37 protein-coding genes and 1 rRNA gene (1 of these 38 running past the window's edge) are annotated in these 43,059 nt (G+C 65.1%); 21 read left to right on the forward strand and 17 right to left on the reverse strand.

Annotation, left to right across the window (positions count from 1 at the left end; translation table 11 throughout):
* A protein-coding gene (locus M3A49_RS15955) for an SDR family NAD(P)-dependent oxidoreductase (protein WP_309249183.1) crosses the window boundary here: on the reverse strand, nt 1–445 show its 5' portion. The gene continues 296 nt to the left of window position 1, outside the view; 445 of the gene's 741 nt are visible here — the first part of the coding sequence; the start codon lies at nt 443–445; its stop codon lies off the left edge, out of view.
* A gap of 122 nt (nt 446–567) precedes the next feature.
* Between M3A49_RS15955 and M3A49_RS15960 the strand changes: the two genes are divergently transcribed.
* On the forward strand, nt 568–1,458 hold the full coding sequence (locus tag M3A49_RS15960; RefSeq protein WP_254356286.1) for a LysR family transcriptional regulator: 891 nt from the start codon (nt 568–570) through the stop codon (nt 1,456–1,458).
* Nucleotides 1,459–1,485: 27 nt separating this feature from the next.
* Here M3A49_RS15960 and M3A49_RS15965 read toward each other — a convergent pair whose 3' ends face one another.
* Complete coding sequence (locus M3A49_RS15965) at nt 1,486–2,376, reverse strand: LysR substrate-binding domain-containing protein (protein ID WP_266229505.1); 891 nt, start codon at nt 2,374–2,376, stop codon at nt 1,486–1,488.
* A 101-nt stretch (nt 2,377–2,477) separates the two neighbouring features.
* Here M3A49_RS15965 and M3A49_RS15970 point away from each other — a divergent pair, with 101 nt between their 5' ends.
* Both M3A49_RS15970 and M3A49_RS15975 read left to right on the forward strand, forming a co-directional pair.
* Nucleotides 2,478–3,068 (forward strand): LysE family translocator, encoded by a 591-nt coding sequence (locus M3A49_RS15970; protein WP_266229507.1) that lies wholly within the window; start codon nt 2,478–2,480, stop codon nt 3,066–3,068.
* A 2-nt stretch (nt 3,069–3,070) separates the two neighbouring features.
* Nucleotides 3,071–3,463 carry a cupin domain-containing protein gene (locus M3A49_RS15975; protein ID WP_266229509.1) on the forward strand — a complete coding sequence of 131 codons (393 nt, stop codon included), beginning with the start codon at nt 3,071–3,073 and terminating at the stop codon, nt 3,461–3,463.
* Between the two features lie 35 nt (nt 3,464–3,498).
* Here the strand turns inward: M3A49_RS15975 and M3A49_RS15980 are convergent, their stop codons facing one another.
* The gene (locus M3A49_RS15980; protein ID WP_266229553.1) at nt 3,499–4,599 is read right to left on the reverse strand and encodes an NADH:flavin oxidoreductase/NADH oxidase; all 1,101 of its coding nucleotides are present in this window, start codon (nt 4,597–4,599) and stop codon (nt 3,499–3,501) included.
* A 223-nt stretch (nt 4,600–4,822) separates the two neighbouring features.
* Here M3A49_RS15980 and M3A49_RS15985 point away from each other — a divergent pair, with 223 nt between their 5' ends.
* A complete protein-coding gene (locus M3A49_RS15985; protein WP_266229555.1) occupies nt 4,823–5,245 on the forward strand; it encodes a hypothetical protein in 423 nt (140 codons plus the stop codon).
* 75 nt (nt 5,246–5,320) lie between these two features.
* On the opposite strand, the gene M3A49_RS15990 is transcribed toward M3A49_RS15985, so the two are convergent.
* The 4 genes from M3A49_RS15990 to M3A49_RS16005 form a co-directional block, all read right to left on the reverse strand.
* On the reverse strand, nt 5,321–6,391 hold the full coding sequence (locus tag M3A49_RS15990) for a porin (RefSeq protein WP_266229510.1): 1,071 nt from the start codon (nt 6,389–6,391) through the stop codon (nt 5,321–5,323).
* A gap of 97 nt (nt 6,392–6,488) precedes the next feature.
* Nucleotides 6,489–7,556, reverse strand: a complete 1,068-nt coding sequence (locus M3A49_RS15995) for an ABC transporter ATP-binding protein (protein ID WP_266229512.1) — start codon at nt 7,554–7,556, stop codon at nt 6,489–6,491.
* Complete coding sequence (locus M3A49_RS16000; RefSeq protein ID WP_375541788.1) at nt 7,549–9,297, reverse strand: ABC transporter permease; 1,749 nt, start codon at nt 9,295–9,297, stop codon at nt 7,549–7,551. The genes M3A49_RS15995 and M3A49_RS16000 overlap by 8 nt, the downstream gene beginning before the upstream one ends.
* 124 nt (nt 9,298–9,421) lie before the next feature.
* Entirely contained in the window at nt 9,422–10,510 is a 1,089-nt protein-coding gene (locus M3A49_RS16005) for an ABC transporter substrate-binding protein (protein ID WP_266229514.1), read from the reverse strand.
* 146 nt (nt 10,511–10,656) lie between these two features.
* Between M3A49_RS16005 and M3A49_RS16010 the strand changes: the two genes are divergently transcribed.
* The 3 genes from M3A49_RS16010 (at nt 10,657) to M3A49_RS16020 (ending at nt 14,146) form a co-directional block, all read left to right on the forward strand.
* Nucleotides 10,657–11,340, forward strand: coding sequence for a response regulator (locus M3A49_RS16010; protein ID WP_254356293.1), 684 nt, complete (start codon nt 10,657–10,659; stop codon nt 11,338–11,340).
* The gene (locus M3A49_RS16015; protein ID WP_266229556.1) at nt 11,337–12,905 is read left to right on the forward strand and encodes a sensor histidine kinase; all 1,569 of its coding nucleotides are present in this window, start codon (nt 11,337–11,339) and stop codon (nt 12,903–12,905) included. The genes M3A49_RS16010 and M3A49_RS16015 overlap by 4 nt, the downstream gene beginning before the upstream one ends.
* A 113-nt stretch (nt 12,906–13,018) precedes the next feature.
* Nucleotides 13,019–14,146 carry an aminotransferase class V-fold PLP-dependent enzyme gene (locus M3A49_RS16020; protein WP_254356294.1) on the forward strand — a complete coding sequence of 376 codons (1,128 nt, stop codon included), beginning with the start codon at nt 13,019–13,021 and terminating at the stop codon, nt 14,144–14,146.
* A 127-nt stretch (nt 14,147–14,273) separates the two neighbouring features.
* On the opposite strand, the gene M3A49_RS16025 is transcribed toward M3A49_RS16020, so the two are convergent.
* A complete protein-coding gene (locus M3A49_RS16025; RefSeq protein WP_266229516.1) occupies nt 14,274–14,969 on the reverse strand; it encodes a 4-carboxy-4-hydroxy-2-oxoadipate aldolase/oxaloacetate decarboxylase in 696 nt (231 codons plus the stop codon).
* The gene (locus M3A49_RS16030) at nt 14,966–15,697 is read right to left on the reverse strand and encodes a PIG-L deacetylase family protein (protein WP_266229518.1); all 732 of its coding nucleotides are present in this window, start codon (nt 15,695–15,697) and stop codon (nt 14,966–14,968) included. The genes M3A49_RS16025 and M3A49_RS16030 overlap by 4 nt, the downstream gene beginning before the upstream one ends.
* 511 nt (nt 15,698–16,208) lie before the next feature.
* Here M3A49_RS16030 and M3A49_RS16035 point away from each other — a divergent pair.
* Complete coding sequence (locus tag M3A49_RS16035; RefSeq protein ID WP_266229519.1) at nt 16,209–18,440, forward strand: TonB-dependent receptor; 2,232 nt, start codon at nt 16,209–16,211, stop codon at nt 18,438–18,440.
* Between the two features lie 102 nt (nt 18,441–18,542).
* Here the strand turns inward: M3A49_RS16035 and M3A49_RS16040 are convergent, their stop codons facing one another.
* Nucleotides 18,543–19,211, reverse strand: a complete 669-nt coding sequence (locus tag M3A49_RS16040) for an O-methyltransferase (protein ID WP_266229520.1) — start codon at nt 19,209–19,211, stop codon at nt 18,543–18,545.
* A gap of 468 nt (nt 19,212–19,679) precedes the next feature.
* Between M3A49_RS16040 and bcsB the strand changes: the two genes are divergently transcribed.
* From bcsB to bcsR, 9 genes are all read left to right on the forward strand, one after another.
* Complete coding sequence (bcsB, locus tag M3A49_RS16045; protein WP_266229521.1) at nt 19,680–22,058, forward strand: cellulose biosynthesis cyclic di-GMP-binding regulatory protein BcsB; 2,379 nt, start codon at nt 19,680–19,682, stop codon at nt 22,056–22,058.
* Between the two features lie 62 nt (nt 22,059–22,120).
* Complete coding sequence (gene bcsZ, locus M3A49_RS16050) at nt 22,121–23,410, forward strand: cellulose synthase complex periplasmic endoglucanase BcsZ (protein WP_416338964.1); 1,290 nt, start codon at nt 22,121–22,123, stop codon at nt 23,408–23,410.
* A complete protein-coding gene (locus M3A49_RS16055) occupies nt 23,392–27,510 on the forward strand; it encodes a cellulose synthase subunit BcsC-related outer membrane protein (protein ID WP_266229522.1) in 4,119 nt (1,372 codons plus the stop codon). Before bcsZ ends, M3A49_RS16055 begins: the two co-directional genes overlap by 19 nt.
* Nucleotides 27,511–27,567: 57 nt before the next feature.
* On the forward strand, nt 27,568–29,421 hold the full coding sequence (bcsE, locus tag M3A49_RS16060; protein ID WP_266229524.1) for a cellulose biosynthesis protein BcsE: 1,854 nt from the start codon (nt 27,568–27,570) through the stop codon (nt 29,419–29,421).
* Nucleotides 29,422–29,430: 9 nt separating this feature from the next.
* Nucleotides 29,431–29,634, forward strand: coding sequence for a hypothetical protein (locus M3A49_RS16065; protein ID WP_028202484.1), 204 nt, complete (start codon nt 29,431–29,433; stop codon nt 29,632–29,634).
* Nucleotides 29,631–30,464 (forward strand): cellulose biosynthesis protein BcsQ, encoded by an 834-nt coding sequence (gene bcsQ, locus M3A49_RS16070; RefSeq protein ID WP_266229526.1) that lies wholly within the window; start codon nt 29,631–29,633, stop codon nt 30,462–30,464. The genes M3A49_RS16065 and bcsQ overlap by 4 nt, the downstream gene beginning before the upstream one ends.
* Complete coding sequence (gene bcsA / locus M3A49_RS16075; protein WP_266229527.1) at nt 30,461–33,055, forward strand: UDP-forming cellulose synthase catalytic subunit; 2,595 nt, start codon at nt 30,461–30,463, stop codon at nt 33,053–33,055. Before bcsQ ends, bcsA begins: the two co-directional genes overlap by 4 nt.
* 39 nt (nt 33,056–33,094) lie before the next feature.
* Entirely contained in the window at nt 33,095–34,681 is a 1,587-nt protein-coding gene (gene bcsG, locus M3A49_RS16080; protein ID WP_266229528.1) for a cellulose biosynthesis protein BcsG, read from the forward strand.
* Nucleotides 34,681–34,890: a BcsR/BcsP family cellulose biosynthesis protein gene (bcsR, locus tag M3A49_RS16085; protein WP_254356305.1), complete on the forward strand. Its 210-nt coding sequence runs from the start codon at nt 34,681–34,683 to the stop codon at nt 34,888–34,890. Before bcsG ends, bcsR begins: the two co-directional genes overlap by 1 nt.
* A gap of 29 nt (nt 34,891–34,919) precedes the next feature.
* Here bcsR and M3A49_RS16090 read toward each other — a convergent pair whose 3' ends face one another.
* The 3 genes from M3A49_RS16090 to M3A49_RS16100 all read right to left on the reverse strand — a co-directional run bounded on the left by M3A49_RS16090 (nt 34,920) and on the right by M3A49_RS16100 (nt 36,358).
* A complete protein-coding gene (locus M3A49_RS16090) occupies nt 34,920–35,198 on the reverse strand; it encodes a hypothetical protein (protein ID WP_266229529.1) in 279 nt (92 codons plus the stop codon).
* Between the two features lie 67 nt (nt 35,199–35,265).
* Nucleotides 35,266–35,514 (reverse strand): hypothetical protein, encoded by a 249-nt coding sequence (locus M3A49_RS16095; RefSeq protein WP_266229530.1) that lies wholly within the window; start codon nt 35,512–35,514, stop codon nt 35,266–35,268.
* Nucleotides 35,462–36,358 carry a hypothetical protein gene (locus M3A49_RS16100; RefSeq protein WP_266229531.1) on the reverse strand — a complete coding sequence of 299 codons (897 nt, stop codon included), beginning with the start codon at nt 36,356–36,358 and terminating at the stop codon, nt 35,462–35,464. The genes M3A49_RS16095 and M3A49_RS16100 overlap by 53 nt, the downstream gene beginning before the upstream one ends.
* Nucleotides 36,359–36,437: 79 nt before the next feature.
* On the opposite strand from M3A49_RS16100, the gene M3A49_RS16105 reads away from it, so the two are divergent.
* From M3A49_RS16105 to rpoD, 4 genes are all read left to right on the forward strand, one after another.
* Nucleotides 36,438–36,779, forward strand: a complete 342-nt coding sequence (locus M3A49_RS16105; RefSeq protein WP_028202491.1) for a helix-turn-helix domain-containing protein — start codon at nt 36,438–36,440, stop codon at nt 36,777–36,779.
* A 259-nt stretch (nt 36,780–37,038) separates the two neighbouring features.
* Nucleotides 37,039–37,476, forward strand: coding sequence for a GFA family protein (locus M3A49_RS16110; RefSeq protein ID WP_266229533.1), 438 nt, complete (start codon nt 37,039–37,041; stop codon nt 37,474–37,476).
* 147 nt (nt 37,477–37,623) lie between these two features.
* A complete protein-coding gene (locus M3A49_RS16115) occupies nt 37,624–38,028 on the forward strand; it encodes a hypothetical protein (RefSeq protein WP_266229534.1) in 405 nt (134 codons plus the stop codon).
* 412 nt (nt 38,029–38,440) lie between these two features.
* Nucleotides 38,441–40,423, forward strand: coding sequence for an RNA polymerase sigma factor RpoD (rpoD, locus tag M3A49_RS16120; protein WP_266229535.1), 1,983 nt, complete (start codon nt 38,441–38,443; stop codon nt 40,421–40,423).
* A 93-nt stretch (nt 40,424–40,516) separates the two neighbouring features.
* Here rpoD and M3A49_RS16125 read toward each other — a convergent pair whose 3' ends face one another.
* The 4 genes from M3A49_RS16125 to rrf all read right to left on the reverse strand — a co-directional run bounded on the left by M3A49_RS16125 (nt 40,517) and on the right by rrf (nt 42,942).
* The gene (locus tag M3A49_RS16125; RefSeq protein WP_266229536.1) at nt 40,517–41,182 is read right to left on the reverse strand and encodes a DUF799 domain-containing protein; all 666 of its coding nucleotides are present in this window, start codon (nt 41,180–41,182) and stop codon (nt 40,517–40,519) included.
* Between the two features lie 14 nt (nt 41,183–41,196).
* Nucleotides 41,197–41,562 carry a DUF4810 domain-containing protein gene (locus M3A49_RS16130; RefSeq protein ID WP_254356312.1) on the reverse strand — a complete coding sequence of 122 codons (366 nt, stop codon included), beginning with the start codon at nt 41,560–41,562 and terminating at the stop codon, nt 41,197–41,199.
* Nucleotides 41,563–41,620: 58 nt separating this feature from the next.
* Entirely contained in the window at nt 41,621–42,298 is a 678-nt protein-coding gene (locus M3A49_RS16135; RefSeq protein WP_266229538.1) for a CsgG/HfaB family protein, read from the reverse strand.
* A gap of 530 nt (nt 42,299–42,828) precedes the next feature.
* Nucleotides 42,829–42,942: ribosomal RNA gene (gene rrf, locus M3A49_RS16140) — 5S ribosomal RNA — on the reverse strand.
* Between the last annotated feature and the right edge of the window lie 117 nt (nt 42,943–43,059).

Here is a 43,059-nt window from a genome sequence, read left to right on the forward strand (position 1 = left end):
CGGTGTGCCCGGGAATGCCCATGACGTGCATGGCCGAAGAAACCAGCACGATCGATCCACCCCCCGTCATCATCGGCAGCAGCTTCTGCACCAGAAATACGGGGCCGCGCGCCATGAGGTTGAATGCCTTGTCGAAATGCTCCGGCGTGATGGTGTCGATCGAAGCCTGCTCGGTAAAGCCCGCGTTCGACACGATGATGTCGACGACACCCGTTTTGTCCCTGACTGCCGCGGCGACGCGGTCGAGGTCATCGAGATTCGCAGCGTCGGCCTGGATCGCGGTAACGTTGCGTCCGATCAGTTTGACGGCCTCGTCAAGCTGGCCTCGCCGACGGCCGAAGATAAAGACGTGAGCGCCTTCGGCGACGAACCGCTGGGCGATCGCCAAGCCGATACCCGTCGTTGCGCCGCTAATGACGGCAATCTTGCCTGTGAGAGTGGACATGGGAAGCTTCTGCCTGTTGGTGAACGGTAGTGACATCGTAATTGCCGCCCCCACGAATGATAATTAGCGGAGTTATCATGAGATTTATTCTTCCAGAGAATGGGTCTCACGAGAGACATGCAATGGATCGGTTTCACGAATTAAACGCCTTCATCGCCGTTGTCGAAGCGGGTGGCTTTTCCGCCGCCGCGCGTAGAACCGGCGATTCACAGTCCGCCATCAGCAAGGCGATCGGCGCGCTGGAAAAGCGCCTGGGCGTGCTGCTATTGAACCGAAGCACACGCAGCGTGACCCTGACGGATCAGGGGCAGAAATACTACGAGCGCACCAAGCCGTTGCTGGACGAGATCGAGGTAGCCGACAATGAGCTGAGCAGCAGCACGCTCGATGTCTCGGGACTCGTCCGCATCGCCGCCGCCTCGACATTCGGCCGGCTGCACGTTCTTCCGCTCATTCCCGAACTGCTGTCGCGCCATCCTGGGCTTCGGGTCGATCTCGTGTTGTCGGATTTCGTCCGCGATATGGTGGAAGATCGAATCGATCTCGCGATTCGGGTGGGAACCGTCAACGATCCGGATTCGGTCGTGAGGAAAATCGCCAGCACCCCGCTGGTCTGCGTGGGATCGCGCCGCTATTTCGAGCAACACGGCACACCGAAAGATCCTGCGGATCTCGCCGGGCACAATTGCCTCGTCTACGGCGGTCTGATGGAATCGGCGAACTGGCCGTTTCATGGGCCGCAAGGCCGGTTCAGCGTACCGGTGCGAGGCAACCTGTCGTCGAATAGCGTCGAGACGATCCGGTCGGCCGTGCTCGCGGGTGTGGGAATCGGCCTCTTCGCGAAGCTCTCGCTGACCGATGAACTCAAGCATCCCGACATCGTCACCGTGCTGGACGACTTCATTGGGGACGCCCGTGATGTCAGTATCGTCTGGCCGAGGCGTCGTTTCGTGCCTGCGCGCGTGCGCCGGATCACCGACTTCTTTGCGGCTGCGCTGCCGCAGCGCGTGTAGAAGCGCGACGGCTTCAAACGCACGACGTCACGCAATGCTCGCAAGCTGCGCGCGTCGAGCGCCTGCGTCGTTCGACATCGATTCGCGCACGTGGCGCGCGAATTCCTGCGCCGCGGGCTGAACCGTTGCGGGCAAGCGCAGACAGATCGCGAACGGCGGCAGCGCGGGCAAGCCGGTTGCTCGAGGCGCGAGCGTCTCGAGGTCGGCCGGCACCGTGGAGGCGAGCCAGGTCGTGATCGCGAGGCCCGCACGCACCGTCGCGGCGGTCGCCTCGATGTTGCCGCTCTCGAAGACCGTGCGCCACGCAATGCCCTCGTTTGCGAGCGCGCCGAGTACGACCGGCCGGAAGGCACATCGCTCGTCCACCATCGAAAGCGGCAGCGGCCGCTTCTGCCAGGCATCGCTGCCGCGCCCCCGGACCCACACCAACGGCTCGATGCGGACCACTTCGCCTTCGGCTTCGCTCGCGACATATTCGACCAGCGATATATCCACGCGGCCGCTGTGCACCGCTTCGCTCAATTCCGGCGACGCCGCACACACGAGCGAAATCTCCACTTGCGGATGCGCATCGGCGAACGCCTTCATCGCGGGCGCGAGCGGTGTCACGAGATCGTAGGGCACGCCCACGCGCAGGCTGCCGCGCAGTGATCGACCGGTCATGTCGGCCCAGATTTCGTCGTTCAGCTGCAGCAGCTGGCGCGCCTTCACGAGAAATGGCTCGCCATGGCGCGACAGCTCCAGCTTGCGCGTCTTGCGCACGAACAGCTGGCAATCCAGCACCTCTTCGAGACGCTTCACCTGCTGGCTCACGGCGCCTTGCGTCATGTGCAGCAGATTCGCGGCGACCGTCATGCTGCCGCTATCGGCGACGGCAACGAAGGTGCGGATCAGATCGAGGTCGAGGTTTCGGCTCATTGACGCATTATGCCGCGTAATGGATCGCATCAGAATTATTGCCTTTGATGAAGCGTCGGCGATCCGTACAGTGCAAGTTTCATTCACCTGACTCTGCACCGATGACCTCGATCCTGCCGCTTCTGCTGTTTGTCGTCATTGCGACCGTGACACCCGGCGGCGCAACCACGCTCGCCACCGCTTCGGGCGCGCGCTTCGGCTTCGCGCGTTCGATTCCGCTGATGCTCGGCATCGCGATCGGCCTCGCTTTGCTCGCCGCCGTCGCCGGGTTCGGGCTGGGCGGTCTGCTGCTCGCGCTGCCGTCGCTGCAAACGGCCGTCAAGGCAGTTGGCTCCGCGTATCTACTCTGGCTCGCGTGGCGCATCGCGCGCAGCGGGCCGCCCAACGCAGGCAACGGCCCCGCGCACCCCATCACGCTCGTCAACGGTTTCCTGCTGCTCTGGCTCAACCCGAAAAGCTGGGCGATGACGGTCGGCGCGGCGGCGTCGTTCGCGCTGCTCGCAAGCAGTCCGAACCGACTCGCACTGCTGCTCGGCGCCGCGTTCGGCGTGGCCGCGTGCGTCTCGCTCGCACTGTGGTGCGCGCTCGGCGTGCTGCTCGCCCGGCTCTTTCACACGCCGCGCCACTGGCGCATCCTCAATCTCGCGATGGGCGTACTGCTCGCCGCATCCGTCATTCCAGCATGGAGATAACGATGCCTGGTCATCCGTTTGCTGAATCGTTCGACCTTGAAGCCGCGTTCGCCGACGTGTCCGATTACTGGTCGCCGAAAGTCGTCGCCCAGGTCAACGATCAGTACGTGAAGGTCGCCAAAGTGCGCGGGCAGCTTGTGTGGCACGACCACGAGCACGAGGACGAACTGTTCTTCGTTGTGCGCGGCCATCTGAGGATCGAGTATGACGGCGGGCGTGTCGTCGATCTGCCCGCGGGCTCGATGCACGTCGTGCCGCGCGGCACGCTGCACAATCCAGTCGCAGAGGACGAATGCTGGATCGTGCTGATCGAGCCCGTGCAGACAATGCATACGGGGCGCGTGGAATCGCCATTGACGCGGACGATCGAAGAGCAGTTAGGCAGCTCGCACTGAGACGGCCCAGCCCCCCGGACATCGACAAGACGGATTCAAACGAACACCTTTGGCAACCGGCTGGGTTGAGCGCGAAGATACTGCTTCGGCGCCCTGACCTGAGCCCCGAAGTGAGCGGCAGCGTGCCAGGGCCAGCGCGGGTCGAAGAGCACGGCCCGGGCCAGCGCGATCAGATCGGCGTCTCCCGCGCTGAGGATGGATTCGGCTTGTTCGAACTCGGTGATCATTCCAACGGCGATGACAGGGAGCGTCGTCGCCTGCTTTACAGCCCGCGCGAAGGGAACCTGATAGCCGGGCCCGACCGGAATTTGCGCGGCTGGATTCGAGCCGCCGCTCGAGACATTGATCGCGGCGCAGCCTCTGGCCTCCAATGCGCGGACAAAAGCGATCGTGTCGTGCACGGACCACCCGCCGTCCACCCAGTCAGTCGCGGAGATCCGCATCGTCACGGGGCGATCATGCGAAAACGCGTCTCGCACGGCTTCGAAGACCTCGAGTGGAAAGCGCATCCGGTTTTCCAACGAGCCGCCGTACTCGTCGTCCCGGTGGTTCGAGAGCGGCGAGAGAAATTGATGGAGCAGATAGCCGTGCCCACCGAGGATTTGAATGAAGTTCAGGTCGAGCCGGGAGGCGCGTTGCGCGGCGGCCGCGAAGGCATCGCGAATGGCGGCCAGACCGTCGCGGTCCAGGGCGGCGGGCGGTGTCTCACCGGCCGCGAAAGCGACCGGGGATGGGCCGTGGGTGTTCCAGCCATTTGCGTGACCACGAGGAATCTGTGCGCCGCCGTCCCATAACTTCTGCCGCGAGCCTTTGCGGCCAGCATGGTTGAGCTGGATGCCAACCGGCGTGTCGGACCAGCGCCGAATGCCCTGCAGCACGCGCGCCATGGAAGTTTCGCACTCGTCCGAATAGAGCCCCACGTCGCCATAGCTCGTGCGCCCCTCGGGCGTGACCGCCGTCCCCTCGATGGTCAGCGCCGCCGCACCTGAAAGCGCCAGTTGGCCGAGATGAATCAGGTGCCAATCGTTCATCTGGCCGTCTTCGGCCGAGTACTGGGCCATCGGAGCGATGACGATCCGGTTGGCCAATGTCAGGTTGCCGACTTGTATCGGCGTGAACAGCGTTGGATGGCTCAAACCGGTGCCAGTTGCTGCTGTGCCGCTAATGACGGAGGCTTTGCCTGCGAGTGTGGACATGGAAATCTTCTGCCGGGTGATGAGTGACAGGGAGATCGTAGTGGCCACATAGGGAAGCGATAATTCGCAGATCCTTCATAAGGCTAATTCCCCACGAGAATAGCCATGAGCGGCGGTTGTGGCCGCCTGAGCGGTTATGCTGTTCGTCAGCACAGGAGGCACCATGCCAGAAACATGGCAATTCCAGGTCCGCATCACCGTCGTGCCCGCGGTGGCCGATGCGCTGCGGGCGAGCAGCCCCTATGAGGGTCGCGACTTGCTTGAAGCCGTCTTGCGCGAGTACAACGCCGCTTTGAAGTGCCAGTTCGACGCATTCGCCGATTATGTGGAAGAGGCGGAGCGTGCCGGGCGAGACCGCTATCCGCTGTATCAATGGACGAAAGACACGATCGCCAATCCCGGGAAAAAGGCGAAGTACCTGACGTCGTTTGCGGTGTACGTTGGCGGCGAAGAGGTCTACGACCGGGAAAGCGCCGACGGGCTGTATGCGCGGCTCTCGGCCCTCGCTGGCCGGGTGGGCATCGAAAGCGTGAACCGGTTCGATACGAACCCGGCCAACAATCCCCAGCCGCCCGTGCGCAAGTGAGACAGACACCGGTTCTGCCGCATCGCATCATCGTCTTGGGCTACCCAGGGGCTTCGTACTTGCGCCAGAAAGCACTCAGAACCGATGCTGAACGCCAGCCGTCATCCCTGTTTGCGTGTCGGCCGCACCGACGAGGTCGCGCGACAAGCCCACCTTCTGACCGTGCTGAGCCATCGCATATCCGCCGGAGACATAGAGCAGCGTCCGTTTGGAAAGCGAGTATTGCCCGCGCAGCGAGAACAGCGTCGGATCGGCGTCGCTCGCTCCTTTGATGTTCTGATGATAGATCGCGCCGAGCAGCGTGAAGTACGGGTTGAAATCGTACGAGCCGCCGATCCAGTACATATCACTTTGCAGCGTTGCCGCCGCAGTACTGAATGTCTTGCGATAATTCCGGTAACCGGCCATCGCCTTCGCCGCGCCGAAGTCGTATGAAAGACCAGCGTGGATGCCCTGAATGTAGCGGGTCTGATCGACGGGCGTGACGCTGTCCGCCGCGCCGTTTTGTCGATCGTAGGTGACCACGGCAGCGAACGGACCGCCGGCGTAGCCGAGCGCGAAGTCGTATTTCGAACTCGTCTTCATGCTCCCCGGCACATTGCCGAACCCATACAGCGCGCCCAGCTTGATCCCGGAGAATTCGCCGTCGTAGCGCACGGCGTTGGCCGAGCGGGTGAACAGACCGTCTTTGCGCCCGCCCGTCGCGCTCGATGATGTCGCCCATGAATAGTTCGGCGCATAGCCCATCGGATCGAACGGCAGCATGTAGTCGTACGTCACCGTGAAGGTGCGCCCGAGCGTCAACTGCCCGAAACGATTTTTCAGCCCGACCGTAGCGCGCCGGTCGAAGATTGCACCGGGGCCGTCGTCGAAGGTGCCGTTCGCGATGTTGATGCCGCTTTCGAGCTGGAATACCGCCTTCAGCCCGCCACCCAGGTCCTCGACGCCGCGCAGACCCCAGCGCGACGTATTCTTGCCGCCCGAAACGAGCCGTGCAGAACCACCGTTTGCGCTGGTGTGATTCGTGTATTCGACGCCCGCATCGACGATCCCATAGAGGGTGACCGTTGATTGCGCCTGCGCGACGGCGGCGATGCCCGCGCATGATAGACCCAACATGGTTGTTCTTGTGATATGCGACTTCATTGTCTACTCCCAGTTTCTGCGTTGGATTCCGGTGGCGGCATGCGCCAACCCACGGTTACTGCAGCTGCAAACAAGCTTGAATCGCACGAGCCCCTCGTCAGCCCGCCTGGGCAAAGGCCCAGCAGTTGTTCGCCGGCAGTTCGAGCCAGTGCTCGCCGGCGGCGCGTGGTTGCACGCCGAAGGCACGCAAGCGCAGTTCGCCGCAATGGAACAGGTATTCCCAGCGATCGCCGAGAAACATCGACGTGACGAGTTCGGCGCGCAGGCGGTTCTGCCCGGGACCATCGACAACCTGAAGACGCTCGAGCCGGATCACCGCTTCGACTGCCTGACCGGGCCTAAGCGCTTCGCGTGCGGATGCCCGCAACGTCCAGCCCGCGCCGCTCAATACAACATGGCTCGGTTCGACAGCGCAGACATGTCCTTCGAAGCGATTGTTGCTACCCATGAAATCGGCGGCGTACAGCGTGCGGGGCGAATCGTAGAGGTCTGCCGGCGAGTCTTCCTGTTCGATGCGACCGTTGCGTAGCAGCAGGATGCGATCGGACATCGCCATTGCTTCGGTTTGGTCGTGGGTCACGCATAGCGCCGAGAGGCCGAGCGTGACGATCAGCTCGCGCAGCCATGCGCGAGCTTCCTCACGAAGCTTTGCGTCGAGGTTCGAAAGCGGTTCGTCGAGCAGAATCACCGGCGGGTTGTAAACGAGCGCCCTCGCGATGGCGACGCGCTGCTGCTGCCCACCCGACAACTGATGGGGATAACGCGCGGCGAGAGCACCGAGGCCGAGTTGATCGAGCGCGGCCTGAACCCGACGCTTGCGCTCCGGGGCCGACACGCGACGCAGCTTGAGCCCGTAGCCGACGTTTTCAGCCACGGTGCGGTGCGGCCACAAAGCGTAGGACTGGAACACGAGACCGAGCGAGCGCTGCTCGACGGGCAGATCGATGCCGGCTGCGCCGTCGAAGAAGACGCGTTCGTCCAGCTGGATGCGGCCCGATGAGGGCTGTTCGAGACCGGCCACCGCACGCAGCAGCGTGGTTTTGCCGCTGCCCGATGCGCCGAGCAGACATACGACTTCACCCGCCTTCAGTTCGAACGAGACGCCCTCGAGGATCGGATGCGCGCCGTAACTCAGATGGAGGTCGTTGACCGAGAGCTTATCCATGCAATTTCACTCCGAAGCGCAAGGCCACGGCGAGACCGGCGCCGACCATTGCGATGTTGATGACGGAAAGGGCGGCGACTTGATCGACAGACCCTGCGGCCCACAGTGAGACGAGCAGGGCGCCAATGACCTCGGTGCCGGGGGAGAGCAGGTAGACGGCAGTCGAATACTCGCGCTCGAAGATCATGAAAATGAGTAGCCACGCGGCGAGCAGCCCGAAGCGCACCAGCGGCAGCGTGACGTCGAGGCTGACGCGCGCACGTGTGCCGCCGACGCTGCGTCCGGCCTCTTCGAGCTCGGGGCCGACCTGCAGCAGCGCGCTCTGGATCAGGCGCATGCCGTAGGCGAGCCACACAACGGTGTAGGCCACCCAGATGCTCCACATCGAGTTCTTGAGTTCCTTGAGGCCGGGGACGAAGAGGAAGACCCACAGGAACGCCAGTCCGGCGAGCAGGCCTGGCACGGCGCGCGGCAGCAGCACGATGTAATCGAGAAGGCGGGCGGCCCAGTCATGCTGGCGATGGCCCGCGAAGGCGGCCAGCGTGTAGAACCCGACCGCGAGCGCGCCGCCCAGCACGCCGATGCCGAAGGTGTTGAAAATGGCCCGAACCAGATTGCTGTGCTCGAACAGTTCGGAGAAGTTCGCGAGAGTCAACGTCTCGACGAGGTCCACGCCTTCGCCCCAGTGAGTGACAAATGCTCGCAGCACGATGCCGGAAAGCGGCACGAAGATCGTGAGCAGCAACCAGAGCGCGACGACGGCGAGCGCGACCCAACGCCATGTACCGAGTGCCAGCACGGTCTGCCGCGTGGCTTTGCCCTTGAGAGCGACGAAGCGATTGGCGCTCTTGAGCAGATGCCGTTGCAGCAGCACGAGCGGAAAGGTCACGGCGATGATGCACACGGCGACCGCGGCCATCAGGTGATACGAGGGCACGCCGAGCTTGTTGGTGAGCTTGTAAAGATAAGTGGCCAGCACGAGATGCCCTTCGGGGTCACCGAGGACGAGTGGCAGACCGAACACCTCGAAGCCGAGGAAAAACACCAGTACGCCGGCAAAGAGCAGCGCGGGCATGCTCATGGGGAGGCTCACGTCGAGGGCCACGCGCAGCGGCCGGGCGCCCGATACGCGCGCGGACTCCTCGACGTCGGAGCCAAGGTTGCGCAAGGCCGCCGCGGCATAAAGATAGACATGCGGCACGTGCGTCAACCCGACGATCACGGTGATCGCGAAGACCGAATACACGTTCCATGGCGTGCCCTCCATGCCGGTCAACTGCTTCCACCAGATCGAGTAGAAGCCGGCTGGGCCTGCGGCGATCACGTAACCGAAGGCGAGCACCATCGGCGAAACGAAGATGGGCGTGAGCAGGACCGGTTCGAGCCAGCGGCGTCCTGCCAGATCGGTGCGCACCATCAGGAAGGCCAGGATGCCGCCGAGCGGAATGGAGATGAACAGCATGCCGCTCGCGATCGTGAAGGAGTTGCCCGCGGCCGACCAGAAATCGGCGTCGGTAAAGATGAAGGCGAAGCCGGCCAGGCCGAAGGTGCGGCTCGCGTCAAAGAAGGGGGCGCTCAACAGACTCTGGAACACGATGAGCGCAACCGGTAGCGCGACAGCGACGGTCAGTACCGCGATGACGAGCCAGCGTAGCAAGCCAGCCAGGGGGCGCAGCGGCCCCTCGGGCAGCGCCGGAATATCGCTTATCTCCCTGGCATGGAGCGGCACCGCGGCCGGGATGGGCGCGCGTCGTGAAAGCATGAGGGTCCTCCCGCGGCACGCGGCCGCCTATCGAAAAGGGAAACAGGGAGAGCGCACCGTGAAGCGCCCGGCGCTTCACGGCGTTCGCCGTGTCAGGCGTGCGCTAGCGCTTGATCGACTGTTGCCATTGCCTGAGAAATTCGAGGCGCTTGGCCTGGTCGAGATAGACGAGCAAGCCGGAACCGACCGGAATCGGCTTAAGCGAATCTCCGAGCTGTTCGGTCAAGCCGGCCATCGAAGTCTCGCCGGTCACGTCGGCGCGGATCGAGAAGAGGTTCGCTTCGTTCGCAATCAACGTTTGACCGCGTTTCGAGAGCACGTAGTCGACCCACAGACGCGCTGCATTGGGGTTCTGGGCCTTCTTCGAAATGGTGAGCAGGCGGCTGACCACCTGCGTGTAATCCTTCGGGTAGACATAGCCGATGGATGGATCTTTTTTGGCCTTGCTATACGCATAGGATCCCAAAATATTGTAGCCAAGCAAATTTTCGCCGGAGGAGATGCGCTCCATCATGGCGCCGGTACTCGACTGCAGCTTCGGACCGGTCGCGCCGATTGCCCGCACGAGTGCCCACGTGACCTGAGGGTTCACGCGTGCATCCTGGGTCAGATAGTTGAAGCCGGTACCCGACTTCTCGATGTCATACGTGGTGACCTTGCCCTGGTAGCGTGCCGGCTGGGTCTGTAACAGCTTGATCAGGTCGGCGCGCGTCTGCGGTACCTCGCCTGCCGGCATCAGGCGTTTGTTGTAGACGATCGCGAGGGGCTCGAAGGTCGTGCCCCAGGCCTGCTTCTGATATTGCGACCACACCGGCAGATGCGGGGTCTCGGGCGACTCGTAGGTCGCCATCAGACCGTCGTTGACGAGCTTGATCTGCAGGTCCATGGCCGAGCTCCAGAGCACGTCGGCGCTCGTGCTGCTCGCGGCGTTCTCGCTGATGAAGCGGTTGTAGAGCTCGGTGCTGTTCATGTCGTTGTATTCGATTTTCACGCCATACAGGCTTTCGAAATCCTTGATGAGGGGCTTCGCGATGGCGGCATCCGTTGCGGCGTAGATGATCAGTTTTCCTTCTTTTTTTGCGGCTTCCACCGAGGCTTGGTAGTGGCTCGGGTATCCGGCAGGAACCTGCGCCCAGACCGGGCTGACGGTGAGTGCAAGAGCGAGCGTAGCGGCACAGCGTTTGAATGACATCGGTCATGTCTTCCTCCAGGTCAAGACGGGCTTTTATCTTGTGTTGGCGAATGGTAAGGTTTAAATGCTTTCTGTACGCTTTCAGCCAGGGCGAAAACTGGAAGGAAAACGAATGATTCATCTCATGGATTTCCCTGGGGGTGGCGATGCGTGTTTTGCTTGTTGAAGACAACCCGATCCTGTCCCGTTCACTGACCGATGCGCTCTCCAGCGCGCGTCTGACGGTCGACTGCATGCATGACGGCGAGTCCGCCGATCACGTGCTGCGCACCCAGGACTACGCGCTCGTGATCCTCGACCTCGGGTTGCCCAAGCTCGACGGTCTGGAAGTGCTGCGCCGTCTGCGTGCGCGCCGCAACACGGTACCGGTACTGATTCTGACCGCGCACGGATCGGTGGAGGATCGCGTGAGGGGACTCGATTTCGGCGCCGACGACTATCTGGCCAAGCCCTTCGAGCTGAGCGAACTGGAGGCACGTACGCGTGCGTTGATACGACGCAGCCAGGGGCAGGACTGTCTGCGCGTGGCCTGCGCAACACTCGTCTACGACGCCGCCGATCGCGGCTTCAGTCTCGAAGGCGAGCCGCTCCCTCTCACGCCGCGCGAGCGCGCGGTGCTCGAAGTGTTGATCCTGCGCAATGGCCGGGCAATCAACAAGGAGACGCTGTCGGAGAAGATCTTTGGCATTGACGAATCGGTGAATGCCGAGGCAATCGAAATCTATGTGCATCGGCTGAGAAAAAAGCTCGAAGGCAGTGCCGTGGCGATCGTGACGCTGCGCGGGCTCGGCTATCTGCTCGAAGCGAGGCAGGCATGCACGCCCGCCTGAGGGCACCCGATCTGCGTATGCGGATGTCGCTGTGGCTGCTGCTGCCGCTGCTTGGCCTGCTCGCGCTGGATGCGTGGCTCACCTATCAGCGCGCAATGCAGTCGGCCCATGCCGCGTTCGACCGCACGCTCGAGTTTTCGCTGCGTTCGATCCGCGAGGGGGTGCACCTGCGCGAGGGGCGGGTCCATGTCGATCTGCCTTATCTCGCGCTGGAGATGTTCGAATCCAGCAACGACAGCAAGATCTACTACCTGATTCGCGAAGAGGCGGGTCAGGACGCACGGCCTGTAACCGGCTACGCAGACTTGCCACGGCCTGCGGGGCACCGTCTCGATCCTTTCGCGACACACTTCTACGACACGATCTATCGGGGCGTGCCCTTGCGCATGGCCTTACTGCGTTTGCCCATTCACGATGTGCCCGCCGCGCAGACGCGCATGGTCCAGATCATGGTTGGCGAAACCATCGAACCACGTCAGGCGCTGGCGCAGCAGATCCTGATCGGTTCGCTGCTTCAGGAGGGGCTGCTGGTCGTGCTCGCGCTCGGCATCGTCTGGCTCGGCGTCGGGCGAGGCCTGCGTCCGCTCAACCGCCTTTCGGCAAAGGTCGCGGCGCGCAGCGAGGACGACGGCGCGCCACTGGCGGCTTCGGGCCTGCCACGCGAAGTCATGCCGCTGGTCGAGGCGATCAATCAGTACATCTCGCGCTCGCGACGCATGCAGGAATCGCGTCGGCGGTTTTTTGCCGATGCCGCGCATCAGTTGAAGACCCCGTTGGCGGTGATTCAGGCGGAAGCGGAACTGGCTCAGCGCGGCAACCTCGACGCCAGCACCCGCCTGCATCTGCGGCGCCTGAACCGGGCGGTACGCCAGGCGGTGCGGGCAGTGCAGCAGTTGCTTTCGCTCTCGCGGCTCGATGCCGGCTGCGATCAGGCGGCGAAGCGGGCACCGATGCTGCTGCACAAGATCGCGCGCAGCGTTACGCTCGACTGGTCACCGGTGGCGCGATCACGCGGCATCGATCTCGGTTTCGACCAGCAGGACGCGGTCGAACTGGTGGGTCACGGGGACCTGTTGAAGGAGCTGATCGGCAACCTGATCGACAATGCGATCCGTTATTCGGGCGACGGCGCGGTCATCACGGTACGAGTGGGGCGGCGCCATACCTGTGCCGTGCTCGAGGTCACCGACAACGGGCCGGGCATCGCCCGGCACGAGCGCGAAGTCGTGTTCGAGCGCTTCTACCGCTGCGAATCGACGCAGAACGTAGAAGGCAACGGGCTGGGTCTCGCGATCGTCGCGGAGATCGCGCGCGTGCACGAGGCACGCGTTACACTCGACGAAGCTCCCGGCGGGGGTCTCGCAGTCAGTGTCGCGTTCCCGGCTGGAGCGCCAATTGCCCCGGGCACGACCGCGAGCGCGACCACTGCCGCGCCCGCAGAACGGGCACCCAGGCAGGGAGTTTCACGAAACAGGCGATTCAACATGGCGGCGCCTGCGCCAGTCGATATTTGCTGCTCCGCAAAAAAGAGTGAGCGCGCTAACATTGCCGCGCACGGGCAATGAGCGTGATCTAATACCCGTGCAACATTGCGAACAGCCTTGTCGCCGCAATGGCAGACGGCTTTGGTTAGAATCGGTTGTCGATTCGACTATTCATTTTCTTATCGGAGGCGAGCGTGCCAGGTTTACTTCCCAATGTCGACCGCGAGGGACTCCTCGAATATTCAGTGGTTTACACCGACCGCTCGATCAATCACATGTCGCAGCTCTTTCAGGGCGTCATGCGAGATATCTCCAGCTCCCTGAAAAAAGTCTACAACGCGAAGTCGGTCGTTGTCGTCCCGGGCAGCGGGACCTTCGGCATGGAAGCCGTTGCCAGGCAGTTCGCGACGAACAAGAAGTGCCTCGTCATTCGCAACGGCTGGTTCAGTTTCCGCTGGTCGCAGATTTTCGACATGGGCAGCATTCCCTCTGAATCGATCGTGCTGAAGGCGCGTCCGGTCGAACAGGGAAGGCAGGCCGCCTACGCACCGCCACCGGTCGAAGAAGTCGTCGCGGCGATCAGGGAGAACAAGCCCGATCTGGTCTTTGCGCCGCATGTCGAAACCGCATCCGGAATGATGCTGCCCGATGCGTATTTGCGCGCGGTGGCCGACGCCGTGCATGCCGTAGGCGGCATGTTCGTACTCGACTGCATCGCCTCCGGTACAGTCTGGGTCGACATGGAGAAAAGCGGCGTCGATATCCTGATCAGCGCACCGCAAAAGGGGTGGAGCGCATCACCTTGTTGCGCGCTCGTCATGCTCGGCCCGCTCGCCCGCGAACGAATCGACGCAACGACCAGCACCAGCTTCGCCTGCGATCTTCGCAAGTGGCTGCAGATCATGGAAGCCTACGAGAGCGGCGGATTCGGTTACCACGCAACCATGCCCACGGACAGTCTCGCGACGCTGCGCGACGTGATCAAGGAAACCGAAGCATACGGCTTCGACAAGGTAATGGCGGAGCAGCTCGAACTCGGCAAGCGCATTCGTTCGCTGCTCGTTAGCAAGGGCTTCCGAAGCGTGGCGGCCGAAGGCTTCGAGGCGCCCGGCGTCGTGGTCAGTTACTCGGACGACGACGGCATACGATCCGGCAAGAAGTTCGCCGACGCCGGCCTGCAGATCGCGGCCGGTGTTCCCCTGCAATGCGACGAGCCTGAAGACTTCAAGACCTTCCGCATTGGATTGTTCGGCCTCGAAAAACTGCATGACATCGAAGGCGCGGTCGCAAGGTTCGCGAAGGCGTTGGACCGGATCCTTTAACCCGCTTTTCCTCGAGGCGCGCGACGCGCTTCCTTAGGTCATCGCGAAACGAAACGAGCGCCTTTGCGGCGCCCGTTGTCGTTCTTGCTGCGGTGCGCCTCGTGTAAAGCCATCGAACGTTGCAGACTCAAGCGTCTGCCGGCGTGTCGACGTAGCGCAGACCCTTTTCGGCAAGGCGCTCGCGCATGCCGTAATAGTCGAGGCCGAGCGTGCCGCCCGCGAGCACCGCACGCGTCTTTTCTTCCTTGGCGAGGCGCGCCTGGGTCGCCTCCACGACCTTCGCCACGGTGGCGAACGGCACCACGACCACGCCGTCGTCGTCGGCCACGATGACGTCGCCCGGATGCACGATTTGCTGTGCGCACACCATCGGCACGTTCACCGAACCGAGCGTTTCCTTCACCGTGCCTTGCGCCGAAACGGCCTTCGACCACACCGGGAAGTCCATCGCCTTCAGTGCGCGCACGTCGCGGCAACCGGCGTCGATGATCAGGCCGCGTACGCCGCGCGCCGCGAGCGAGGTGGCGAGCAGTTCGCCGAAGTAGCCGTCTTCGCAGGGCGAGGTGGGCGCGGCCACGAGCACGTCGCCTTCGCGACACTGCTCCACGGCCACGTGCAGCATCCAGTTGTCCGAGGGCGGCATAAGCACGGTCACGGCCGGGCCCGCAATCGCGGCGCCCAAATAAATGGGCCGCAGATACGTGGCGAGCAGGCCGAGACGGCTTTGCGCCTCGTGCACGGTGGCCGTGCCGGCTTCCTTGAGGATTTCGATGTGACGCGCGTCGGCGCGCGGAATCTGGGTGACGACGACACCACGTTTCATGACAGATCTCCCACCACTGCGGGCGTCAGGCGCATATAGCCTTCCGCGTATTGAACGTCGCGCTTCGCCGTAATGCCGATGTTGCGCTTGGCCTGCACGCCGCGCTGTTGCGCGACACGCGTGTAGTACTCCCAAAGGTGTTCCTGGCCCGCCATGCATTCGATGGCGCGGCGCTTCACGTCCCACACTTCGGTGATGTCGAGGAAGGTGTTCGGAATCCACTCGCACTGCTCGGTCTGGTGCGGTTCGAACGCGTAGACCGGTGGCGCGCCGACGATCTTCTGCCCTGGATTGTGGCCCTCGGCCTGGGCGATGATGCGCGCTTCCTGCGCCACATGCATGGCGAGCGGATGATCGAAGTTGTACGGGTCTTTCTGCGAGTGGCTCAGCACGAACGCGGGCTGCACGTCGCGATAGATGTCGACGAGGCGCAGGAGCGCTTCATCGGAAACGCGCAGCGGGTAATCGCCCAGATCGAAGAACTCGCATTCCGCGCCAAGAATCTCGGCGGCGGCGAGCGCCTCCTCGCGGCGCGCGGCTTTCACTTTCTCGATGGTCATGTCCGGGCCCTTGCGCCAGAGCTTCGCCGACTCGCCGCGCTCGCCAAACGAAAGGCACACCACTTTCACGCGATAGCCGTTCTTCTTGTGCAGGGCAATCGCACCGCCCGCGCGCCATACGAAATCCGCGCTGTGCGCGCTGACCACGAGCATCGATTTTTCAGTCATTTCCGGTTCACCAGACGTCGAACATCACGATGCGCCATTGTAGGTTTGCGCGCGCCGCCCGAACCAACGAAAGGACTGCCGAAAGGCATCGAATCTGCTTATCGGCGCCGCATGAAACGCGCCTCGAATTCGGGCCGGGCCGCGTCTCGCGCATGCGGCGGCAAGCGCCGCGCGGCGCATTGGTTGAGCGCGCAACGACGCGGGATGAAGCCGCACGCTCGCGTGGCGAACTCAAATCTTGTGGCCCCGAATTTCCCAACCTTTCGTTGCGCCCACATCGAATGCCTCGCACTGAAATTGTTGCGTAAACGCTGAATACACCTCTTGACAGCAATATTTAAATAACACGCATTCTCATTTGCAATACAATCCGCATACTTTTCCGGGCCGCTCATGGGGCCAGCTCTGCGAGCCCTGTCTGACCGGCAAAGCATAACCATTCGCCCGGAGCCTGCGCGCAGCACCAAGGCATCACGGAGCGCCAGCGCTACCTTCGCTACGAACCCTTTTTATGTCCGCATCCCGTTTGCACTCGCCTTTCAATTTGCCTTCGCGCCTCCCCGCTTCCCGCGTCACGATCCTCGCCGCCATCGCCGTCGCGTTCAGCATGCCCGCCGCGGCGTTCGCGCAAACCGCCGAGGCGCCCACTGCAGCGAGCGGCGCCGCCGCAACCGGTAGCGCCAGCAATGCCACGCTGCCTACCGTGAAAGTGCAGGCGTCCCAGGAAACGCTGCCGGGCGACCTGCAGCCGACCTTTGGCGGCGGCCACGTGACGCGCGGCGGCGACTTCGGCGTGCTCGGTTCGCAGAAGAACATCGACGTGCCGTTCAGCATGACGACCTACACCGCGAAGCTGATCGAGGATCAGCAGGCGCGCACCATTGCCGACGTGCTCTCGAACGATCCGGCCGTGCGCACCGCCTACGGTTACGGCAACTTCCAGGAGGTGTACGTCATTCGCGGCTTCACGCTCGACAGCGACGACATCTCGCTCAACGGCCTGTATGGCATTACGCCGCGCCAGCTCGTGGAGACGGCTGCGCTCGAGCGCGTGGACATCTTCAAGGGCGCGAGCGCATTCCTGAACGGCGCGGCGCCCAACGGCACTTCGATCGGCGGCAGCGTGAACCTGCAACTGAAGCGCGCCGACGACAAGCCGCTCACGCGCGTGACACTCGAAGGCAGCGCCTCGGGCGAGCTCGGCACGCATATCGACGTGGGCCGCCGCTTCGGCGACAACGACCAGTTCGGCATTCGCGTGAACCAGTACAACCGCGACGGCGAAACAAGCATCGACAGCGAAATGCGCCGCGCCAACCAGACGGCCGTGGCGCTCGACTGGCGCGGCGAAAAGCTGCGCCTCGAAGGCGACTTCATGTATCAGCGTCAGCACGTTTCGGACGGCCGCCCCGTCGTCTACGTGCTGGGCGACGAGATTCCCGGCGTTCCCTCGGCCACGCACAACTACGCGCAGACCTGGTCGTATAGCGACGCGGAAGACACCGTCGGCATCCTGCGCGCCGAATACGACTTCCTGCCCGGCTGGACCGCGTACGTGACGGGCGGCGTGCGCCACACGAACGAGCACGGCGAATACTTCTCGCCCTACTACACCGATCCTTCGACCACCACCGGCTCGCGCCTGGGCGTCGTGCGCAAGGAAGGCGCGACCTCGGCGGAAACGGGCGTGCGCGGCCACTTCAACACGGGCCCGGTGAGCCATTTCGTGACTGCGGGCGCCTCGATCGTGCGCGTGGAAACGCAATCGGGCTGGACGCTTTCCAATTCGTTCCCGACCAGCCTCTACGGCGGCGTGCAAGTGCCGTATCCCGCGACGGCCTATCAGGCCGGCATGGACGGCAACCCGCCGATCACGGCGCTGAACCTGATGCGCAGCGTCTCGGCCTCGGACACGCTCGGCTTCTTCCACGACCGCGTGCTGTTCACGGTGGGCGTGCGTCACCAGGAGATTCTGTCGAACGGCTACTCGTCGTCGACGCTGCTGCAGACCTCGAACTACAACGACTCGATCACCACGCCGCTCTTCGGCCTCGTCGTCAAGCCGTGGGAGAACGTGTCGATCTACGCGAACCGCAGCGAATCGCTTTCGGCGGGCGGCATTGCGCCTCAGGGCACGACGAACTACGGCGACCAGCTCGCGCCGGAGCGCACGAAGCAGTATGAAGTGGGTGCGAAGTACGACAACGGCAAGTATGGCGCGCAACTCGCGCTGTTCCAGCTCGAAAAGCCGCAGACGTATACAAACAGCGCGGGCGCCTATGTGGCGAACGGCAACGAGCGCCATCGCGGCGTGGAAGCGTCGGTGTTCGGCGAGGTGTACAAGGGCGTGCGTTTGATCGCGGGCGCAACCTATATCAACGCCGTGCAGCTCGACACCGCAGGGGGTTCGACCGACGGCAAGACGCCGGTCGGCGTGCCGAGCTTCCTGCTCAACCTGGGCGCCGAATACGACGTGCCCTGGGTGCAGGGCCTCACGCTTTCGGCGCGCTGGACGCATACGGGTCCGCAGTATTTCGATGCGGCCAACACCATGTCGATCAAGGCGTGGGACACGGTGGACATCGGCGCGCGCTACGCGACGAACGTGTTCGGCCGTCCGACTACGTTCCGCGCCAATGTTTATAACCTTGCCAACAAGGCGTACTGGTCGTCGACCAACGGCGGTTATCTGACGATGGGCGCGCCGCGCACCGTGCTGTTCTCGATGACGACGGACTTCTGACCGGCGATCGTCAGCGCGTAGCTAGACGCACGAAGGGCCTGGCAGTTCATCTGCCAGGCCCTTTTTTGCTGTTGGCGTATGTGTGTGGGCAATCGACGTTTGTTACCCGCCCACCACCGTAATCGCAAAGCCGTCCCAGCCTTTGCTGCCCACCGTCTGCACAGCCGTGGTCGCGAGCCGTTTGTCGTTTCCAAGCATGTTGAAGTAGCGGCGCAAGCCGACCACGTCGTCCTCGTGATGCGCGGGGTCAGCCACGCGCCCTTCGCGCACCACGTTATCGGCCACGATCACCGTACCCGGACGCGAAAGCTTCAGCACGCGTTCGAGGTAGTTCGGGTTATTGCTCTTGTCCGCGTCGATAAACACGAAGTCGAACGGCGCCGCGCCTTGCGCGATGAGCGCATCGAGCGATTCGAGCGCGAGGCCCGTCATGACCGTCACCTTCGCATCGAGCCCGGCCCGCGCGATGTTCGCCCGCGCAACGGCCGCGTTTTCCGGGCTGAATTCGAGCGACACCATCGCGCCGTCGTCGGGCAGCGCGCGCCCGAGCCAGATCGCGCTATAGCCGCCGAGCGAGCCGATTTCCAGTATGCGTCGCGCGCCCTGAATGCGCGCGAGCAGATGCAGAAACTTGCCCTGATTCGGTGCCACGTTGATCGCGCGAAGGCCCGCCTTGGCGCTCGCCGCGAGCGCGCCGTCGAGTGCATCGTCGGGACCGATCAGCCGATCGCAGAACCAGTCGTCCACTGCCTGCCACGTTTGCTCGTTCATCACCCTGCTCCGTTTCTGGATCAAGCCGCCAAGATTACCTCACCCGCTCGCGACACTGCACAAGCGAGAGATTGTTGCGCGCCTCAACGATACGGCATCCTGATTAATTGAATGAACCCGATCGCTGACTTTCGGCACACCACTTCCGGCGCCCGCGTTGCGCAATCGCAATGCCGCCGCGCTTTGTTGCGCGCACAGGAATTGTCAAGCGCTCCAACCTGCCGGCCCAACCCACGCGCCCAACTGTCAAACCGGTCGCCAGGCCGCGCCAGCCCGTCATCTGCGCGCTTTACGCAACGGGCATAAACACGTGCATTCATAGGGCGCGATCCTCGGCTCTCCGCTAAACTCCACCCACATTGACGCCGTTTCGAGATAACGCCTGGCGGCACCACGCCGCCAATATCCCTGGTCGCTGTCTTTGCAAGATAAAGACAGGCACTGCGAAGAAAACAAAGGGCTGTTGCGATGCGACTCTCCGTTCAAGTTGGGCTGGGCGCACTCGTCGCCGGATTGCTGCTGGGGGCGAGCCTCTTCGCGGTGGACAAATCGGCTGTCGCGGCTACACAGACCGCGGCGCCGGGAGCAAGCGACGTTCCCGCCGCGGCGCCAGTCGCGGCCTCTGCCACCTTGACCGGGCCCGCTGTCATCCAGACGGCCCCCGGCGCCGTCATTCCCGAGCCTGCCGCGTCGGTGCCGCTCGGGCAGCCGCGTACGCGCACATTCACGTTGCGCCAGATGGGTGCGTACGGACCGATCCCGCTGCGCGGCCTCGATCCCACCGGCAGCATGAACGTCGACGTGCGCACCGACGAAGTCGTGACCGGCGCGAAGCTCAAGCTCGTCTACACCTACTCGCCCTCGCTGATCTGGTCGCTTTCGCATCTCAGGGTGTTTGTGAACGGTGAAGTGGTCGCGACGATTCCGCTCGTGAAGGAGACGGCCGGGCAGCTCGTGACGAGCGAGATCGATCTCGACTCGCGCCTTTTCACCGACTACAACCGCATCAGCGTGCAGATGATCGCGCACTACACGCTCGATCATTGCGAGGATCCCTATCATTCGAGCCTCTGGGCCGACGTGAGTCCCGAAACGTCGCTCACGCTCAACACGGCGGGCATCGTGCTGCCCGACGACCTCGGGCTATTGCCTGTGCCGTTCTTCGACCGCCACGACAACCGCCTCGTGCGTATGCCCTTCGTGCTCGCCGCCAACGCGGGCGTGCCCGTGCTCCACGCGGCTGGCGTCGTCTCGTCGTGGCTTGGCGCGCTCGCGAGCTATCGCGGCTCGCGCTTCCCGGTCTCGCGCACCGTGCCGCCCGACACCAACGCCATCGCGCTCGTGCTGCCGGGCCAGGTGCCCGAGGGGCTGAAACTGCCGGAGATCAAGGGCCCCACGGTCTCGGTCATGGCGAACCCGGCCGCCGATCCGCAGTCGGGCCGCAAGCTGCTCGTGCTCGCGGGCCGTACGCCCGAGGAACTGCTGAACGCCGCCTACGCGGTCGCACTCGGGCAGGCCGGCATGGCCGGCAGCAGCGTGATGGTGAAATCGATCGATCTCGGCCCGGCGCGCGAGCCCTACGACGCGCCGAACTGGGTGCCCACCGACCGCCCTGTGCTGTTCCGCGAGCTGGTGACCGACCCGCAACAGCTCCAGGTGTCGGGCTACAACCCGCCCGCGATCCGCGTGAATCTGCGCGTGCCCGCCGACCTCTATGCGTGGGCGCGGGGCAACGTGCCGCTCGACATCCGCTATCGCTACACGGCGCCTTCCGCGTGGAACGACTCGGTGCTCAACGTGAGCATCAACGATCAGCTCGTGCGCTCGCAGCGGCTGCGGCCCGTCACGCGCGCCTCCGACGAAGCGCGCATCAACGTGCCGCTGCTTTCGGGCTCGGACACGCGCGCCGCCACCAATCTGGAAATCCCCGCATTCCGCGTGGGCAGCGACAACCAGTTCCAGTTCCAGTTTCATATCGATTCGCAGAAGACGGGGTTGTGCACCTCCACCGCCACCGATGTCGCGCGCGCAGCCGTCGATCCCGACTCGCTCATCGACTTCAGTGGCTTCGCGCACTACACGGCGCTGCCCAACCTCGCCTACTTTGCGAACAGCGGCTATCCGTTCACGCGCATGGCCGACCTTTCCGACACGGCCCTCGTGATTCCGGACCAACCCGACACGAAGGATCAGGAAGCCGTGCTCACGCTGCTCGGCCACATGGGCCAGTGGACCGGCCTGCCCTCGCTGCGCCTGACGATCGTGCCCGCCAGCCAGGTGGACAGCGTGCGCGACAGCAACCTGCTCGTGATCGGTTCGGGCTCGGGCGCGCAACTGCTCGAGAAGTGGGGCAAGGACCTGCCGCTTCTCATCGAGCGCGGCAGGACCGAGATAACCACGCGCGACCAGCGCAGCGGCTGGCCCGGCTGGCTTGGCGGCACCGAGGACGAGGACCCGACACCGTCGGGCCGCTCGATCGTCACGCTCGGCGGACCGATGGCGGCGCTGATCGGCTTCGAGTCGCCGCTCAAGTCGGGCAGGAGCGTGGTGGCGCTCGCCGCCACCTCGTCGGCGCAGCTCGGCGACGTGCTCGACGCGCTCCAGGACGGCGGCAAGATCTCGCAGATGCACGGCGATCTCACGCTCGTGCGCTCCGGTCAGGTGGAGGGCCTGCGCGTGGGCAACCGCTATTTTGTCGGCGATCTGCCGTGGTATGCGCGCGCCTGGGTGTTTATCTCGCGCTACCCGGCACTGATGGCGCTCGCGGGCATTCTGGCCGGTCTTATCGTTGCGCTCACCGTGTTCTGGGCGCTCGGCCGCATGGCCTCCCGCCGCTCCGGGACCTGACGATGCGCCCGGGCTTGGCTACGCTTGCGCCCGCTCTGGCGCCACGGCTTGCGCCCCGGCTCATGCGCTGGCTCGCGGCCGGCGCGCTCGCCTGCGCGCCGCTCGTGCCGCTTGCACCGCTCGCAACACTGGCGCTGCTGATGCCGGTTGCCACGGCACAGGCGGCCGCGCCAGCCGTCAATGCCAGCGCAGCAAAATCCGCCAGCCCCGCGGCCTGCGCCTGGCCCGCATGGAATGCGTTTCGCGGCACGCTGCTGAGCGCCGATGGCCGCGTGATCGACGCGAGCACGCCGCGCCAGGTGACCGTTTCCGAAGGGCAGTCCTACGCGCTCTTCTTCGCGCTGGTCGCGAACGACCGCGCGAGCTTCGACAAGGTCCTTACGTGGACCGAAAACAATCTCGCGCAGGGCGACCTCGCCACGCATCTGCCTGCATGGATCTGGGGGCGCCGCGACATCGGCGAGGACGGCAAGCCGGTTGCGGCGTCGGCAGCATCTGGCAGTTCAGGCGCCGCGGATGCCGGCGAGCCGCAGTGGGGCGTGATCGACAGCAACCCCGCCAGCGACGCCGACCTCTGGATCGCCTATACGCTGCTCGAAGCCGGACGCCTCTGGAACGAGCGCCGCTACACCGCGCTCGGCACGGTGATGGCCCGCAACATCGTGCGCGAGGAAACCGCCGTGCTGCCGGGTCTTGGCCGCACGGTGCTGCCGGGACCCGTGGGCTTTACGATCGGCAAGGACGGCTGGCGCCTGAACCCCAGCTACGTGCCGCTGCAGGTCATGCGGCGCTTCATGCTCGCGCTGCCGGAGGCGGGCGAATGGAAGGCGCTGCTCGCCTCGTCGGCGAGACTCGTCAACGAGACCGCGCCGAAGGGCTACTCGCCCGACTGGGTGGAATATCACGCGAAAGGCGGTTTCGCCCCCGACGCGCAAACGCACGCCGAAAGCGCCTACAACGCGATCCGCGTCTATCTGTGGGCCGGCATGCTCGCGGGCGACGACCCGCTGCGCACCAGCACGCTCGCCACCTTCAAGCCGCTCGCGGACTTCGTCGGCGCGCATGGTTTTCCGCCCGAGCGCGTCGACACGACCACGGGCACACCGGGGCCGAACGAGGGCAACGGCGGCTTTTCCGCCGCGGTCGCACCGTATCTGGCTGCGCTCGGCCGCAGCGATCTCGCGAACGCCCAGGCCGAGCGCAGCCGCACGCTCGCGCAGAAGTCGCCGCCTGGCTACTACAGCAGCGTGCTGATGTTGTTCGCGCTCGGCTACCTCGACGGGCTCTACCATTTCGACGCGCAAGGCCGCGTTGCCCCAGCATGGACGAGCGCATGCCCCACGCCGCGCTGAACGCCCTGGCGTCCGCCCGCCGCGCTGCCCATGTGCGCCGCGCGCGCCGTGAGGCGCGGCGCGCGGCCGCGCATCCACTGCGCGGCGAGGCGGTTTCACGCACGCCGCAACGCTTGCTGCCGAACATCGCACCGCGTCTCGTACCAAAATTCGCACCGACACTCGCGCCGATCGTCGCGCTGGTCTTCGCGGCCTCGCCGTATCTGGCCTCGGCGCAGGCCAGCCCGCAGCCAGCGGCCAACGCCGCCACGCCCGCCGCCCAGGCCGCGCAGCTGCTCTCGGCCGCGCGCATGTGGGAAGGCAAGAATCGTCCGGATATCGCACGCGGGCTCGTGCAAAAAGCGCTGCTGTTCGACCCGCAGCAGCCCGAGGCGCTCGCGTTGCTCGGCGAAATCGAGCTGCGCTCGAACCGCCCGGCCGAAGCCGCGAAAATCCTCGCGCAGCTCAAAAAAATCGCGCCCAATGCGAGCGCAACGAAAGAACTCGACGACGCCTACCGCGTCGCCACGAGCGGCAAGATGGAGATGGCCCAGATCCGCCTGCTCTCGGCCGCCGGCAAGAGCGAGGAAGCTTCGGCGCGCCTGCTCAAGCTGTTTCCGAACGGCGCGCCCGCGGGCGATCTCGCGGGCGACTACTACCGCATCCTGGCCGGCACGACCGCGGGCCGCGCGCAGGCGATCAGCGAATTGCGCACGCGCGTGAAGCAGAATCCGAACGATCCCCGCCTCGCGTTGATCCTCGGCGACCTGCTCACCGACCGCGCCGACACGCGCATGGAAGGCCTCAACCTCATCTATCACGTGTACCAGCGGCAGGACAGCAACCGGGCGTTCGCGCTCGAACTGTGGCGGCGCGCGCTCGCGAGCGCCGGGCACGACGATCCCGCCTATTACGTGTGGTATCTGCGCTATCTGCAGGAAGTGCCCGACGACTCCGACGCGAAGCAGACCGTCGCCGATCTCGGCAAGAAGCTCGGTGCGAAGGGCCAGGCGCAGGCGCAAGCCCTGGCGCAAAACCCATCGGCCGTCATTAGCGCGCCGCCTGGCGCGGCCGCGGGCAACGCGCGAGCGTCCACCCAGGCGCGTGCACGCCCCCGTCCCGGCCCCGGCGCCGCCGATCGCGCGCGCGGCCTTGCACAACTCGATCGCGGCGATCTCAAGGACGCCGAAACCTCGCTGCAAAGCGCGCAGCGCGCGAACCCCAACGACGGCGAAACCCTCGGCGCGCTCGGTCTCGTGCGGCTGCGCGAAGGCCGCCACGACGAGGCGCGCGAGCTGTTCGCGCGCGCCCTCAAGCTCGACCCGGACAACGCCGGCAAGTGGCGCAGCCTGGAAAAGACGGCCACCATCTGGGGCACCATTGCGAAGGCACGCGAGGCGAATTCGCAGGGCAAGCCGGAAGAAGCCGAAACGCTCGCGCGCGAGGCGCTCAAACTCGATCCGGGCAATACGACCGCCAGCGATATCCTCGGCAACGCGCTCATTGCGCAGAAGAAGTGGCCCGAAGCCGAAGCCGTGCTGCGCCCGCTCGTGACCGCCCCCAAGCCCGATATGGACGCGCTGCGCGGCCTCGTGACGGTGCTGCGCGAGACGGGACGCGAAAGCGAGATCGAGCCGCTCATCGCGGCCACGACGCCGCGCGTAAGCGGCTCGAGCGCCGAGCAAAAGCAGTTGCACGCGGAACTACTCTCGATCCAGGCGGACCAGCTACTCGCGGATAACCGCAAGAGCCCGGCCATCGCGAAACTCGAAGAGGCCGTGCGACTCACGCCCGACGACGCATGGACGCGCTTCACGCTCGCGCGCCAATACCGCGACCTCGGCCTGCCCGCACTAGGCCGCCAGGTGATGGAAGACGGCCTGAAGGTCTCGCAGGCGCCCGACATGCGCTATGCCACAGCGCTCTATCTGAATTCCGTAGACGACGTCGATGCCGCCGCCGCGCAGCTCGACGCCGTCCCCGCAGCCGAGCGCAGCGAAGGCATGCGCGAACTGATGGGCAATCTCGCCGCGCAGAAGAAGATCGCGCAGGCCCGCCAGCTCATCGCTCAGGGCAAGGAAGACGAGGCGCGCGCGCTGCTCGATTCCGCGGCCGCCGACGCGAATGCGGCCAACGACCCGCAGATGCTCGCCACGGTCGGGCGCGAGTGGATCGCGATAGGCGAGCCGGACCGGGGCCTGAAGCTCGTGCAGGACTGGCTCGCGGCGCACCCCGACGACCCGGCGGCGAACGGCGCGCGCGTACGCTACGGCGAGCTGCTGGCGGCGGCCAACCGCGACGACGCGTGGGCGAACTGGATCGACGCCACGCGCGATCAGCCCGGCATCACCGACGAACAGAAGGCCAGTCTCGACGACCAGGAGCTGCGCCTCGTCGCGCGCGAAACCGACCGTCAGATCGAGGCGGGCGACTTGACGGGCGCCCGCCATACGCTCGACGCCGTGCCCGACCGCCTGAAGACGACCAGGCGCTGGCTGCTCGAAGACGTCGATCTGCGCGAAGCGAAGGGTGACTACAAGGGCGCGATGGCGTCGGCGCAGAAGGTGCTCGTGACGCAACCCGACGACGCCGATGCACGCCTCGCCGTTGCGCGTATGCTGGAACGCATGGGCCGAGACCGGGAGGCCGCCGACATGGTGCGCGCAGTGCTGGCCGACACCGCGGAGAACGACATCGACACGCGCCTTGCCGTGGCGCGGCGCTTCACCGCGCTCGGGCTGAACGACGAGGCTTCCGCCGTGGTCGATCCGTTGCGCGAGCAGTATCCGGACAACGCGGAGATTACGATCCAGGCGGGGCGCATTGCGCAGGCGCGCGGCAACTACAACGAAGCCGCGAGCCTTTATCGCACCTCGCGCACGCAGGAAGTGGCCAAAGGCACGCAGCCCGACGCCGACGGCACGACGTCGGCAGGCCGCGCGCTGCAAAGCCTGGAAGACCGCAAGCAGGGGCAGGTCGCGACCGGCTGGTATCAGTCGAACCTCTCGGGCGACCCCGGCATTTCCGAGCTGCACGCCACCGAAGTCCCGCTATACGTTCGCATTCCTGATGGCTATACGGGCCACTATTTCTTCCACGCCGATACGGTCTATCTGAACGCGGGCACGCTGCCCGGCAACGACCTCGACATCGCGTACAAGTATGGCAAGATCGCCGCGCTCGGCAACGCCGGGCTCGGATCCGTCAACGAGACCGCGACGGGCGTCGCGCTCGCGGCGGGTTACGAGTTCAGCGGTGCGAACAATAGCTGGCGCGCCGACATCGGCAGCACGCCGGTGGGCTTCCCGATCACGAGCGTGCTGGGCGGCATTCAGTACCGCCACGACTTCCAGACCGGTTCGTCGCTCTCGCTCGACGTCTCGCGCCGTCCTGTGACCGCCAGCCTGGTTTCCTATGCGGGCGGCATCGATCCGGTCACGGGCGAGAAATGGGGCGGCGTGGTGCGAAACGGCTTCACCGTGCGCGGCGCGCAGGACTTCGGGCCCGGCACGATCTTCACGAGCATTGGCTTCGGGCTGCTGACCGGCACCAACGTGGAGACCAACCAGGAGTTCAAGGTTCGCAGCGGCTACGACTGGTCGGTGTTCAAGCGGCCCGACCAGATCGTGTCGAGCGGCCTCACGCTCAACTACTGGAAATACTCGAAGAACGAACACAACTACACGTTCGGTAACGGCGGCTACTACAGTCCGCAAAGCTATTTCTCGGTCAGCATTCCGCTCGACTGGACTGGCCGCTACAAGAAGCTTTCCTGGGAGATCGACGGATCGGTGGGCATGTCGTTCACGAACGAGAACGAGTCGCCGTTCTACCCGACGCGGCCCGGTCTGCAGGCCCAGGCGCTCGCGTTCATGAGCGCCAACGACCTCGGCTCGCCGTTCTTCGGCGGCGGCTCGGGCGGCGGCTTCAGCTATACGGTCGAAGCGGCGGCCGAATATCGCGTGACGCCGCACTTCGTGGTGGGCGGCCGCTTCCGGCTCGACCGCTCGCGCGACTACGCGCCGAACGTGGGCGTGCTCTACCTGCGCTATTTCTTCTCGCCGCAGAAGGGGCCGGTGCCGTTCCCGCCGCGGCCGGTCGTCCCATATTCGGCCTACTGACATGGCCACTGAACGAGCGCACATGACAACGATGAAACCCGCGAGACGAGCGACACGATGAACGATCCCGCCACCCTCCCCGCTGCGCCCGCCGGCGCCGGCCGCGATACGCGCCGCTCGCTGTTCTCGCGGCTCGCGCGCCGCGAGCCGCTCGCGATCGACGGCCTGCCGGCCTCGCTCGCTTCGCTCGGCGCGGGCCAGGTGCACGTGGTCTACGCGAACGCCTCGCCCGCGCGCGACGCACTGTTCTGGCAAACCGCCGCCGCCGCGCTCACGGGTCCCGCCACCGTACTTTCCACGCGCGACGGCGCGAGCCTCGCGGCCGCGCTGCGCGAGCATGGCGTCGATCTCGACAAGAGCGGTTCGACACATGCGTGGGCAAACGTCTGCGCGCTGCGCCCACTGCCGGAGCGCGACGGCGCGCAAGTGCTGATCGAAGCGCTCGACGCGCTCGCCGCGCAGTGCGCCGCGCCCGAAAGCCAGTTTTTCATCGAAGGCGCGGAGGCGTTCTTCAACTGGCAGGACCCCGCCGCGCTCGCAGGCCAGGGCGCGCAGCTCGCGGGCTGGTGCGCGCAGCATCGTTACGGCGTCCTGATGGTGGCAGCGCCCCCCGGCCTCGGCGACGATCAGGAGCATCCCGAACTCGCCGCCTTCCAGGCGCGCTTCGCGGGCGCCGCGCAATTGCACCAGGTGCAGGGACAGTATCACTGGGAAGTCGCGTTCTGGCGCGCGGGCGATGCCGTGCACGGCAGCCAGAGCGTACCGCTGCGCTTCTCCGCCGCCGATCACCGGCTCACGGTTTCCGGCGGCACCTTCGAAAGCGAGATCGGCGAGGCGGGCCTGCTCGCGCCCGACGAAGGCCGTGTGATCGTTTCGCGCGACGCGATGCTGCACGAGCGCGTACTGCCGCAGGCCTGGCAGATCGTCGATAACAACGAGGCAGCGGTGGCCGCCGCGCGCACCTCAGTCGCGGCCACGGTGATTCTCGATTTCAGCGTGAACCGCGACCTCGAAATGCTCGCGGAGCAGGTGCACACGCTGCGCCTGCAGTGCGGCGAAGCGCTCAAGATCATCGTGCGCGAGGACGCCGTGGCCATGCGCTACGAGTCGCTCATGCTCAACCTCGGCGCGAACCGCGTGATCGCGCGGCAGACGCCGCTCGCGCAGGTCGAGGCCATCGTCGACAGTCTGCTGGGCCAGGTGTATTCGCGGCCCATGCCTGCCGATTACCGTGCGGCGCTCGCCGCCGTAGTGCATGGCGAGGAGAGCGGTTACGTGGGCGCGGCGCACTTCGTCGAACTCGTAGGCGCGGCGGTGGAGCGCAGCCGCGTGATCCAGCTGCCGAGCGTGCTGATTCGCCTCGCGCTGATGCCGGAAGTCGCGCATGTGGATGCGCTCAAGGCGTGCCATCTGCGCCGCGCGGGCGACATCGTGACGGCGAGCGGCGACAGCCTCTACGTGTTCTTCTTCGCCTGCCGCATGAGCGACGCCGACGCCGTGTGCCAGCGCGTGTTCCAGCGGCCGCTCGCCGAGCTGTTCCAGGGCGAGGAGCGCTACGGCGACGGCCGCGCGATCACGGACGCGCTGGCCACGCTCGGCGACGAAATCGACACCACGCCGCCGCCCGACTATTCGGGCTGGCTCGCGATCAACGAGGGGCAGCCCGCCGCGCCCGCCGCCGTCTCCGTGCGGGCCAACGGCCAGACCGTGCCGCCAGCGGCGGCTGCCGCGATCGCACCGGGCACAGCAACGGCTGCGGCAACAGAAACCGCAGCGCCGCAACCCGCGGTGCCAGTCGACATCGCTCCCATAAACGGCGACCTGTTGCCTGCGCTCGACGCCGCCGCGCGCACCGACAACGCGAAACCGCGAGCCGCGCCGCAGCGCACGCCGCTGCCGCTCAAAGCATAGGAGAGCGACATGAACATCTTCCTCGGTTACTTCGTCTGGGGCTTGATACTCGGCGTGCCGCTCTACTGGATCGGCTGGCGCCTGCGTCTTGGGCGCTTCGTGCCCATGTGGCTGCGCCCCGCGCGCTCGCGCCCGCTCCAGCTCCCGCCGCAAGTCGACGCCCTGCTGATTCGCGGCCAGCGCCGCTTCAGCCAGACGGGGCCGCGCCGATGAAAACCATCGCCATCGTCTCCAGCGTGGGCGGTGCGGGCCGCACCACCCTCACCGCGGCGCTCGCCGGTCTGTTGGCGGCACGCGAACATGTTGCGCTCGCCGCGGAATGCGACCCGCGCAACGTGCTGGCGCTCCATTTCGGGCTGCGCGAGAGCGCGCGCGAAGGGCTCGTCACGCATCTGGCGGGCGGTCCCGGCGCTGGCGACGCCTGGTCGCGAGCCGCGCTGCAAAGCGACGACGGCGTGCTCGTGCTGCCATGGGGCAGCCTCACTGATGGCAACGCCTCCGACGACCCGCGCGACGACGACGCCAGCGCCCTGCTCGACGCGCGCCCCGGCTGGCTGCGCGAACTGCTCGCCCGCGTGGACCTGCCGGCGCATACGATCGCGCTCGTCGATGCGGGCACGTGGCCCTCGGCGCACGCGCGCCAGGCGATCGATGCCGCCGACCTCGTGCTCGGCATTCTCACACCCTGCGCCACCGCGTGCGCGACGCTGCCGCGCCTGATCGCTGCGCTCGTGCGCGCGGGCAAGCGCAGCGTGTTTGTCGCCAATGCGGTGGTGCCCGCGCGCCAGTTGCACATGGACGTCGTTGCGCTGCTGCGCGCGCGCCTCGGCGCCGCGATGCTCCCGTATCTCGTGCATGCGGACACCGGCGTGCCCGCCGCGCTCGCCGCCGGCGAAAACTTCTGCCTGAGCGCACCCAGCTCGCAGGCCGCGCACGACCTTCACGGCATCGCCTCGTGGCTCTCGCACTGGAGCACGGGCGCGAGCCTCGACGCACCCGACGAACTGCTCGCGCAACACGTTGCGCGCGGGAGCACGCCATGATCCGCGAGCGTATCGTCGCCCTGTGGATGGCGTTCTGGACCTCACTGCGCCGCCTGAGCGCGCCCGAGTTCAATCTGGCGCCCGATGCGCCGGGCGGCCAGTGGCTGCTGCGCGCCTTCTTCCGGCCGCCGCGCCCAGGCCAGCGCGACGTGCCCGCACTTGCCTTCGCGCGGATCGGCCAGGACATCGGCCAGCGGCTGAATATGGGCCGCGACCGCAGCGTCGGCGCGTGGCTCCTGCGTATTTTTCTGCGCCCGCGCCGCGCGCGTCAGCGTCTCGCCGCCGATCTGCGCAAGCTTCACAAGGCGCCGCAAGGACACCATCGCTTCGCGCTGCGCGCGTGGCTCGACAGACGGCTCGAACCCATCTATCGCGGCGCCTCGCGCGCGAGCGCGGCAGTCGGCGCCCGTCTGCCCGACGTGCCGTGGGAAGGCATCGAGCAGCAGCTCGAGAAGCTTTCGGCGGCACTCGACAGCGTGCCCTTCCTGCGCCAGGGCCTCCTGTGGCTCGCATTCGTCGCGGCTGTCGCCGTGTGCACGACGCCGCTGCCGTTCGCCGGCCAGGTGCTGCTGTTCCTGCTCGTGTACGTCGTGGTGATGATCGCGCGCCGCCTGCCGGGGCGCCTCGCCACCATGCTCATGGTGATGCTCTCGATCCTCATGACGGGCCGCTACGTCTGGTGGCGCAGCACGCAAACGCTGCATCTGTCGAGCCCCGCCGAGGCCATCGTGGGCTACATCCTCTATGCCGCCGAGCTCTACACGTGGATCGTGCTGATCTTCGGCTACGTGCAGACCGCCTGGCCGCTGCGCCGCAAGCCGCAGCCGCTGCCCGACGACCCGGCCGACTGGCCGATCGTCGACCTCTACATTCCGACCTACAACGAGCCGCTTTCGGTGGTGCGGCCAACCGTGTTCGCGGCAAGCTCGATCGACTGGCCGCGCGACAAGCTGCGCGTCTACATTCTCGACGACGGCGACCGCGACGAATTCCGCGACTTCGCGCGCGAGGCGGGCGTGGGCTACCTGCGCCGCGACGAACACACGCACGCGAAGGCCGGCAACATCAATCACGCGATGCCGCTCACGCAGGGCGAGTACATCGCGATTTTCGACTGCGACCACATTCCCACGCGCTCCTTCCTGCAAACGACCGTGGGCGTCTTTCTCGCCGATAAAAAATGCGCGATGGTGCAGACGCCGCACCACTTCTTCTCGCCCGATCCGTTCGAGCGCAACTTCGACACGTTCCACCGCGTGCCCAACGAAGGCAGCCTGTTCTACGGGCTGATCCAGGACGGCAACGACTTCTGGGACGCCACGTTCTTCTGCGGCTCGTGCGCGGTCATCAAGCGCGCGGCGCTCGAGCATATTGGCGGGATCGCGACCGAGACCGTGACCGAGGACGCCCACACCTCGCTGCGGCTGCATCGCCACGGCTATACGTCGGCCTATCTGCGCACCGTGCAGGCGGCGGGCCTCGCCACCGACAGCCTCGCCGACCACATCGGCCAGCGCATTCGCTGGGCCCGCGGCATGACGCAGATCTTCCGCATCGACAATCCGTGGATCGGCAAGGGACTCTCGTTCTTCCAGCGCATGTGCTACAGCAACGCCATGCTGCACTTCTTCTACGGCTTCCCGCGGCTCATCTTCCTCGTGATGCCGGGCGCGTACCTGTATTTCGGACTGCACGTGATCAACACGCCCGCGCCCGTGATCCTCGCTTACGTGCTGCCGTATCTGGTGATTGCCGCGATCGCCAACTCGCGCATCCAGGGACGCTACCGGCACTCGTTCTGGGCGGAAGCCTATGAGTCCGTGCTCGCGTGGTACATCGTGCTGCCCACCACCATGGCCTTCATCAACCCGAAGCTCGGCAAGTTCAACGTGACCTCGAAGGGCGGGCATATCGAGCACGAGTATCTCGACTGGACGATCTCCAAGCCCTATCTCGTGCTGCTCGCGATCAACGCGTTCTCCGTGCTCGCGGGCATCGGACGCCTCACGATCTGGCGCACCGAAGAGCCCGCCACCGTGTTCATGAACCTCTTCTGGGCCGCCGTGAATCTCACCGTGCTCGGTCTCGCACTGGGCGTGGCCAAAGAGGCGAAGCAGGTACGCGTGGCGCACCGCATTCCGCTGCGCGTGCCCGCCATGCTCACGCTGCCCGACGGCCGCACGCTCGCCTGCAAGACCGAGAACTATTCGATGGGCGGCCTCGGTCTCATGCTGCCCGCCGACGCCGTAGCGAAGCTCGAGCCCGGCGAGCGCATCAACGTGACGCTCGCGCGCGGCGTGCTGGAGCACGACTTCCCCGCCGTGGTCGCGCGTCTGGCCGACCGGCACCTCGGCGTGCGCTTCGTCGGCATGACGGTGGAGACGGAGCGCAAGCTCGTGGAATGCACGTTCGGCCGCGCCGATGCCTGGCTCGAGTGGGAGGACGTGCCGCCCTCCGATGCGCCGCTGCACGGCCTCGTTCAGTTGATCGAGCTGAGCTGGCAAGGCTACATGCGCCTCATCGACGCGTTCTTCGACGCGCTGGAAAGCTTCTTCACGCGACGCCGGGCCGGCCAGGTCCGCCAACCCTGATAACCGGAACCGCCGCTACCCCCTGGAACGCGAAACACTATGGGTCTCTGGAATCTCTACTTCCTCGCCAAGCTGTACCTCTACTCGATCGGCACGCTCAAGCCCGAGTGGTGGATGAACTTCGCTTTCGTCATCCTGCTGCTCGTGCCGCTGCACAACCGGTGGCTGCGTATCGCGCGCGATGTAGTCGCCGTGATCGTGGGCATCGCCATTGCGTACCACGAGTCGAGCATGCCCGACATCGGCCGGGCGATCTCGCAGATCCCCGTGCTCCTCACCTTCACGCCCTCGTACATGTTCGAGCTCACGCGGCGCGTGATTTCGCTTTCGATGGTCGTGTCGGCGGTGATCGCCGTGCTGCTCTACTTCCTCATCAACCGCTGGGTGCGCGTGACGACGCTCGTGCTGATCGCGCTCGTCGTCATGCCTGTCTGGCAGGGCGTGGGCACATTCGTGGCGAACGCCACCGCCAACGCTTCGCTCGCCAGCAACGGCGACGAGGACGGTGGCACGGGCAAGAAGCGCGACGAGCAGTCGGGCAGCTACGACCAGCAGTTCGCGGCGTTCCGCGCCAACGAGGAAGGCCGGCACGTGAACTTCACGCCGCTCACCACCGATGCGAACGCGCAGTTCGACATCATCGTCGTGCACATCTGCTCGCTCTCGTGGGACGACATGGATGTCGTGAAGATGCGCAACAACCCGCTCTTCTCGCGCTTCGACTACATCTTCCAGAACTTCAGTTCCGGCGCGAGCTATAGCGGGCCCGCCGCAATCCGCGTGCTGCGCGCGAGCTGCGGGCAGGAACCGCACAAGGCGCTCTACGATCCCGCACCGCCCGAGTGCCACCTGTTCGTGCAACTCGCGCAAGCGGGCTACAAGCCGCAGGCGCTGCTCAACCACAACGGCCGCTTCGACAATTTCCGCAGCACGGTGACCAATGAAATCGGCGTGCCGGGCGTGACGATTCCGTCGAACGACGGCCTGCCGGAAGCGATGAAAGAGTTCGACGGCTCGACACTGGTCGGCGACTACGACGTGCTCGCGCGCTGGTACAAGCAGCGCATCGCCGCGGGCGGCGGCCCGGTCGCGCTCTACTACAACACGGTCTCGATGCACGATGGCAACCGCCTGCCGCCTCCGAACACCAATCTCACGAGCCTGCAGTCGTACCCGATCCGCCTGCAGAATCTGCTCGGCGACGTCGACAAGCTGATCAATCTCGTCGCGCAATCGGGTCGGCGCGCCGTCATCGTGTTCGTGCCCGAGCACGGCGCGGCGCTGCGCGGTGAAGAGAACCAGATTGCCGGCATGCGCGAGATCCCCACGCCGAACATCGTCCACGTGCCGGTGGGCGTGAAGGTGGTGGGTCTGCCGGCCGGCAGCGAGCACACCGGCGGCGTGACGACGATTGACACGCCCACGAGCTATCTCGCGCTCGCGCAGCTGCTTTCGAATCTCGTGGCGCACAGCCCGTTCGCCACCGGCGCGCCGCCGCTCGCGCAGTATGCGAACAACCTGCCGCAAACGCGCATGGTCGGCGAAAACGAAGGCACGGTGACGATGACGACGCCCACCGGCTATGTGATCCATACGCCGGACGGCGTGTGGGTGGAGGGCAAGTAATGGCGATACGCTTGTGGGGGGCCGGCCGGCGTTTGCGCAGTGGTCCCGCGCTGCCGGGCGATATCGATGCGCTCGCGCGTCTCGTCGAGGGCGTGGACCGCGACCGTTATCTCGACGTTCAGGCCGAGGACGCCTGGCAGGCGGCCGCGAAGCGCTGGCCGCTCGTGGCAGCTGTGCTGGAGCTGCCGGTTGCAGGGGAAAAAGGCTGAGTTAGCGCGAACCCGCCTCTGCAGCGCGATCAGGATCCGCCGTGCGCCACGCGTTGCGCGAGGACACAGCGCTCCAGCGGCGTACAGGTCAGCGAGCGGCCCGTGGGCGCGATGTAGCGCCGTTCGAATGCCTCGGGCTCGGGGTGGTCGAGCACGCGCCAGCCGTAGGGCGCGAGAAACGCGGGCAGCGTCTGCGGATCGAGGCCGAAGCGCCAGATCCGCTGCTGCTCCACGAAACGCCGATACATGGCCGGCGCGCCGTAAAGCTGTGTATCGAAGCCCGCGCCCAGGTTGACGAGCGCCTCCATGGGCGGCGACCAGCGTAGTGGGACCCGTGCCGGTGCGCGCCGCTTCGCGGGTCATCGCGCCAGTTCCTCAGTGATCCTGATGATCTATCATCTGACGCGCCTGGACGTCGGTAACCGTATCGAACAACGCCTCGGCACGCGCCAGTTCGTCCAGCGCGTGGTCGAGCCGCGATTGCGCGGCGCCATAGCCAAGCCGCGCTGCCACGTGGTCGTGGGCATCGGCACGCAGGGCGCGAAATGCCCGGTCGACGTTGCGGCTCGCCTCAAAAAAGCGTTGCGCGGCCTCGGCCTCTTGTGAAGGGATGTGAATCGCCATGGAAGAGTTCCATTGTGAGCTGCGTCCAGTCTCCCGCCCGGGAGACGTGGCGCGTTCTTGCGCCGCCAAGCCGTGAAGACGCTGTGTGCTCGGCAGGCGGCACGTCGAAGAGATCGCGCGTGACGCCGCGCGCCTGCTGCGCGCAGGCCTCGCTGCGCACGCGTTTGGTGAGATCTGTGTAGGTGTCGAAGTCGCCCATGCGCGACGCCTCGTGAATGGCCGCGAGGTCGCGCGCCTTGACGAGCGTGGGCTGCGTGAGCCGCACGAAGTACGGCGCCTCCAGTTCCGCCGTAAACACGAGCGGATGGCTCTTGCCGCCCGCCTGGGCGGCGCGCTCGACGCAATCCACCACCACCGTGCCCTGCGAGCGACCTGGCGGCTTCCCCGTGCTCACGCTGCGTAGCCGCTCCGGAACCACCCGCAGCGAGATGCCGACGCTCAGTTCAGTTGGCGAGACGCACACGAGCGCGTAGTGATGCTCGCGCGCGGCGCCCGAGGGCAGCGTGGCGCTGCTCGTGACGAACACGTGCTGCGGAAGCTGGCGCACCTGGCCGCTCGCATCGACCCACGCATTCCAGACGACCACGCCGGCACGCTTGCCGCGCTTGTCTTGCGTGGCGCGTGGGCGGCTTGCCGCCGGCGAGAACAGGGCGAGAAGCGAACCGGTGCGCAGCGCGGCGACTTGAGCGCTGCTGCCGAGCGACTGGCCGATGCCCCACAGGAAGCGCCCGCCGCCCTGCCGACGCTCCCACTCCTTGCGCAGGATCAGTGTGGGGAGATCAACGCCAGCCTCTGGCCCGATGCGGGACCAGCAAAACGTGGGCGGTAGGTGTTTCAGAGCCATCGACTTCCTCGGAATGCAGCCACCCGCCGATTTTGGCGGGCAATTCAATAACCGTTACTGTATAGGTATAATGCATGACATGGAAGCCCCAGATACTTATTTTCCGGTGCAGGAACTGCTGCGGCGGTTATCGGACGATTCACGCTCTGCCAGCGAAATTGCGCGGCTTTCCGGGGTCAGCCAACCTACTGTCTCGCGTCTTCGCACGTCGAACGGACGGCGGGTACGCCGGAGCGCGTCATTCAATAAGCTATGCAGTTTCTATGGCGTGCAGGCGCCGCCGTCCAGTCGGCACGCGGCCGCCTACAACGAATTGCTGCGCAATGCGATCGTCGAGGCGTGGGACGGCTCGGAAGAGCACGGCCGCGCGCTGCTCGTCGTCATCAAGGGATTGAAGGAACTGAGGGAACGGGCCGCGTAGATTCGCCTGGGTGGGCTTAGGCGGTGTGTTGTGCACGAGGGCGCGAAAGGTAACCATCCATGGGAAATTCGCCGCGAATTTCGAGGCTACAGGGCCGCCACGAACCGTGCGGAGGCCATGACCGGCCGGCCAATCCCCATATGTGGCGACCTTTGCGTTTCTCTGTGCCGCGGGTGACTCAAACGTATGATGTGAGGGCACACACGCCAGCCGTACGTGTGCAATGTTCGATACTTGCCACCAGAGCGCCGCCTCTATCATGTCCGCCGACACTGCCCCCACCCACACGAATGCTCCCGCCACGCTGCGCGGCCAGTGCCTTTGCGGCGCCGTGCGCTATGCGGTAGCCAATGCGTTCCGCTACGCGTTCAATTGCCACTGCTCGCAGTGCCGCCGTGCCACGGGTTCCGCGTTCAAACCGTTCGCGGGCATCGAAAGCGAGGCGCTGCGACTCACCGAGGGCGCAGGGCAGACGATGATCTACGGCGATCCGCAGGCCGCCCACGACGTGCATTGCGGCCGCTGCGGCTCACTGCTCTATTCAGTCGTGCGCGAAGGAGCGTATGTGCACGTAACGCTCGGCACGCTGACCGATCCGCCGGACATCCGCCCCGCCGGCCATATCTTCGTGCGCTCGAAAGCGCCGTGGTTCGAGATTGCCGACTCGCTGCCCCGGTACGACGAATTCCCGCCCTGACGCCGCGCGTGTCGTGTGCATCGCGTGACTTGCCGCAGGCGAGCATGGCAGCGGCCATACCGGTATCACTGTGCTACTGCCCGTCGTCGCGTTGATCGGCTAGTCTCGAAGCCTCCTTCCTCTTGTCACAAGAACGGCGAGCCCCATATGGACTCCATGACGATCGAGACGTACACGAGTGGCGCCGCAGGCTACGCAGCCGAATGGGCGAAACCTTCGCGTCGTGCCACGTTGCCCGAGCTAAAGGGTGTGCCCGCCGCGAGCTTTGACAACGTCCTCTGCGAGACCGTGATCATGCATTTGCCCGTCGCGCAGATCGGCCCGGCCTGCCGCCGCCTCGTCGAACTGCTCGATGCCGGCGGCGTGCTCTATCTGAGCTGGCGCGTCACTGACGGCGACAGCGCGCGCGACCCAGCGGGGCGTCTATATAGTGCTTTCGACCCGGCGCTCGTCACCGCCGCGCTCGAGGGCACGACCATCGCGCTCGACGAGGAGGCGGTCAACCGGTCCTCCGGCAAACGCGTTCAACGGATTGTCGCAATTCGCGCGTGAGCGCTGCCACGCATGGCGATCGGACAACAGGGAATTAGCGGGGAATAACAGCGCGTCATAGGCCAGGCGAGTGACAAATACGTGAACTTTTCGCTTGAAAAATGGTCTAAGGGACTCATGTAGGAAATATGTAAGGCGGAGCGCTAGCAAACGATACGACCCTGAAGGCGGACAATGTGCCGCAAACACGACGATTCGGGTTGCCTCGCATGCCGTAACGCACTACCATACGCGGTCTTTCTGCATTGCACGAAAATCCAGGCTGCCACGTCGTCAGACGTTTGGCGCTCGCTTGGCGGGACCGGCATGCGCCCCCGCCCACTCCCCTGCAATTTCGTCATCGCCAGGACGCCACGCCGCTGGCGCGTGACCTTTTTTGCCCTTGTCGGGCTATCCCTTCGAGGAGAATGTATTGACAAGCCATGACCGGGACGACGCGCTGACCTCGTCTGCCCGCCCCGCACGCCGCTCGTCCAAAGACAAGACCGGCGATACGACGCCCATGGACGCAGGCTCGCAACTCGAAAAACGCCAGCATCAAATGCGGGCGCTCATCAAGCTCGGCCGTGAACGCGGTTATCTGACCCACGCGGACATCAACGACCATCTGCCCGACAACTTCGCGCAGACGGCCGCGCTGGAAACGATCGTCGCCACGTTCAACGACATGGGCGTGCAGGTGTACGAACAGGCGCCCGACGCCGACACGCTGCTCCTGAACGAAGATTCCCGCGCCGACCGGCAGGCCGACGACGAAGCCGACGAAGAAGTCGAAGTCGCGCTCTCGACCGTCGACTCCGAATTCGGCCGCACGACCGACCCGGTGCGCATGTACATGCGCGAAATGGGTTCGAGCGAGTTGCTCACGCGCGCCGGCGAAATCGAAGTGGCGAAGCGCATCGAAGACGGCCTCCAGGAAATGATCCAGGCGATCGCGGCATGCCCGTCGATCGTCGCGACCATCCTCGCCGACGCCGACCGCGTCGCGGCTGAAGCGATGCGCATCGACGAACTCGTCGACGGCATCGGCAGCGACGAAGCCGCGCAGGAACCCGCCACGGCGGCCGACGCGGACGCGAGCGAAGAAGTCGAAGTCCAGGCAGCGGAAGAAGAAGAGTCGGACGACTCGAGCGACGACGAAGACAGCGACGCCGACAACAGCAAGGCCAACGAAGCCCTGCTCGCGCAGCTGAAGGCAGACAGCCTCGCGATCTTCGCGCGCGTTCGCACGCTGTTCGAACAGATGGCCTGCACGTCGGACGCCAATGCGCGCGCCTCGGCTGCGGAAATGCAGATCTGCGCCGACATCCAGACGGAACTCGCGCCGATCCGCTTCACGGCTCGCACCATCGACCGCCTGTGCTCGCTGCTGCACGAGCAGGTCGCGCAGATTCGCGCGATCGAGCGCAACGTGCTCTCCATCGTCGTCGATCGCTGCGGCATGCCGCGCGAAGCCTTCGTCGAGCAGTTCCCGGGCCACGAAACCGATCTGGACTGGGGCGTGCGCGCCGCAGCCGCGTCGAGCAAGTACGGTCCCTCGATCGAGCGCAGCCTGCCGGCTATCCAGGCAGAGCAGCGCAAGCTCGCCGAGATCGAAGCGGCTGCATCGCTGTCGCTGCAGCAGATCAAGGCGATCAATCGCCGCATGACCGTCGCCGAATCGAAGATGCGTCAGGCGAAGGGCGAGATGGTCAAGGCCAACCTGCGTCTCGTGATCTCGATCGCGAAGAAGTACGTGAACCGCGGCATGCAGTTCCTCGACCTGATCCAGGAAGGCAACATCGGCCTGATGAAGGCGGTGGACAAGTTCGAATATCGCCGCGGCTGGAAGTTCTCGACGTACGCGACGTGGTGGGTGCGTCAGGCCGTGACGCGTGCGCTCGCCGACCAGGCGCGCACGATCCGCGTGCCGGTGCACATGATCGAAACGATCAACAAGCTCAACCGCATTTCGCGCGAGATCCTGCAGCAAACAGGCATGGAAGCGCATCCGGCGGACCTCGCCGCGCGTATGGGCATGACCGAAGAGAAGGTGCGCGGCATCCTCAAGATCGCCAAGCAACCGGTCTCGCTCGAAAGCCCGGTGGGCGACGACGGCGACGCGACGCTCGGCGACATGATCGAGGACGCAGGTTCGGCCTCGCCGGCCGATGCGGCGATCCACGCGAACATGCGCGCTGCCATCGACGAGGCGCTCAAGGCGCTCTCGCCGCGCGAAGCGAAGGTGCTGCGCATGCGCTACGGCATCGACACGACCTCGGACCACACGCTCGAGGAAGTGGGCAAGCAGTTCGACGTGACGCGCGAACGTATCCGCCAGATCGAAAGCAAGGCGATGCGCAAGCTGATGCACCCGAGCCGCGCCGACAAGCTGCGTCCGTTCCTGGAGCGCTAAGCAGTTTTATTGCTGCGCTCTCCGGAGCTGGATTGAAAAAAAGCCCGTCACCTTCCGGTGACGGGCTTTTTCTTTATGCGACGCGAACGCCGGTCAGTCCGTGCCGAATTTCGGCGAATGCGGACCGTAGAGCAGGCCCGTCGGCGGGCCCGCGTGCAACAGACGATAGCTCGTGATACCGGCGATATCGTGGCTCTTGTCCGTCAGCGAATTCGCGATCTGCTTGACCGCCGCCATCACCAGCATGCCGATCAAGCCGCCGCCACTGCTGTTGTTGCCTTCGTTGCTGTTGGCACTTGCCGCGCCTTGCCACAGCACCTTGCCGGTTTTCAGATCGACGAGTTTCGCCGTCGCCGTCACCACCGTCGCGCTGTCGAGCACACGATATTGGGTCCCGAATTGCGTGATCTTCGAGTACACCACCGCGTCGGCGCCGAAGATCTCGCGCAACTTCTCCGGCGGGGTCTGCTGGATGTCGCCCGCCGTCGTCAGTCCATTCTGCTTGAACGTTTCTTCCATGACCGCGACCGGAATCACATAGTAGCCCGCCTCGGCGAGCGGCATTGTCATCTGGGAGAGCATGCTGTTCGACGCATTCACATCCGTCGTCGCGTTGTCGGGCGGCAGTATGAGGATCGAGCGCGGGCGCGCATTCTTGAACGCCGTGTAGTCCGCGTGCTTGACCGGCTGTGCACAGGCGGCCAGCAATGCGAGCGCGGACAGAGCCAGCCAGAGCTTGAGAGTTGAAAATCTGGTCATATCGGTACGCTCACTTATTGTTGTTTCGGTTTCTTCATGAGGAAGTCCATATAGGTCGACGACTCCGGGAAGAGGTGCTTCTCGGCGTCGAATTCCTGCATGGCTTGCGTGTCGTTGCCGACGTTCGCGTAGAGCAAGCCCAGTTGCGCATGGAATCCGGGCGGCGGCATGTTGCCCTTCGCGCGGATCTCCTGCAGCGACTTCTCGAGCGCATCGATCTGTTGCTGCGGCGCCTTCTCGCCCTTCAGGTAGTCGTAGACCTCAGGCTGATAGCCGCTCCACTGGTAGAGCGGCGGCGTGGTGTTCGCGCAGCCTGCGAGCAGCAGCGTTGCCGCCGTGATGGGCAGGCAGAGTCCCCGAAGCGTGCCGATGTATTTCATGAAAACCCCGTATGAGTAGTTGTTTTGATCCAGCGTGTAGCGCGGTCGATGTGGGCGGTCAGTGCGCGGTGCGCAGCGCGCCCGCGTCGACCTGGTCGGCCAGATGGTTAACCGCTTCCTGGATCGCGAGCTCGAGCACCTTGCCATTGAGCGTCGAGTCGTAGCTCGCTGTGCCGCCAAAGCCAACGATCTCGCGGTTCGAAAGGCTGTACTCGCCCGCGCCCTGCGCCGACGCGACGACTTCCGAAGTCGTGGTGTCGACAACGTTGATGCTCACCTTCGCGTAAGCGATCTGGTTTTTACCGCTGCCGAGAATGCCGAACAGTTGGTGATCGCCGACTTCCTTGCGACCGAACTCAGTGACGTCGCCGGTAATGACATAGTTGGCGCCCTTGATCGCCTGGGCTTTCCTGGTGAAGCCCGCTTCCTGGCGGATCTCGTCGAGGTTGTCGCGATCGAGCACGCTGAAGCGGCCGCTTTGCTGCATCGACGTGATCAGGATGGTCTTTGCCTGGCCGCCGAGGCGGTCGATGCCGTCGGAGAAGATGCCGCGCATGTAGCTCGAGCGATTGTCGAACTTGCCGACTGCGATCTGTACCGGCTTGCCGACGGCAGGGCGCTGCGCGCTGGCGACAGGCGGCACCGGCAGCGAGCGCGACGACTCCGTCGCGCATCCGCCAAGGGCCACGATGGCGATGGCGGCGAGGACCGCACCGCACGTTTTGGACGATTTCATGAATTCTCCTTGTTGTCAGGACAGAAACGGCTGGACAAGGGGAGATCGGCGAGATGCGGTGCCAGACGGCGGCGGCGTGCAAGCGGAGCATGCAGGGCGTCCTCGCAAGCGTCGTTGCGGCGGAGATAGAGGGCGCAGTGCGTCGCTGCGCGCGCAGTCATTCCAGCGGTCGTGCATGTTTCTCGCTTCCCGCACGCGAGCGCATGCGTGGAAGCTCCCCGGTTCTTATTGGTGTAGCGTGTGGTCTTTAGTTTGTAGTTAATGACTACACACGCATGTATCGGCCGGGTTAGGGAGAAACTTTAGGAAATCTGCAATTTAATGCGAATTGAATTTTTATTTACGCGATTTCTGAGGCGTATTGACGCACGCATGAAATGCTATTCAAAGCGGTTTGGAGATTTTCGCTTTTGCTATCGACCGCGAATAAATCAGTCGCTGGGAATGATCGTCTCTTTTCTCACGCCCAAACGCCAGAACCCCGGTGCTCTTTCGGAGCTACCGGGGTTCTGGACGTTACAGCATAAGGAGCCTGACGATTACCTACTTTCACACGGGCAATCCGCACTATCATCGGCGTGGAGCTGTTTCACGGTCCTGTTCGGGATGGGAAGGGGTGGGACCAGCTCGCTATGGTCATCAGGCATGACGGGTTGCTGCGTCGCAGGGTTCTGCGCCACAGCCAATCGGGAAGAAGCGTAAAGAGGTGTTGCTCAATTGGGGTTGTGTTGTTTCCGGCACAACACGCGATTCTCTCAACC

The organism is Paraburkholderia sp. CNPSo 3076 (assembly GCF_026343935.1).
Taxonomy (GTDB): Bacteria; Pseudomonadota; Gammaproteobacteria; order Burkholderiales; family Burkholderiaceae; genus Paraburkholderia; species Paraburkholderia nodosa.

Coding starts and splice junctions, on each gene's coding strand:
- bcsZ (WP_416338964.1), top strand. CDS start 22,121: ATGCGCTGGCTCGCGGCCGGCGCGCTCGCCTGCGCGCCGCTCGTGCCG.
- bcsR (WP_254356305.1), top strand. CDS start 34,681: ATGGCGATACGCTTGTGGGGGGCCGGCCGGCGTTTGCGCAGTGGTCCC.
- M3A49_RS16005 (WP_266229514.1), bottom strand. CDS start 10,510: ATGTCATTCAAACGCTGTGCCGCTACGCTCGCTCTTGCACTCACCGTC.
- M3A49_RS16115 (WP_266229534.1), top strand. CDS start 37,624: ATGGACTCCATGACGATCGAGACGTACACGAGTGGCGCCGCAGGCTAC.
- M3A49_RS15965 (WP_266229505.1), bottom strand. CDS start 2,376: ATGAGCCGAAACCTCGACCTCGATCTGATCCGCACCTTCGTTGCCGTC.
- M3A49_RS16095 (WP_266229530.1), bottom strand. CDS start 35,514: ATGGCGATTCACATCCCTTCACAAGAGGCCGAGGCCGCGCAACGCTTT.
- bcsG (WP_266229528.1), top strand. CDS start 33,095: ATGGGTCTCTGGAATCTCTACTTCCTCGCCAAGCTGTACCTCTACTCG.
- M3A49_RS16055 (WP_266229522.1), top strand. CDS start 23,392: ATGCCCCACGCCGCGCTGAACGCCCTGGCGTCCGCCCGCCGCGCTGCC.
- bcsE (WP_266229524.1), top strand. CDS start 27,568: ATGAACGATCCCGCCACCCTCCCCGCTGCGCCCGCCGGCGCCGGCCGC.
- M3A49_RS16110 (WP_266229533.1), top strand. CDS start 37,039: ATGTCCGCCGACACTGCCCCCACCCACACGAATGCTCCCGCCACGCTG.
- M3A49_RS16135 (WP_266229538.1), bottom strand. CDS start 42,298: ATGAAATCGTCCAAAACGTGCGGTGCGGTCCTCGCCGCCATCGCCATC.
- M3A49_RS15970 (WP_266229507.1), top strand. CDS start 2,478: ATGACCTCGATCCTGCCGCTTCTGCTGTTTGTCGTCATTGCGACCGTG.
- M3A49_RS16030 (WP_266229518.1), bottom strand. CDS start 15,697: ATGACTGAAAAATCGATGCTCGTGGTCAGCGCGCACAGCGCGGATTTC.
- M3A49_RS15960 (WP_254356286.1), top strand. CDS start 568: ATGGATCGGTTTCACGAATTAAACGCCTTCATCGCCGTTGTCGAAGCG.
- M3A49_RS16035 (WP_266229519.1), top strand. CDS start 16,209: ATGTCCGCATCCCGTTTGCACTCGCCTTTCAATTTGCCTTCGCGCCTC.
- bcsQ (WP_266229526.1), top strand. CDS start 29,631: ATGAAAACCATCGCCATCGTCTCCAGCGTGGGCGGTGCGGGCCGCACC.
- M3A49_RS16125 (WP_266229536.1), bottom strand. CDS start 41,182: ATGACCAGATTTTCAACTCTCAAGCTCTGGCTGGCTCTGTCCGCGCTC.
- M3A49_RS16105 (WP_028202491.1), top strand. CDS start 36,438: ATGGAAGCCCCAGATACTTATTTTCCGGTGCAGGAACTGCTGCGGCGG.
- M3A49_RS16130 (WP_254356312.1), bottom strand. CDS start 41,562: ATGAAATACATCGGCACGCTTCGGGGACTCTGCCTGCCCATCACGGCG.
- bcsB (WP_266229521.1), top strand. CDS start 19,680: ATGCGACTCTCCGTTCAAGTTGGGCTGGGCGCACTCGTCGCCGGATTG.
- M3A49_RS16025 (WP_266229516.1), bottom strand. CDS start 14,969: ATGAAACGTGGTGTCGTCGTCACCCAGATTCCGCGCGCCGACGCGCGT.
- M3A49_RS16040 (WP_266229520.1), bottom strand. CDS start 19,211: ATGAACGAGCAAACGTGGCAGGCAGTGGACGACTGGTTCTGCGATCGG.
- M3A49_RS15985 (WP_266229555.1), top strand. CDS start 4,823: ATGCCAGAAACATGGCAATTCCAGGTCCGCATCACCGTCGTGCCCGCG.
- M3A49_RS15990 (WP_266229510.1), bottom strand. CDS start 6,391: ATGAAGTCGCATATCACAAGAACAACCATGTTGGGTCTATCATGCGCG.
- M3A49_RS15975 (WP_266229509.1), top strand. CDS start 3,071: ATGCCTGGTCATCCGTTTGCTGAATCGTTCGACCTTGAAGCCGCGTTC.
- bcsA (WP_266229527.1), top strand. CDS start 30,461: ATGATCCGCGAGCGTATCGTCGCCCTGTGGATGGCGTTCTGGACCTCA.
- M3A49_RS16090 (WP_266229529.1), bottom strand. CDS start 35,198: ATGGAGGCGCTCGTCAACCTGGGCGCGGGCTTCGATACACAGCTTTAC.
- M3A49_RS16065 (WP_028202484.1), top strand. CDS start 29,431: ATGAACATCTTCCTCGGTTACTTCGTCTGGGGCTTGATACTCGGCGTG.
- M3A49_RS16100 (WP_266229531.1), bottom strand. CDS start 36,358: ATGGCTCTGAAACACCTACCGCCCACGTTTTGCTGGTCCCGCATCGGG.
- M3A49_RS16010 (WP_254356293.1), top strand. CDS start 10,657: ATGCGTGTTTTGCTTGTTGAAGACAACCCGATCCTGTCCCGTTCACTG.
- M3A49_RS15995 (WP_266229512.1), bottom strand. CDS start 7,556: ATGGATAAGCTCTCGGTCAACGACCTCCATCTGAGTTACGGCGCGCAT.